The following is a 57,671-nucleotide window of genomic DNA, read 5'->3' as shown; positions in this document are numbered from 1 at the left end:
ACGTCTAGTCGGGCTTCAATGCTTTTAGGTTTGTTTGACTGTGCACGAGCTGAACCCGAGAAGCCGCCCACAGCGCCCAGGAAGAGCAAGTCCCGGCGGTTCATGTCTCTCTCCCTCGCGTTCCATTCACTGGGCACTTCGGCACGCGCGCAAACCTTGAATTGAGGTCTTTCTTCCGAGTGTCCGAACCCCTCCGTTCCCAGATGGCCCAAAGGCACGGCAACAGAACAGGTCTTACGTGCTCCGGCGGGGTTCGCTTTCCAAACGAGAAGGGCCGACGTCGAGCCCCTGCGCGTCCCGCAAATGTTTGATGAACGACTCCAGTCCCTCCGCTGCGATCATCCGACGGGCCTCATAGAGCTTGGCGTCCACGAGAAAGAGGTTCCACAGAGCCTGCAGGAAACAGAAAACGAGACCCTGCTGCCCGTCGAGAAACCCCAGTCGAAACACGTACCGATACAGGTAGTACGCCAAAGCTCGAAAGTAGGGCGGGAGAGCGGGGTATATATTGGCTTTGATCCTGTGGTAGACAACTTGTCGTCGGGACACATTGCCGCTCAATGCATGCTGCGACAGTCCCAGCTGCAATTCATAGTCGAGCAGGTCAATCATCCTGCGGCTCGAATACTTGTTGTGTTTGTCCGTCCACCAAGTCAGGTCCCGTAAGTTCTCGTCAATCAAGTCGCCTGGGCAGTAGTCAACCAGTCCATGCTTGACGACGCAGTACTCGTCGATCCAACGCTGTTCTACTCTGCCCAATCCTGTCCGCCAGATTTTCAGGACTCTCATCGGGTAGAAGCCCCCGTGGCGAATTGGGCGCCCGAGAAATACGACAAGGCGGTCAACGTAAAAGCCGGAGACGGAGGCGGGTGCGCGCGGAATGAGTGTCGTCATCGATGTGGCGAGCTCCGTCGAAATGTACTCATCTGCGTCAATACGCATGACCCAATCGGTATCGGTCGGCAGGTTGTCGAGCGCCCATTGAAATTGATCGGCTTGATTTTTGAATTTTCGTTGCACCACCTCGGCGCCCTCGCGCCGGGCGATCTCGACTGTCGCATCTGTCGAAAAGGAATCGACGACATAGATGCGCGACGCGACGGATTTGAGACTGCGAATGCAGCGTTCTATGTGCAGTTCTTCATCGTAAGTCAGGATGATCGCCGTGAGCGACAAGCCGGAGGACCAACTCGCATCCTTTGCAGGCACCGTCGTACCTTCGCGAGCGCCAGTGTCGGCCACGTGCTTCTCCTGGTTCGGAACACGGCGCTAAACGCTGCTGACAGCCGCAGGTTCCGCGGGGCATGGCACAATTTCGTTCGGACCTGATTTAAACCTATGTTTATCCGATGCAACGCGCCTCCACCCAGAGGGGAACGCCAGCGCGGATTGCGCGTTCCCCGCGCCCCGGTGGGAGAATCCCCTCACATGTGCGGTATTGCAGGCTTCCGCGGTCCCTGGAGTGACCGGCTGCTCGATGCGATGCTCGATCGACTTAGTCATCGTGGCCCAGACGGTCGCGCCGCCTGGCGGGATTCGGAGTCGAATTTCGCGGTTGGCCACGCGCGCCTGTCAATAATCGATTTGAGTGCTGCCGCCAACCAGCCAATGCATACAGCTGATGGACGTTACGTCATCTCATTCAACGGCGAGATCTACAATTTCAAGGAATTGCGCCGTGAACTCGAAAGCGCCGGTGTCGTATTTCGCACCAAGAGCGATACGGAGGTGCTTCTTCGTCTATTTGAATGTGAGGGCCAGTCCTGCCTCGGTCGCCTAAGTGGCATCTTCGCTTTTGCGATCTGGGATCGCGCGTCGCGGCACCTCTTCATTGCTCGTGACCATCTCGGCGTCAAACCCTTGTACTACGCCGCGCTACCTCACGGGTTTCTGTTTGCATCAGAACTCAAGGCGTTGACGGTGTGCCCGGATGTATCCCGCGATATCGACACGGGATGCGTGGCGAACCACCTCGCATTCGTCTGGTCATCGTCTGCTTCCACCATGCTAAAGTCTGTTCGGAAGCTACGGCCCGGACATTGCGCCTGGGTCGACGCCAACGGCGGGCTGACGATCGAGCGATACTACAAGATTCCTCACCCGCCCCCCCGCTGCGAGCGAGTTGAACGAACGGCGTTTCTGAATTTGTTCGATCGGGTCGTTGCGGATCAAATGGTTGCCGACGTGCCGGTCGGCGCTTGCTTATCCGGAGGCGTTGATTCCAGCGCCGTTGTGGCGTCGATGTGCAGAGCGACTGATCCCGCTCGGATCGTCACATTCTGTGCAAGCGTGCCGAAGGACCGTACTCACGCCGATAATTTCGGGGACGATATTGTCCATGCACGCGAGATGGCAAGAAGGCTGGAGGTCCCGCTGGTCGAAGTGCCGACTACGGCGGAGCTTATCGATCAGCTTCCCCGAATGCTCTGGGAATTGGACGAGCCGACTGGCGATTTTGCCGCCCTGCAGACCCGGATGATCGCTGCAGAAGCAAAGCGACATGGCATCAAGGTCTTGCTGACGGGCACCGGAGGGGATGATCTGTTCACGGGGTACGGTAGGCACGTCGCGGCGTTCATTTGGGCGGCGCTGGATCAGATCCCTTACGCACGTGGATTGACCTCGCGCCTAATCAGGGGGTTCCCCAGCCGTTCCGTTCTTGGGCGTCGGCTCGGCCGCCTTGGTCAGCTGTTGGCCTTGAGCGAGGACGAGATGCTGACGGAAGCCATGAGCTTCTCGAACTGGCCGGCGGGCGAGCGGACCTCGCTCGTGGCGATGGCCCCAGGCCAATCGCTCGAGAGTCATGGCGCCCCGTTTGGCCGGTTGCTGGGCGACACGCGCGAATTGCACCCGGTGGAACGACTGCTGCAACTGGACCTTCATGGATTCGTGCCGGACCTCAATCTCAATTACACGGACAAGATGGGCATGCAGGAGGGGGTCGAACTCCGCGTGCCTCTCCTTGACCTCCGGCTGGTGGCGTTTGCGATGCAGGTTCCGATCTCACAAAAGATCACACTCTGGCAAACGAAGCGGATTCTGCGGAAGGCTATGGCGGGCCGATTGAATCGGGCTGTTCTGCATCGCGCGAAGCAAGGCTTTGGCGTCCCTCTCAGGGCCTGGATGGCAGGTCCTGCACGCGGCCTGATTGTGGAAATGACATCGCCGCGCGTCGTTACAGCGCGAGGCCTCTTTGATCCCGCAGCAGTCGCTCGGTTGCGCAATGCGTTCGACCAGAATCGGAGCGACGTGGCGTTCATCCTCTTCACGCTCGTGTGCATTGAGATTTGGTGCCGTCAGCTGAGCTGCCAACCGTCGCTCGCGAGCACAGATGCAAGAATTGCTGCTTAGTCGCACGACTGGGCGCCCGGACGTCGGCGTAACGGCCCTTGCTGGAGAGCGCGAGGATGAAACAGATCGTCCAAAGTGCAAGCACTGGCGCCCTGTCGGTTCGGGACGTACCTGTACCGCGCGTCAAACCGGGGCATCTCCTGGTTCGCACTGCGGCCAGCCTGATTTCTGCTGGCACAGAGCGAATGGTCGTCGAATTTGCAAAAAAGAGCCTGATCGGGAAAGCAAAGAGTCGGCCTGATCTGGTCAAGCAAGTAGTAGCCAAGATCCATCGCGATGGCCTCTTGGCCACTCTGGATGCTGTGCGAGCGCGTCTCGACCAGCCATTGCCGCTCGGTTATTCCGCTTCGGGCGTTGTTCTGGAAGTGGGCCCTGGGCTCGAAGGCAGATTTCAGGTTGGCGATCGGGTCGCCATTGCGGGAGCCGGAATCGCCAATCACGCTGAGTATAATGTTGCTCCAGGCAACCTGACAGCCTCTGTCCCGGGGGACGTATCCCACGTCGAGGCGTGCTTCGGTACCCTCGCATCCATAGCGCTCAACGGCATCCGCCTGTTAGAACCGAAGCTGGGTGACGTAGTTGGGGTCATCGGTGTGGGTCTGGTCGGCCAATTGGCCACTCAGCTCCTTGCGATCCACGGGTGCCGCGTAATCTGCCTGGATTACAGCGCCCAAAGGCTTGCTCTGGCCCGGTCCATCGGTGCCGAATTCACCTGGAATCTTGCTGACGGTAGTCCCTCTGCGTTCATCGGATCTCAGACCAACGGCGTCGGTTGTGATGGCGTTGTGATCGCAGCTGCTACGGATTCAAGCGAGCCGTTTGACACGGCGGCGGACATTGCGCGCGACCGCGCGAAGATTAGCCTAGTCGGCATTACCGGGACGGCGTTTCCATATCGCGATTTTATGAAGAAAGAGCTTTCGGTCGTCGTCTCGCGTTCCTATGGGCCCGGAAGATACGACAACGACTTCGAAAAACGCAACGTTAAGTACCCTGTCGGCTGGATACGCTGGACCGAGGCAGACAATTTGGCTGAGTGCGTTCGTCTGATGAGTCCGAGCCGCACGCTCCGGCTCACTCCGACAGCGCTCACGACACATCGGTTCTCGATACAGGATGCGGAAAAAGCCTATGAACTGGTTTCGGAAGGGACGGAACCACATCTGGGGGTCGTAATAGAATATCCGCTCGACGAGGGAGCAAAAGTCGAGCCGATCTCGACTATCGAAATGCGGTCTGGTCCGAATCCGGATCCGGGCCGCCGCCGGTGTTCCTTGGGGGTGATCGGCGCGGGGTCTTTCGCGCGATCAAAATTGCTGCCCACACTGGCCCGCCACCCCCAGGTGGTGTTGCAAACAGTCGTGACGCAGCGCGGCGTTTCGGCTGAAGACACCCAGCGCAAATTTGGTTTTCGCCGTTGTGGGACCGACGAATCCGCAGTTTTCGACGATCCCGAGATCAATGCAGTTGTCATCACCACGCCGCACAGCACTCACGCGGCTCTCACCGCTCGTGCACTCTCCGCGGGCAAAGCCGTCCTCGTCGAAAAGCCGTTGGGCCTGACGCGGGACGAAATGAATTCAGTCATAGAAGCTCGCAATACGTCTTCCGCATTTTTTCAAGTCGGATTCAACAGACGATTCGCGCCGATGATCGCTTCCTTGCATCGGCACTTGGCGCCGTTGTCTGGACCAAAAAACATTCTCATGCGCATCAATGCGGGGCAACTCGCACCTGACAGCTGGCAGCGAGAACCTGACGAGGGAAGCGGTCGCATCCTCGGTGAGCTCTGTCATTTCGTCGACTTGGCCCGCTTCGTGATCGGCGCGCCGATTGTGGCCGTCCGAGCTGATGCGGCGCGCCTTGTTCGCGGGCTATGCGAGGACGTCACCGTCGCCATTCGGTTCAGCGATGGCAGTCTTTGTACCCTTGTGTATACGGCACTCGGCGATCCAGCCTACAGCAAGGAAAGGATTGAATGCTACGCTGGCGGCACAGTGGCCAGCATCGACAATTTTCGGATGCTAGAGATCGTCGCCAACGGCAGCGTCCGACGCCAGTGGAGCAGATTGAAGCAGGACAAAGGTCATCAGGGTGAGCTCGACGCTTTCGTCGCAGCGGTCGTGGAAAACACCGGCCCGCCTGTTCCGGAACCAGAGATTGTGGAAACGAGCCTGGCAACGATTGCTGTTGTCGAATCGCTTCGAACCGGATCGGTCGTGTTCCTATGAAGCCCGGTCGCATCATCAGAACGGTGCGACACCTGAGTGCAGAGCAATTGTATTATCGCGTATGGTCGCGCGGGCAGTGGGCAATGGCCGGGAAGTTTCCCACGCTATTCCATAGATGGGTTAAAAAAACAGCCCGAGAGCTTCCTGATCCAGAATTTCGCGATCCGCTGCTTCACGCGGCAAAGCATGTTCTTCACATGCAGAATTGCCTTTACGGCGCGCACCTCGCGGAGATCGCAGAAGGGAGATTCCGCTTTCTCGGCAGGACGATGGATTTTGGCGGGATCGATCGCATCGCGTGGCGCATCGAAATGGGCGAGGGCAACAATCGTCTTTGGCGGATGACGTTGTCGTATCTGGGTTGGACGGTGCCGCTCCTCGCCCGAGGCGCTGCGAGCGACGTAGCCATGATACGTCGGACAATCGATAGCCTCGTGGCCCAGAACCAGTGGGATGTGCCGGGTGTATTCCGAGACGTTTGGCATCCGTATTCTGCAAGTCACCGCCTGATAAACCTGCTTGCCGGACACGCACTCTTGCGTGCTGCGGGCGGGCGCCATTCCGATGACCTCGAGGCTTTGCTCGAACACGCAAAGTTCTGCGCTGCATTCGTCCTGTGCAATCTGGAGCGCGACCTCCAGTTCAATCATCTATTGAAGAACTACGTAGCGCTGTCGATGTATCGCGCGGCCCTCGGGCAGAACACGCCTCGCTTGGAATTCTTGGAGCGCGCGATACGACAGACCCTTGATCAGGTCGTGCTGAGCGATGGCGGCCACGCCGAAAGATCGCCGATGTATCACGCACTGTGCCTGGTCGACCTCCGAACGTTGAAGGCGGCCAGCACGCCGGTTGATCCCCCTTGGCTGGAAGCAGCCATTTCAGCGATGCAGTCGGCCCTTGGCGTCATGTGCCATCCGGACGGCGACATAGGCCTGTTCAACGATTCATGGATCGGCGAGGCTCCATCGGCGATCGAACTTGCACCGCCGCCGGCGGACGGGCGGCTCGCGTTACCGGAAACCGGATACATTCGACTGTCCGGTCAGAACGACGCCGTCATTTTCGATTGCGGCCCCTGTGGTCCTGATTCCAATCCGGGGCACGCTCATGCAGATTTTCTCAGCGTTGAACTTTCGATCGCCGGCAAGCGGTTCCTTGTGGACCTCGGTGTGCCAACATACTCACAGGGCTCTGCGCGGGACGATTGCCGATCCTGTTCCCGTCATAACGGACCGCACGTCATCGACACCGAGCCGATCGAGTTTTGGGGGTCATTCCGTGTCGGACGTCGAGGGTCGGCACATCCTCTAGAGGATCCGACGCTCGGGGGTGTGGCACCATTGTGGGCGGCCGGATATCAAAATGGCTTTCGTCCGGCAGGGGTTGATGTGGCGCGCTGGGTTGGACTGTGGCCCGGGTGCGCTTTGCTCATCGTCGACGTCTGGCGCGGTGTTGAATCCGCACGTGCAGGCGTTCGATTCCTGGTGCCGGGGACGTGGTCAGCGTTGCCGTCCAGCGCATTTGCAGCTGGCGGAGTGCAGGTAAGCCTCGGCGTCCTCTTAGGAAAAGCACCGCATATCGAGAGCGCCAAGTGGTGGCCGAAATTCGGTGAGGCGCAATCTGCGCACAGCGTATTCATACATCCATCACCGGACTGCGATGGGTCGGTCGCGGCGACTTTGTGGACCTGGGGCGAACGAGCACCGGCAAGGCTTATTGAAGCTTGCGCCATAGCAAGGACCTTGCTTGCACACTGCCGAGGGCATTCGCCATGAAAATCGTCGTCTGCGGGCTAGGATACGTAGGCGTGACAGTTGCAGCTTGCATGTTACGCAAGGGCGCCACAGTGGTCGGCGTTGACGTAAACTCCCAAAAAGTAGAGATCGCTAACGCGGGTCGTTCTCCCGTGAAGGAAGCCGGGATACACGAAATCTTTGCGAGGGCTAGAGCTGAAAGTCGACTAACCGCTGCAACGACGCTTGGCAGTGCGCTCGCGGACGCGGACGTCGTGGTCGCGTGCGTCGGAACTCCGAGCTGCGGGGACGGCTCGCTCGAACTGTCTTACGTCTCTTCGGTTTCGGAGGAGATTGGTATGGCCGTCCGGCATCGATCATCCCAATGCCGGCCGCTGCTGTGCCTTTTCCGATCAACAATGCTGCCTGGCACCATGGACGCGGTAGTCGTGCCCAAGTTGAGCGAAGCGGCAGGAGAGCCACCCGGTCATCTTTATGAGCCGGTCTACAATCCGGAGTTTATGCGCGAATCGACCGCTATTGCAGACTATTTCAACCCTCCGAAAATTGTCGTCGGCGAGCGATTTCCTGGCGCAGCACAGGAGCTGTATGGCATCTACGATGGGATCGATGCGCCCGTATTCAAAGTGCCGTTTGCCGTGGCGGAGATGGTCAAGTACGTGGACAACTATTTCCACGCACTCAAAGTCTCCTTTGCCAATGAAATTGCGAGATTGGCGCTCGCTGCCGCCGTTAACCCGCAAGACGTAACACGCATCTTCTTGTCGGACACCAAACTCAACGTCTCCTCTTACTACTTGCGACCGGGCAATGCGTTTGGCGGATCCTGTCTTCCCAAGGACGTTCGTGCTCTCGGCGCATTTGGGCGAAAGCACGGAGTGAACGTGCCGCTCCTGCAGAGTGTGATCGCCAGCAATACGGCTCACAAGTCGTTTGTAGCGCGCTTGGTTCTAGCGCGCGTGCCGAAGGGGTCACGCATCCTGCAGTTGGGGCTTACGTTCAAGCCCGATACGGACGACCTGCGCGAAAGTCCGCTGGTTGAACTGGCCGCGACTCTGCTCGAGGAAGGATACGATCTGTCTCTGTTCGAACCGGACCTCAAGCCGGAGCAACTCATCGGCGCCAACCTGGCGTTTGTACGCGCGAATTTGGCGCGACTGCCGGGACTTCTCGTCACCGATTTCGGGCGCGCGGCGGCAAAGGCGGACCTCATCGTACTCGGAAAGGCGATGCCTGGCATCAAACTTCCGACCGGCAAGCAGGTTCTTAATCTCTATCGCTTGTAGGCAATTCATTGGGCGGCTGGGGTCGGCGAGGTTTGTAAATGCTGCGGACGTTGGCTGCAATATAGCCTCCGCCGTGGAGTTCAAATGGTGGAGACCATGGCACCCAACACAACGTTGCCCTCATCCATGAATGTCCTGCCAGCGGCCCATCGGCTGAGAATTGCTCTTGTGTGCAGCCGGTTGCCGTTGCCGATGACCCGTGCAGATCAATTGACCGTCGCGCACCTGATTTCGTACTTGGCCGCGCGCGGTCACTCCTTAGACCTATTCACGCTGGACACGGGCGAGAAGCCGACGCCTGAGCAAAGGGCATGGCTGGATCAGCGCTGTCGGCAACTTCTTGTGTTCCGACAGCCCATGGCGCGCTGCATTCTCGGGCTAATCCGGGCTGTCGCAGTCGGCAAACCGATGCAGGTCGGATGGTTTACCAATCGCGCTCATATCCGTGCCGTCCAGCAAGCCATCTCCCTCAGGGAATACGATGTCGCCTACGCCTATTACATCCGCAGCGCCGAAGCGCTCCGCGCGGTCTGCCCCGTTGATGCGGAACCCGATCTAGGCCGCCCTCCCACGATACTTGGCATGCAGCTGTCGCAGTCACTGAATACGCGGCGGCTTGCGAAGGACTCCGGCAGGCTGCGAGACAAGATCATATATGCGGTGGAGCAGGGCCTGGTACGTCGCTACGAGGCCAATATATGGCGCGACTTCTTCAGGACGGTCCTCATTAGCGAGAGAGATGCGGAAGAAATCCGCTTGGCCTGTCGCGAAAGGTCGGTGCCAGAGATAAGCAATTACATTCTCTCTCCGCACGGTGTTGATACGAGCCGATTCCGGCCTCGTCCAGACATCGACGCCGATCCAGCCACGCTGGTCTTCTCCGGCGTAATGGGGACCAACACCAACATTCACGCTATCACCTGGTTTGCCGAAAACTGCTGGCCCCGCATAAGAGCGGAGATCCCGGGCACGCACCTCCTCATTGTCGGTCGGCGGCCGGCGCGCGAGATCGTCCGCCTTGCTGCTCACGACCGCGCAATTACAGTGACCGGCGAAGTTCCTGATCCTGCAGAAGACATTGCGCGCGCGACAGTCTGCATCAATCCTATGCAGATTGGGGCCGGCATGCAGAACAAGTTAATCGAGTACATGGCCTGCGGCAAGGCGGTCGTAACAACGCCGGTGGCCAATGAGGGGATTCATGCAATTTCCGGAACGCACCTCCTCGAAGCCGCCGGTGCCGAGGCATTTGCGGATGCTGTCGTCGCGCTTCTGCGCAATCCTGAGATGCGGGCGGCTCTAGGAAAGAGCGCACGCGAGTATATCCAGCGCTATTGGACATGGGAGAAGCTGTTTTCCGAACTTGAATCTGAGATGTTGGCGATGGCTTCCCGTGGTCTCGCAGCGACCGCGTGATCTTTCAAGGCATTTCGGCTCCGCACAACAGTCGGAGTGTTTCCAAAAGCGGGACCGCGTCGTCTCGCGCGACGTACCGCGTCCGCACCTTAACGCTCATCGGCAGTCGGTCGAAGCAACCGGCTGTACACCAGCATTCAGCATGCGCTAGCCCCCTGCGGCACTTTCGCTGCTCAGGAATGCAACGACGTTGTCGACATAGTCTGGAGTGTCGCCGCACGCAATCGACCAATTGATCTGAGCGACGCAACGCCCTATCCGCGCCGCGTGACGGGATGAAACGAGAAGTACCGAACGCGGATCCGCGGCCAGTGCCAACGTTGCCAAGATGGCCGGGTGGGCCTCGGAATCAAAGAAGTCGTATCCATAACGGCTGGACAGAGCACTTGCCGTTGCGGATCTGGTGGCAATCGCAGTTTGCAACAGCGGGAGACCATAACGCAGCACGCCATGAACCACACGCAATTCCAAGTTATTGGCAGGGAGGGCATCACCTGGCGCGTAGCGATGCTGCCAGACATCCCCGTAGCGAATCGAGTGTTCGGCAGGTTCCTGCGTCCCGGTACCTAACAGACGAACCGTTCCCGAGGATACAAATCGATCTAACTCTCCGAGCAGTTCAGGCGTCATATCGCCGGTCGTAGGCTCGTGTAACAGCAGGACGTCGACCCATTCGGTCTTCAGCCTTCGCAGGCTGTCCTCGAGGGAGGAGCGGACTTGGTTGGGATGGAACAGCCCGGTCGTTGCAAGAGCCTGTGCCTGGCGTAAGGCGAACTGCTTGACCGCCGGGAGCCGCAGCGCGACGGGGCGCAAGGTTTTGCGCACCAATGAAAACAGACCGGGGAGCTTGGGCCGGGCAATTCCGACCTTCGTGGCCAGGATGAAGTCGTCACGATGCGAGTGAACAAGATCGCCAACGACATTTTCGGCAAGCCCGTAAAGCGGCGCGACATCGACGTATCTAATTCCCGCTTCGTAAGCTGCTTCGAACACGGCGATGCTCTCCCGTAGGCTTGCGCCGCCGATCAATCCTCCGCCGCCCAATCCTATCCGGCAAACTTCAGCAGCCGAAGCGGGTATCTTGACCTTATGCATTTCGGTAACTCGTCAGCCGGTCACACAAGCGAAGTGCAAGCGCTAGGGCGGTATAGGTGCAATTTGCATATCCTGACGTGGGGAAGGTGGCCGCGCCCGCTACATGAAGGTTGGCGGTACCGTGAACCCGAAGATCGGGGTCTACTACCCCGCCATCGAAGGTCGGCGCCATCCGCAGCCCCCCGCATTGGTGATAACTATCGACGCATTCGTCCAGTATTGAAATGTCGCGCGCAGCGATCTTCGGATGAAGCTGCATGTCCGCGATCCCTATCCTCGTCAAGGCATCCCGAACAATCTCGCAGAACCGGGCTATCGTATGGATCTCCCGCCCATCAATCCTCCAATCGAGGCGCACCCCGGGCATCCCCAGGCAATCACGTCGCTCACTATCCAACCTGATCGCACTTTCGCGGAGGGGCACCTGCTCGCAATTTATCAGCAGTCGAATGCCCCTATCAGAATGATTGAAAATCCTGTGCTCTCGAAAATAGCGGCGGATCAGCGGACCCCAGATCTTGACCAACGCCAGGCTATGACGTGGGATCGTTCTCAGGTTTGGCGGGACGGCTCCGCGTAACACTGACGAGACGAATAGCTTTACGTTATCGATGTGGTGCTGCAACGAAGAGTCAAACTGCAAAACACCGCCGATGTTGAGCAGCTTTTCGGCCTTTTGCACACGCTCTGCCAAGCGCAGTTTGGGCTGGTACTTGTGGCCGGCAAGCAGGATGGAGTCAAAGAGGTTGTCGAAGCTCTCGGCTCTCTTGCGAACTAGCCGGGCTGCACTGATTTCCAGATGATCCTGGAAACAACATCCGAGCCAGCTGTTGTGGCCCCAGGGAGCTTCTCGATCATTCTGCGCGGAACTCAGCAAGAGCCGGGTGGCCTCGATAGTCCCGCAAGCGATCACGAATTGCTTGGCCGACACTCGAGCTTGCCGCCCAGTGATCGATTTGATCACGACCGTCTTTACGCAATTTGTCGCCTTGTCAAATACGAGATCGGTGACGATCGCATGAAGCAACAGCTTCAGATTCGAACGGCTCGTAAGCTCGTTCCGAAATAGTCGCGCCAGATTTCTCTCGCGCAGGGATCGCGTGAGCACAACTTCGATCGCGTCATCAAACACCGGCGCGGCAGCGCGGGCCTGTTTCCAGACATCTCCGTCGCAGTCGATACCAGGCTTGACCCCGAGGAAGTCGGCCGCACGGTCATAATAGGGCGCTATGTCTTGGAGCTTCAGCGGCCATCCGCTGTTCTCGACCCATTCTCGGTGCGCGAAATCGATCGAAGTGTAAGGCAGTAGCGTTCCGCCCCAGACGATACTGTTTCCGCCGAGTACGCGAATGCGGGCGTGCGAGAGTCCATTGTGAGGATGCCCGTCATTGATTCCGACGTTCAGTTTTTGTGCGACCGCATCGACCGTTCTTCCGCCGGCTTCGAGCACAACCACCTCGTGCCCGGATCGCGCAAGCTGAACGGCTACAACAATTCCGATCGGGCCGCCTCCGACAACAACGATGTCACAGGCGGGCAGCTCCGTGGCCGATATCTGGTCAAGCTCGAAAATCACGCCAATGGTAACCTCCGCAAGCGTGAACGCTCGGCGCGGTGCCTCCGAACGGCGCGAACGCTCAAAGGATTCGACCAGCATTCTTTGGGTAGGCCGATTATGCCAGCGTATGAACGAAGCATCCGGCGCTCACCGATGATCGGGGAGTGCCCAATGGTGGTGAATTCTAGACGGCAGTAGATGCAAGTGATTATCCACACGACTACGCTCCAGGCGACACTGCATGGTCAGGAGCATTTTTTGACTATAATGAACCTTTAGCCGCCAATATAGTTCCATTCATGCGAATGGTCGGTCGCCCATTCAAGGCATGACTGGTTGCAACGGCGGACAGGAATCTGCTCACCACGACTAGCGGTCGGCGAGCAGTATCATGCCGCGGATGTGCATGGACGTTGCGGTTATTTTTCGATTGTGCGCATCGTCGGCAAACGCGAGCCGGAATGTAAAGATGAACATTTATACGTATCTCACATTAAAGGCATCCAACACCGTTTTCCAACTCGCGTTTGGAATTCTCACCACGTACGTCTTCCTGCGGACCTTCTCACCAGATGTGTTTGCCGCGTACATTTTGATTTCTGCTATAGGCGCTTATTCGACTCTAGCCGATCTAGGCTGTTCAAATCTTATCTACGTTAGTATGCGGAAGGCGTATTTGGATGGCGAACATCTGGGGACAGCTTTGGAAGAGGCGTTGGCGGCGCTATTTACATTTGGCGCGGTAGTTCTGCTCGTGCTTTTCGTCGTCGGTGCATTGATTATAGCGAACGTCATTGATAACCATGGTAGGCCGCTGAATCTCATCCTGTACTTGCTGTTTTGGCTGCTGCTGTTGCCGTGGAACATAGTGAGGACCACGGCGAATGCCGTCGACCTTTATGTCCCTTTCGAAGTCCTCGAGTTGACGCGCCACTTGGTGGTGACCGCATTCTTGATAGCGCTTTTGGCGCGGCTTGAGGTCCGAGAATATCTGATCGCGGTAAACGTTGTTTGGGGGGCTTGCTTTATGATCGCGGCATTTTACGGTCGCCGCTTATTGGACGAATTCGGCGCCGGCAAAGGCTCGATCGCCGCAGCCGTCGTTCGTCTATATCGTGATCGGCTGGCCAGCGTGAAGGCCGTCGCTGCTTTCAACGTGAGTGCATTCACCATCTATGTCTTCCCATATTTCATAATTCCTGCCATGTCGTTTCCCAGGGATGCTCTGGTAGTATTTGATACGTTTTACAAGGTCGGACGCTTTGGCGCGACTGCATACCGAGTGGCCGCAGATGCTTTCCTGCCAATGCAGACACGGGCAGTGCACGAGGGCAGAACGCGAGATTTGATGTCGTCGGTTGGGATGGTCTTGGCCTTTCAGTTCGTCATCTTCCTGGTTGGAGCAATTTGCTTATTAGCCGGATCGGATTGGATCTTTCCAGTGCTCCTCAACGGGAAAGTGGAGATTAGCCAGGCGATCGTGTTGATGATGGTGGCAATGCTCTTCTTGGAGCTCTTCCAGCTTACGCTCGAGATAATACTCATCAATTCGGGTTTATTCGAACCGATGGCAAAGTTGTACGTGACCGTGGTGACCGCACTGGGCACGGTTGCTCTTGTAAGTTATCTATGGGAATTGTCTTTCCCGCTGTTTCTTGGAATGTATGTTTTGGTCTACGGGGTTGGCGCAATACTGCACGTTCCGCTTTTCTTGCACTATTTCGGTCGGCAAAATCGCGTCAGCCAGACTGGCTGACTTCCGAAATCTGCGGAGATTATCCAGCTAGCATCGTGGTCGGCCAAAGCCCGCTACGCGTCGAAAAATCGGTCTGCGGCCGTCCCGGGAGCGGCGGCATTCGAGGACCCGCTGCGGAAATTCGGTGAGTTTGGATAGTGAGGCCGCGAACGGCACAACGCCAGGCTTTGGCCCCAGGCCTGAACGGTCTGGGCCGGCCGAATGACAGCGACCGCGCGGTAGCAAGTTCGCGCGCTTGCGTTTTGTGCGCGCTGCCTGGAACTCGTTGGCGTCTAGCGTGTTCCCACTGCGCCGCGTTCCTTGGAGGAACATGCATTGGCCTCTCTCCTGACGAAACGAGCACCAGTTGCGGCGGTTTTTTCGGTCCTGATGACCCGGAGCGAATTGGCTGGGGAATATCAGCTCGGTGACCGCCGAGCGGCCGGTCGCGCGCGAGTTCGTCGGTCAATTTCACGCATGAAGGTGTCTCGCATGCCCCGCGGTCTTCCTGTCGGCGCGCTGTTCGCACGGCAACAGCGGGGGGATTCATGCTGAAGAAGATGGGCAAGTTGCTGGAAGCGCTATCAAACCCGAGTTACTGGAGCGGACTGCGACACGGGGTAGCTCCGACAATAGAGCACAAGTTGGCGCTGCAGGGATTGAACGTAAGGACGGTGCTCGACATCGGCGCCAACAGAGGCCAATTTTCGCTTCTTGCCCGATGTCTCTACCCCGCGGCGACCATTTATGCATTCGAGCCGCTTCAGCGTCCTGCTGAACAGTTCCGCGCGCTATTTGCAAATGACGCTAATGTGCATCTTTTCCAGGTAGGCATCGACGAGGCTCTGGGCGACACCAAAATGTTCCTTGCCAACGATCATCATGCCTCGTCGTCGATCCTGAAAGCGCACAAGCAGTCACAGATATTCGGCTCGCGAGAAACAGGAGAGGAAACGGTTCGTGTCGGCCGACTCAACGACTTTCTACCTCTCGATCGCATACGTCCGCCCTGCTTGCTCAAAATTGACGTCCAGGGCTATGAGCTGCAGGTCATAAATGGCTGTCGTGAGGTGCTGCCCCTCGCTGATTATCTGTACGTCGAATGCTGCTACGTCGAGTTGTATGCGCATCAGGCCCTCGCTCACGAAATACTGCGTCGGCTGGGAGAATTTGGCTTTGCTCTCCGGGGCACCTTCAACCAATACTGCGATCCGGATGAGGGGCCTGTGTTAGCCGATTTCCTTTTCCAATCATTGAAATCGATGGCCGCGGTCCGGGCGGCTTGGTTGAAGTAACGACGCTTCCTCAAGAGCCCCAGGAGCGGACCCGAAATGCTCAAGAGCGACGTTCGCAGCTTCTGGGACCAAGGCTCCGCTGGCGAATTCTGGGCTGTCGGATCGGAGGCGAAGTTGCGCTTCCTTACTGAGGAAAAGTCGCGTTATCAGTTTGAACCTTTCATACCCGCTTTCGCCGACTTCGCCGCCGCAGCGGATCGGGTCGTGCTCGAGATCGGCATCGGCATGGGATGCGACCATCAGCAATGGGCGCGAGCGCGCCCGAGACGTCTGCTCGGCACCGACCTGAGCCGGCGTTCCATTGCCTACACGCGCGAGCGGTTCGATTTGTTCAATTTAAAGTCCGATCTAATATTGGCCGACTGTGAATGTCTGCCGCTATCTTCCGGCTGCGTCGACATTGTCTATTCATGGGGGGTAATGCATCACACCACAGATACCCGGCAGGCGGTTCGAGAGGCCCACCGCGTGCTGCGGCCCGGTGGAACCGCAAAAATCATGATCTATCACAAATGGTCGCTGACCGGCTATATGCTCTGGATGCGATACGGCCTTATGCGATGGCGACCGTGGTTGGGACTCGAATACATCTACGCGAATTTCCTGGAAAGTCCGGGCACCAAAGCCTACACCGTCGATGAAGCACGCCAACTGTTTGAGCAATTTTCCGACGTTCGCATCGCCATACAAGTGAACTACGGCGACCTGCTCCAGAGTGAGGTCGGCCGACGACACCGCGGTCCGCTGCTCAGCATCGCAAAGAAGTTATGGCCTCGCTGGCTGATCCGCAGATTGTTGAAGCGGCATGGCTTATACCTGTTGATCACCGCAGTAAAATAGAGCCGCGCTTCGTCTCCTCGTCCTGCAACGGTTACAGGGATGGTGATCGACAAGGCGGCGAGCTACTCGCCCAAACTGCTTCAGGGGCCTGCCATGAGCTGTTCACGGGCTGAGGCTCGGAGACGCTCAGTTGCCTCGACGGTGGAGGTCGGACCAGCGACCGGCTCGGGTAGGGGCCGGGACAGCCGGTGATACAGATGCGCCACCGCGATCTCTCGCTCGGAATTGCAATGGTATTCCGTTGCAAGCGACACCGAGCCTCGTCGCCATCGGATCCTGTAGCTCACTCTGGCACTCGATGAGAATGTGGAGAACCTCCTTTTCGCGCCTTCTAACAGCGATGTCCACACGACGTCCGCTTCGATCCATTCGCGCTTTGGGACAGGATCAACAAGCGACTTGCGCCCTGCGAGAACGCTTAGGACGCCGCTTGGCGAAACGTAGGCTTGGAACACACACCTTCGTCGGTTCTAGCTGTTCGCAATGGCGCGCCGGCAAGAGGACGCTTGTACTCAATTTCCTATCGTTGATTTCCATCAGCCGGGGGCCGCCCTTCGCAGATGTTACGCCCTCTCCAACTGCAAATGTTGGGTCTGGCGAGTTCGCGACAAATGTGAGTGTCGGCAGCATGCTTGGCAACGACGAGGATGTCGTGAAACGCGAGCAGGCAAGGGTGGTCCCAATAGGGAGAGCTGGCTCCGGCTTGCAGAAGAAAAAAGCTTGCACGTGGACCGGCGGATCCATGCCGTTGTTCTGAGTTCCCGACAAGGGAAGCGCTTGTTAAGAGCAAGGCTGGCATCAGGTAGGTCGATCTTAAGGGCTGCTTGATTGCGAGCCAAGCCGTGATCGAGAACGCGCGCGATCGGCTCTTAGGGTGAGGGCATGACCGAAGTGCTCACACAATCATCGGCCGCCAACTCGGTGCGTCAAGGTGGCGTTGTGTCCGCGGATGAGCGGGTTGATAGTAGAGTCCTGTCCGCGTAGCCGCAGATAGTCGGGGGCAAATCCGGCGAGACGAACCAGCTCATTCCAGTTGGTTATCGTAATCGTCTTTGATTGCCACCGAAGAATATTGGCGCGGCGCAACTCCCGGATGACCCGGTTGGCATGAACTGCGGAAATGCCGCAGGCGGCGGCGAGGCCCGATTGCATGAAGGGTGAAGGAATCCGAAAATCCCTGACTAGGCCAACTGCGCGCAAGCGCGCTGTGACCTCACATAGCAGATGCGCGACGCGCGCCAGCGCATCCCGGCTTCCCAGGTTGACGATGCAGTCGCGCGAGGCGGCGGCGTCGGTGAGCAGCAAGAACAATAACGCGCGCGACATCGACGGCGACAGCGCGGAAATCTCCCGAAAGAACCTGTGCGGCACGGATGCGATCACAGCTGGCCTGAGTGTGACCAGATCGAAGTCGACACGAGGATCGTAGACCGTGTAGAGGTCTGGCACGTCGCCCGGCACGTGAATTGAAGTGATCTGTCCGTGGTGGTTGTCGACATCCTGCCAGCAAAGATAACCCTGCAGCAGTAAACAGCAATGGTTCGGGTGATCGCCCTTTTTAAGGACATGGTGACAACAGCCATAGTTGCAAATGCTGCTCGGCATATTCGCAAGCAGTTCAAGATCACCGGGCGATAATTCGACGATGCTTGCCAAGCGATCGGCGAACCTTGAGAACGCAAATCCAGTTTGCATACTTCTTACCAAACTGCTTACTAAATTGCGTCAGCACGCCGCCCTTGCCTCTACGGATGCAGAGCGGATTATGTCCTTAACCTGTGACACCCCCAATTTCGGGATTGACCGTCGAGGTGGTCGGTACCATCAATGGCCTGTTGGACTCACGGGGGGACAAAAGGTTCCTTTATACATAACAATTTATATCTCTTTCAGTCGATTGGGCGTAACAGCCGCTCTTCCACCGAATGTGGTCAGCAGGGGAACCCGATGATGGGCGGGGCAGCCTGGTCGTGCGAGTAGATGTAACCCGTGTTGGGTGATCGCAGGGCCATCTGTCGCAGCTGCTTTCGTTGGGGATAGTCAACGCTACAGCTTTTCGCTTTCGAGAGCGCCTTCTCCAAGCTGCTCCTCCACACGGGGGCACCGTCGAAGTCCTGTGGAGCGGGAGTTTCCGATGCAGCGGCGGGCCCTTTGCCAAGTGAAGCGCGGTACTGAGAATTATTTATGGACGATAATAAGTACAGTTCCCAGATCGGGCGGCTCGAAGTTGTGAAGACAGGCGGCGGTGCTTGTCCGAGGATGGGAGCTTAAGATCGTCCTCAGGCCGCCGCGCCACCTCCCCGCCGCGGCGGTAGGCTTTTCGCACCCGTTACTGTTCCGATGGCGACGGCTACCCCAAGCCGAAGGATGCCCGGGTAACAAAATGGGCTTCGTACCAGCAAGGATGGTCCCCCAGATTCAGGTGGTGACGCCTGGTCCAGTCGGGCGGGCCAGCAGCGGGGCGATCGAGATCGAGTTTGCGGCTAGGCCCGAATGCGGATCACCGGCGCCGGTCGACGTGGTGACGCCGTCTTGCGAATGTTCGTCACGGGCGCGCCGCTGGCGCCATGCGGTGGCGGCATGCCGAGCGCATCAAGATCATCTCGCGGTCGCCGCCGGCATTGGTATCCTGGAACACTCAGGCGTAGGTAGTGGGTTTCCGACGTAGCGGTTGACGGACAAGAAAGGCTGTTCTTAATTGCCAGCCATGAGCTTTGACTTCATCCAAGTTGACGAGACAGAGCTTGGAGTGCATCGGCGTTTTTTAAGAATTCGTTTCCCGCCGGAAGCATGATGCGAACTTTGCACTAAGAGCGCCGTCTGGCACGCTTGCGTAGGTCGAATAAGCCCCAGTTACCCAACAAGAAGGAGGGTACAGTGGTTGGCATTTCAGAGTTCAAATATAGCGGCGGCTCCCTGAACGATTCCCATCGCTACTTGTTGCCCGCCATTCTGAATATCTTGCACAACACATCTTCAAGCGTTCGGGAGAAATCGCTGTTTGACTTGGGCTGCGGTAATGGATCAGTGGCTAACGAAATTCATAAACTCGGATTCCGAGTTGCCGGCGTCGATCCTTCAACCGAAGGCATCGCGATGGCCAAGCGGCACTATCCGCATCTCAATCTAACAATCGGGTCTTCATACGATGACCTCAAGGGACAGTTTGGAGCATTCTCGTACGTCATGAGCCTTGAAGTCATCCCACTTCTCCATGATCCCAGGTCATTTTCCAGAACCATTTGCGAGCTTCTTACAGATGATGGCTACGCTATGATCAGCACGCCATATCACGGCTATTTCAAGAATCTGGCCATCGCTGCTGTTGGGGGCTTTGACAATCACGTCAACCCATTAATGGACTATGGGTATGCTAAGTTCTGGTCGGTGCATACGCTGAGAACTCTCCTGGAGGAGACCGGACTCCAATCAATCGAATTCGTTCGGGTTGGGCGTATCCCTGCGCTCGCGAAATCGATGATTGCGATAGCCAGAAAGAAATGAGGACGCTCGCAAGATAGGGAAGTGTTACTTCCCTTAAGAGCGTCACGGACGCCAATGGCTCCAAGTCATGGTTCTAGCGGCCTGGGGATCGATGTCGTTGAGCCTGGCAATAGCGATGGCGATGAGGCTATAGATCGCGCTGATTGTTGAGCGTCGATTTTCTTAGACCCGCAACGTGGGAAGCATCGGTCCAGATCACGTCAAAACCCGCGTGCTGCAGAATCTTCTGAATTTCAACCGGAGCAGTTCGCATTCCGCGCTGCGTAAGAGCGAGAAAATGAACTTCTACAAAGACACCGCGTAATCCGGGGGTCCGCAACGTTTCCGTCATGCCCTTCAGCACTTCGAGCTCAGCTCCTTCGACATCAATTTTGATAATCGCCGGTGCATTGAGGGAACACATTGAATCGCCACGTTTTACCGATGTTCGAATGGATGCGCTGTTCCCAGAATGAAAAACTAAGCTGTCTGCGACGGTTGAGCCTCTCTCAGCTACAAAGAATTCGGCCTCTCCATCGAAATCAGATAAGGCAACTTCCTGCAAAATCACACTCGGTTCAGTTGCGAACGAGGACTGCAATTGAGCAAAGGCTCGAGGCGACGGTTCGAATGCAATGACCTTCCCATTGCCACCCACGCGATCAGCAAAAAGCCTGGTGTACAGGCCCACGTTCGCGCCTACGTCCCAGACAAGATCGCCCTCCCTTATGTTGGTCAGAAGCAGATCGCGAAACTTTTGTTCATAGGCCTCGCTGAAAAGTCTTCTGTAGATTCTCGCTATTGGACGAAGAATGTGCAGTTGCTGCGCGAGTGATCGAATTTGGATCAACAGTGGATTTGCGTAATTCACGACAATCTCCATGGTCCCTGGTTCGACTCGCTTTAACGTGGCGGCGCGAGGGGATTTTGGATCGCCCGATGTCAAGCGGGCATCGGCGTCGATCCAAGCACAATGCCCGGGCCGCAGCTTCCGAAGACTTGGGCATTGTGGAAGCGTATGATGACCAGACGAATCCGCTCCCTACGGACAATGTCGATGTCGCGTAGTATATCCAGGAACACCGTCAACGCCTAAAGATGCAAACAGAAGCGCGTGAGGTAGCGTGGCCAACGGTTTGACGCCGACCTCATCGCGACCAATAGTCTGGCCGGGCGCACGGTCATTGCGGACAATACGGCTGGATCCGTGGATTGGCCACGTCGCCATTCAATGCCCGCCGCCGCGGAGTTCTGGCGCCAGAGTTCCATTGGAAGCATCCCCAGCCGGCTCGGCGGACGCTGGTGGAACCCGACGTTAAACCGACCCTAAAACGCGAGCGCCTGTTTTCGATCCTTGGATTCACGCGCAAGCCGCCCTGGACGCTGGTCGGACTCAAGGAACCGATACCGACCGCCTCCGTTATCGCAACGGATCGCGGCTGAGATCCTTCCGGTTTGCGGCGCGTGGCCCGTGCACCAGTTCGGCCGTCCCGCGATCCGGTGCAACTTAGTGTATGCCGGAAAGGCACATGCACGCTCGAGCGCCACCACGCGCGACAACCATCGGTCGTCTCGGCGGAACGCATCTCCGCGTAGTGTTATGCGTTGTCGCGCTACTCTCGCTCCTGCTGTCCATCCATCTTTCGGTCTCAGGAAGTCTTCTGTTCCCCTATGTGGCGGCGTTCGCAACATCTCTCGCTCTGATCTGTCTCGAGTCGCGGCGGCTCTCGACCGGGTTGGTCATCGCCGCCTTCCTTCTATTGACGGCAACCGTGGCGTTCTTCGCTTTGTCGATCCCGTACGCGGTCGACCCGTCACGTCGCCTGCTCTCGCTAGCCCAACTATACGTGGCCCTCATCACCAACTACGGACTTTTTCTCGGATTATCTTCGTTACACTCCCGAACGATTTCCCGCCTGTTCCTGTCTGTGGCCGTCTTCATGCTGATAGTCGCGACATTGGAGGTATATTTCGGGCTGAGACCGTTTGTCGACGCAGTCCGCTCCGTGATTCATCGGGAGTATTACGACGACACGACACGAGACTTGGCGCTTTACGGTGCCGTGCGACCAAGTGTCTTTGCTTCGGAACCTTCGCTCGTAGGCATTTTCTGGGGCCTTTCGCTGTGCGGATGGCTTCTCGCCGATGTGGACAGGTTTGGGATCAGACGACTTGTTGTCGCTTCACTGCTGACCGCATCTGCGGTTTTTGTAATTCGCTCGCCCACCATATTCTATGCCGTCACCATCTGCGTGATCGGGTTGATCGTTGACCGATTGAGAAGAAGCCCTAATCCCGGCGTGCGATTGATCAAATCGGCATCACTGTTTGCCTGCTTCATCGTGGTCATCGCCTCGACCTCGCTGCTCATGCATGCCGCCGACGAGTTCGGAGGATTGATCGAGAACATAGTCAAGGGAGACAGCTTCTACTCTCGTCAGATTGGACCGTACCGTCTTGCGTCCAGCATGGCCGACACCAGTCCTTTCTTTGGTTTCGGATTGGGAGGTGACGCGGAAATGACACCTTACGCAATAGACGCGTTCTCGCCCGTCATCGAAAACATGATCGCGGGTATCGACGCAGCGGACGTCGACAGCGTTCGGGGCATGGGCCTCAATTTCAGAGAGGGCAAGGCAAGTCATCTACTCACAAACTCGTTTTGGCAGTTTTGGATTTCATTTGGCATTCTCGGCGGCGCGATCGTGGTCGCCATCATGGCATTTGCGCTGGCGGAATTGGGCGTGAGCGAAATTGGCTTTGTGCTGCTCGGAGCGACACTTATGGGGCAAACCATGGGAGCCGTCGTGATTGCTCCGGCGTGGACGCCCCTGTTTGTCATCGCCGCCCTTACGGTTGGCTGGGCGCACGCTTCTCCCGCAACAAAGGCGAGCTAATGTTCGGATATTTCTCCGAGCTTGCTTCACTTGCAAACCGCGACGTCTGCGTTGTGGGCGGTGGACCGGCAGGTATCGCGGTTGCGCTTGCTTGCGAGGAGCGTGGGCTCTCGGTTCTCCTTCTGGAATCAGGAAAGGATAAGGTCGACGCTTTTTTTGCTGGCCTCAGCACCGGACATGACATTGACTTGGAGACGCATGCGGCCCCGCATCTGGCTATCTGCCGTGCTCTTGGTGGAGCCTCGAAATGGTGGGGAGGCAGGTGCACGCCCCTCGACGAAATTGATTTTGCGAAACGAGCTTTCGTAGAAGCGAGCTGGCCTATTTCTTACGCAGAATTGGCAATCTGCTATGATAATGCCGCTGAGTTCTTTGGTGTCGCGCCCGCGGACTTTATTGCGCCGATTCCGCCATGGGGGCGATTGGAAGGCGTGCGATTTGAAGATCTAGAACGATGGACGCCTGAAAAGGATGTAAGCAAGCGCCATCGCGAGCAGCTTGCCACCTCGAAAGACATTGTATTAGTTGCCGAAACGACCGTAACCGAAATTCACGTCTCGGAGGATGCTCGACACGTCAGCCGCTTGACCGTTCGCAGTCGGGAGAAATCGATCGCCATCTCGCCTAGATACATCGTTCTCGCTTGCGGCGGTCTGGAAACAACACGTCTTCTGCTGTGGACGCAATGCAAGTTCCCGAAGCTCTTTGGAGGACCTGACGGACCGTTGGGGCGGTATTATTCAGGCCATATTTCCGGCAAGATAGCCAACTTGGTCCTGGGCGACCCCGCCCATTTTGCCGCCCACGACTATTTCCTCGATTCAGGCGTCTTCGTGCGCAGGCGCTTTACATTTCCTCCGGAGGTCCAACGACGCGAGGAGCTTCTCAATATCGCGCTTTATGCAGACAACCCACCATTCCATTCTGCCGACCATCGTGACGGCGTACTATCACTTGCGTGGCTCGCGTTGGCAACTCCGATCTTAGGACGCTTACTTGCATCGGAAGGCGTACGGATCAGTCACCTAGGCCCAGCACCTTATCGGTGGTTTCAACACCTTAGAAATGTGTTGTTGCAGCCTGTAGCAACGTGGGCGAGTATTGTACGCATTCTGAATCAGAGATACTTTAGCACTCCGAGGAAACCAGGCTTTCTATTGTTCAACGAGCGCGGGCGATACGCTCTTCACTACCATGCCGAGCAATCGCCAAATCCGAACTCGCGAGTCATGTTGAGCTCCAGGTCTGACGCATTTGGCTTGCCATACTTGCGCGTCCGACTTCGTTTTAGCGAAGCGGATGCACAAAGCGTCGTCAGAGCTCATTCAATTCTTGACGCAGCCTTGAGGCAGTCAGGGTTGGGCTATCTCGAATTCGGTGAACACGGAGCGGAGTCTCGCGTTAAGCATGTGCTTCGCCAGGCAAAGGATGGCTTTCATCAAATCGGAGGCACGCGCATGGGCTTTGATCCTCAGCAAAGTGTTGTGAACACTGATTGCCGCACGCACGACCTTGAAAATTTGTACATTGCGTCCAGTTCGGTGTTTTCTTCAACCGGCCAAGCTAATCCAACATTTCCCATGGTGGCTCTGGGTTTCAGATTGTCGGCTCATCTCGCAGGTCAAATAGCCAGGGAAAGGGTTGCGGGCAGCAGCAAACATCGTCTTGCTCCATGAGACAGGTCTATTCAAAAGCGCTGGGACGCAACGTGTCGGCAATAGGCTTCGGGTGCGCGTCCCTTGGCTCTCGGATTTCGCCAAGCGGCGGTCGCCGAGCCGTAGAAATGGCTCTCGATTACGGCGTGAGGTGGTTTGACGTTGCCCCTTCATACGGGGATGGACAGGCTGAGGAGCTACTTGGCAGTTGCCTGCAAGGTCAGCGCGATAGAGTTATTATTTGCACCAAAGTTGGCATTGCGCGTCCTAGCCTTTCTTTGTCACAGCGCCTCTTACGGCCTTTAGCGCGAACTGTCGTGTCGGGCATTCCGGCTGCACGTTCGGTTGTAAGGCACGCTCGTAAGTTTCCCCGCCGTACAGCCATTCATCCAGACCTGATCGAAGCGTCCCTTCTGCAGAGCCTACGATCATTGCGGACCGATCATGTCGACGTCTTGGCACTTCACGAGCCAACGCCGGAGGAGGCAGCAGATAAGCGCATTTTTGATGTGCTCGAGCGGTTACTGGACCGCGGACTTATCCGAGCAATTTCTATTGCCGGGCGGCCCGACAGCATTATCGCGTCAGTATCCCGACGCCTCCGCGTCGACTATGCGCAGTTTCAGGATGCACCGCATAATAGAGTCGCCGCTAGATTGCGTTCTGAGCTGCCAAGCGATAGGCGACCTCAGTTTGTCACGCATGGCGTATTCGGGACAGAGAACTCGAACGAAATATCTATGCTGTCGTCCCGAGCATCAGAAACTCTCAAGTTCTGGCTTCAGGAGTACGATCCCAGTGCAACGGAGATTGTAGCGGATCTCTTGTTGCATTTTGCGTTCTCTAACAATCCGGATGGTGTGGTAATAACATCGATGTTTAGCGCGCGGCATATCGAACACAATTGTTCACTTGCGGCGAAAAGCCCGACACCAGAACTCGCAGCCAAGGTCCATTCACTTCTAAGAAACAGATAGAGGGGCTATCGTAGCCGATCTCGCCCTGGTCGCAGACCTTCTGGGCTCTCGATTCTATTTCGTCCACTGCGAGGTATTTTTGTAATAGACGGCTTTTCTACCGATAGGACGGATTGAGCTGGCACGCGAGCGCGGCGCTTAAGGTCCAAAACGGAAATGCAAATACCGCATCAAATCATCTATCAAATTCGATATATCTCTTGTTGGCGTAAGTCCGATCAAGAGGCCGATCAAGCTTTTCGATTTAGACTGAATTCTCTGTTGAGTGGAGGAAGCGCCATAATACCGTTAGGGCGAGCCCGCTCCGGAATCTTTATATTGGTCAAGCAGGTCGTTACAGAAACGCGGCGCAACGTAATTATGTCGCCGTACACTATACCTGACGTCATTAACATGGTGAAGTTTGGAGGGGGCGAGCCAGTTTTCGTCGACTTTCGTCCCAATTCGACCAACGTTGATTTTGGCCACCTCAGGTCGCTCATCGATGAGCGGACCGCGTGTGTTCTGGTCACTCACTATCACGTCCCCCAAGCGGAAACGAATGCGATAGCTGACCTCTGTCGCTCCAGAGGCGTGAAGTTCTTCGATGACTGCGCCATATCTTTGGGCGCCAGTATCGAAGGCAAGCCAATCGGTACCATCAGCGAAGCAAGCGTGTTCAGTTTCTCGGGATTTAAGATACTAAATTTTTTTTGGGGCGGAGCGATAGTGATGCCTCCTGGAGAGATTGCAACGGCTATCGAAGCTGAAGTTGAAACTTGGCCGCGACTGAGGTTCTGGCAGTATCGATTCCAAGCAGAAAAAGTTCTAACGTACCGCTTTGTCACGAGTCGCTTGGTGTTTCCGTTGTTTTTTACATTGCGGCGCTCAATTATTGAGTCGGGCGAGATTGTCGACGTCCTTCCTTTGTCACGCATTGAGACGGCTAGTCTGGACGACACGATTACTAGCCGCCCGGCCCTCGCTGCCTTAGGTGAGTGGAGCCGAAAATTTAGCGATATCGCAGACATACTTAACCACCGTCGCTCGATCGCTGCGGTTTATGATCGTTATTTTCGCCAGATTAGTGTATCGGCTGAGACACCTGAAGAATGTCGCGCGGAGGCTGGATTCGTCAATTATCCGATCATCGTCGGTCGCAATTCGCGAGATGAGATCTACAGGGCGTTGCTAGCCAATAATTACGACGTAGCTTTGTCACTTTACCCGAATGTCCATGAAATGGAGATGTTCACCGATATACCGGGCCGTACCACTAATGTTTCGGAGTTGGTGCGGTCTATCATTACCCTGCCAACGCACACGCGTGTGACGCCCGCATATGCTGAAAGACTGAGCCAGTTTCTGTTGACATTGATCCCGAGCCACTCAGTTCGATTCCTTTGATCGATAGTGTGGATCCAATAGAAAGGCGCATCGGACCTGTGCGCTTGATCTTCATCGACGTGACCTGGACTAGGATCGACATGGCCCCGTTGCAGAGCTGCGCGCCACGCGGCCGCAGGCTCTTGGCCAAGGTCCCTCACGGCCGCTCGCACCATGACCTTCCTGGCGGCATTGCATCGCAACCGGACCATCGGACGCTGCCTCAACCGCTTCACCCGCGCGAATGCACATACTTCGAACCCAGTGGATACGAGCCAACCTCCAATTGCGGAAGCACTGCGTTTGTTGCTATAGCTCGCCAGGAGCTGGGGACAGCAATAGGTCGGTGCAGTTGGCACTTCAGACAGTTCGAAGCGCGCTACTTAAGGTTTGGCTACTGGAGCAATGCATTCGCCCGCAGGCGACCCGCGCTGCCGCAGGGGATGCACGTTTTGGTTGTGCCAAAACCTGGCTGGTCGTCGTGCTGCTCGCACCTTCTATCATCCAAACTGCATCGCGAATTGCGAATCATCCTAGGTCCGGAGCCCTCAGTGGTCGGCTTAATGATCGTCAGCTTCGTCTTGGGTGTGTACTTGGCGCGCTTTAATATTTTGGCTGCAACCGTGGCGAGCATAGTCTGTGCCGCGGTTTCGTTACTTTACGATTTGAGTAGCGAGTCAACTCTCATGCACTCTCTTCTGGCTAGCGTCGGTACGGCATGTGCGCTGCAGGTCGGCTATCTCGTTGGTCAGCTACTCCGGCTCCCGAGAAGATAGTGTTGCCGCCATTCGCAGCGCTCTTGGCGTTGCTAGTAGGCATTCTCATAGCTTTTCTTTGAAAATATAGTCATCACGACAATTTTTAGATCGAAGCCAAAAGACCAATTATCAATGTAGTACAGATCGTGCTCCACACGGGCGCGCATTTTTTCGAAAGTGTCGGTCTCACCACGGAGCCCATTTACCTGAGCCCAGCCCGTAATGCCTGGCTTGACGTTATGACGTCGAGATAGGCGGGCGATCTGACCTTCAAACATTTGATTGTGCCAGACGGCGTGAGGACGTGGTCCGACAATCGACATGTCCCCCCGGATGACATTGAAGAGCTGAGGGAGTTCGTCGATATTCGTTCGCCGCAATATCCGTCCTACGCGCGTGACTCTAGGATCATCCCGGGTTGCCTGACGAGCAATCGCTTGGCCCGCTACCATCGTGCGAAACTTTAGAACCGTTATGGGCTTATTGTTATAACCATGGCGAGTTTGTTTAAACAGAACGGGACCTCGCGAACTCAATTTTATCAACGCGGCCACCATCAGTATCAGCGGCATGAGTAAGAGGCCGGCGGCTGCAGCAACAAACAGATCAAAACTCCGCTTGAGGAAGCGATCCATCACCCAATCGGGTCCTGACGCGCTCTCGAACACGGAGGCATGGCCGAAGCATCCAATTCGGCTACAGCGCATGAAATTCAGCATGCCAACAGGTAGAAGTTGAATCCGAACCGGCATTTCGGACAGCATATCCACTGCGCGAGTAACCGCGTCCATATTGTCTGAATGGAAGAGCAGCAACACCGCTTCACATTGGTGGGTCCGAGTGTCGCGCAGGATCGTTTGAAGCTGAAGCCAAATATTGGTCGAGTCTAGACGATAAACTTGGCGTATCTCGTCCTGCGTGGATGATAATTGCTCGAGGAGTAGGGTCGGTTTCTCGACGTCCGGGAAAACTAGGACCACGACGCCCGGTGAGGTCCAGCGGCCGCTTTTTCGGCCGGCTTCGATAGCGTGCAACAATAGTGCTCGAATCATGATCTGCGTTGGTAAGGCGATGGCCAACTGCGCGAGGAACGTTCCCCTAGAGTAGCTCAAGACCGTCCCACTAATGAACATGAGAGCGAGAAGGAAAACAAAGGCTAAGGCCAATGCGAGCACTCCTCGGTGAAGCGCTTGCCGATTCCATTCCGCACCATGAAGATCGTATTGTCTGTCGGCCAGACAGATTATGCCGTACATCAGCGCCAATTGCGTGCAGATCCATCCGTACGAAATCGTGTCGGGCAGTCCGCCCCAAACAGTTAGATGATATGCAAGAAAGGCTAGGTAGGTAGATACTGCGACGGCCGCCATTTCGGTTAGGGCCAGCATTGCAGCGAGCGCGAGGCGATCGTCGTGGCTCTGACCAATTTCCTTCGAACTCGCCACCGGTCCAGAAAAAGTTGATTGTAGCATGCTGGCCTCCGGCGAAAATCAAGTTCGTTCTGGCACTATTGTTCCAATTCTACCGGATCTCGCCTCTTGCTTCGGACTATCACAGCGCAATGCTCCCAAGAAAATAGAGAGTCGCCTACGTGATAGCGTGAAGCCGAACGCCGAGGCTCCAACCTGAGCCGGTAGAGCCATTCCAAATGAGCCGAGCGAATCCACAACGGAGCGCAGAAGTTCGTCTGCCCATACAATCAAGCAATCCTCCGAGAGTGTTGCCCAGCGTGCAGCCGGTCTCGTCGATATTTCGCGTAAGGCGAAGCTCGTGGGCCGGATTTCCTAAGGCAACAAGCAGCAGGTACGGCCTTGCGGATCGAATGCGTTGGAGTAGAGCGGGCGAATTGAGATCGGCGGATCCGTGTTGAACGCCCACGAGTTGGTGCTGCGAAAGATGCTCTACCAGCGCGGAGACCACCATCCACTCGTCGCACGCAAGTCATTGCCTTCGTAGCGAACGCATCGGCCGTATTCGCGAGCTTGTGAATGTTCGCCCCGTTCTCGATGCAGAATGAACCACTGAGGCGAATATGGCTGAAGGGCTCGTGGTCGGTTTGGCTCACAGCGGCGATCGAAGCGTAAACTCTCACCGACATCGGTGTGATTTCACTAAACCGGTTCGGTTCCAAGGAAGAACCAAAACAGGTATGGAAGAGCCCGCCGTGCGTCGATACAGGCAATCTGCGGCGATGAGATGCTTTCGTTACGGCAAGAAAATTGGCGAATAAATCGGTTGCTTGGACGTGGAAAATGTCAGCGCCACTGGCAGGATATCGGGGTCGTTGCCAACACAAAATCCTTATCAGCTTGACCTGAATGGCCTCATAGGCAGGCAAACGCGCACTGGTCGTGGCGGTGTAAAAGATGCGGTCAAGCATCACTGCTCGTGCCGCAAAATCCGACTTCATTTGCCGCGTGGGAAGCTCTCGAACGACGTATTCAAACGCACCGACCGAGGCTGCAAACCGTCCAGCTACGTGCACTATCGACATGGCCGCTCCGGACTTAAGCGGCGCCCCTATTCCCCTGAGCAGTCATGATCTGCGCCGGGTATTCCCGCACCGTTCAACTTTAACTTGCTAGCCTTAGGCTTTTATCAGAAACCCCGCAGTTGGTCGGATCCCTCCGTCGGCGATTTTCAAAACGATTGACGTGGATTTATATCGGTTCCCCTGGAAAAACGGTCAACGAAAACTGCTGCAAACCAGCAACATCGGCCGCAAGAACGCCGACGAGACGTCGCACCAGGCATTCGCGAGATGAGGATTCTCCTTGCTGCGACGCGACGCATGGCAACGCGACCGTGCTGCAGATAGGCAGGCGCAACAACAGCCATCGGTGGTAGGGATGGCAAGTCGCAGAATGGCAGTCGGGAACCGCCGCCTCCAATTGACAATCATGCGACTTGCGACGAATTTCAGGTGCAGGCGTTGTTGGGCGCGCTCGTAGAGCGCGCCGGCGTTTGCTGATTGCAACGAAGAACTGAAAATACTGGAACAGAAAGTCGTCGCGGCGGAGACGGGCGCGAGCACGAGCGAAACCAAAATGGCGGCGACCAAGCAGAGGAGCGTCTAACGGGAAGGCAAAAGAGCGGTGCGCCAGAAACCACCGGAACAACGGCGCGTGCTGTGGAGCCTGCTTCACCTCGTCTGGAAAAAGTCACCGGCAAACGTAGCCTCGAGGCGGGGATCATGCCGCCCAAATGATCGTCGAAGCCGGCAAGCTATCCAAGGCCGGCGACGAGCAGGGTGCATGAAGAAGGCAGCGGAACTGAAAGACATGCTGGGGAAGCGTCAATCGCGCCAAATGTGACCCAGGAGGCGCCATCCACGTCAAGGTTCCCGGATTCGTGCATCACAAGCCAGCCGCTCTCGATCGCGAGCTTGATGTCCCCGCCACGGATTCATGATCGGTGGTGCGATTCCTTCATGCGATATCGCGCGCTAATTGGCGAGGAGCTCCAGCGCCAGCTTTACGCCAGCGCTTTATTGCTTTTTCCAATTTATCTCGAACGTGAATTTTGCCTGCAGTACAGGGCCGTCTTCATCGCGGACTTCGACTTCCATACCACGGCCGAAGGCGTTGAAGCGCCTGCCTCGTACCGCATCCTTTGCCATATCAACCAACGAGCGAACCGCCTCTTCCTGCACAGCTTCAATATCGGGCAGTTCAAGCCCTTCCTCATCCACGGAAACGGCGTCGCCGTCGCGTAAGTCAAGGTAATAGCGCTTCATCGGCCAATCCCGGGCGCGTCACCTGTCGAGTTAAAACCTAGGGAACAGATCTTGCGTTCCAACGAGGTCGCATTTTCGCGGCCTTGGAATGGGACCCTAGGAGAGCGGGACCGATGCCAGCCCAACAGGCCTGGAATGTTTTCTTTAGGAACGACGATGCTCTCGGGGATTCGATTTCAAGCTTGCGGTTTGTGTCGCTTAATGGCTCCAGCCAGAAGAGCCTCGTCAGAGGATGCCGTCGTCCAGGTCTCAACTTTGGTCTGCGTTGTCAGGATCACCGGCATTGCCTTCGGATGGATGGCGCCCCCTCTGAGTTCGGCTCCGTCGTGAGGAACGCGAATAGGTCGCTGGTAGTCCCACCTTCCGTACCCACGTCCAGTTGGTCCAGATGCCGGCGAAGCAGGCGAGGCGACGCGTCTCGTCGAGTGCGAACCAGATGTCGCCGCCTCCGGCCCGGTGCCGTCGGAACCACGCTCCCTCGTCTTGAATCCGGCATCACCTCCCGGAGTTCTGCGTACATGGCACCGCGCGCCAACTGGAAAGGCTTCCTGCGTCTATCCCTCGTCACCTGTCCGGTCGCGCTGTACCCCGCCACCTCCGAGAGCGAGAAGATCTCGTTCAATCAGCTGAACCGGAAGACCGGTCACCGCATCAAGTACCTGAAGGTGGATGCCGACACCGGCGAGGAAGTCCCTAACGAGGACATCGTCAAGGGCTACGCGCTCGACAAAGATACCTTCATCGAGGTCTCGAAGAAGGAACTCGAAAACGTTGCACTGGAATCCACCCGCACGATTGAGATCGACGAGTTTGTCGACCGCAGTGAGATCGACCCTCGCTATCTGATCCGCCCCTACTACCCGCGGCCCGACGGCAAGGTCGGCCATGACGCGTTCGCGGTGATCCGCGAGACCATCCGCGAGATGGACAAGGTCGCGATCGGACGTGTCGTCCTCACCAACCGCGAGCACATCATCGCGCTCGAACCGCTCGACAAGGGGCTAGTCGGTACGCTCCTGCGCTACCCGTACGAAGTGCGGTCCGAGCAGGAATATTTCGAGGAAATCCAGGACGTCAAAATTACCAAGGACATGCTCGATCTCGCCAAGCACATCGTGAACCAGAAGTCGGGGCGGTTCGAGCCGGACAAGTTCGAGGACCACTACAAAAACGCGCTCGTCGAGCTCATCAACCAGAAGCGCGCCGGCAAGCCGATCACGCCGAAGGAGCGTCCCGCCGCCGGCAACGTCGTCGACCTAATGGAGGCGCTGCGCCGGAGCGTCGGCAAGGAGCAGCCCCCGAAAGCCACGAAGAAGCCGAAGAAAGCGGCCGCCGGACAGAAAGATGTTGCTGGCGATCTCTGGTAAGAAGCCGGCGAAGGAGAACGCTGCAAGGAAGACGACGTCGAAGCCGCAGCGGAAGTCGGCATAGAACGGGCTCCGCCGCAGTCGCGATGAGGTCCGCGGCGTTAGCCGAGAGGTCGGGTTTGTCTGAAATGGAAACCGTTCGGAGTGAACCTGCGGGCCACGGCGCGCGCCTTGTCCTCGCATGTCTCCAGCGCGATCTTCTGGGCGAGCATGACATCTCCGATCGGCAGCGCGCCAATCGGCATGAAACACAACCCCTCCTGCAGGCGACCTCTTTCGTCGATCTCGCACACGTTCACCGAGGCCCCGGCGTGGATCCTGTACCGCGTTCCGCTGTCGCTTCCGACGACTTCGAAGTAGCCCCTCCTGGCGAACTGCTCCCGCTGTGCGGGCGATAGCCATTTTCGCAATAGCCGCAGCGACCCGGGAACGGCGCCACGCTTTGTCCAATGATGGATTTGGAACGAGAGTTCAATTTTTTCAATGTGTTAGAAGGCGGCGTGTGCACGACGTGTGCACCGGGAGATCAAGAAAAATCTATCGACGGCAAGCCGGGCAGTCGCTCTTTCTAGGCATGACGTGATTTCGGGTTGAAGTTCTGACCGACGCAAACAGCTAGGTCGAAGGGCAGGGCGCCCGCGTGTGATCTAAGAGCTGACCGTGATCGTCGCGAGCACAGCTCTGTCGTTGACGACGGACAAGGGCTCGGCTGGTTGCGGCAAGGACAAAAATCCGGTCGAGGGTCGCGTCGCTCCCCAACTACCACAGGCCGGGCAGCGGTACGGTGTTCGTCGAGCAACGACCTGTTCCGGCGCTTACTCCTACCGGGCTTCTTCGCGTTTTCGATCGGAAGAAAGGATGATCGGTATCTGCCGAATATCGGCATTCATGACATTGCCGTTGATCGTCACGACCGCGAACATCGTATAGTGGCCGGCCGGCAGCCGATTCTTGAAATCGAATTGGAACAAGGAGCTTTCGCCAAGAGGGGTAGCGCCGGCGAGTACCACATGCTTCTGATCGTCGACGACCACGATCCGGCATTCCAAGGGTGTCCGTTTCAGTACGTCGGGCGGTATGGATGAGAGCGGTACACGCTTAAGGCGATGCCTGCGCTGAAACTTGTCGATCATTTCGATGTCGCCGGACAATCGCACCTTGTCACCCGTCCAATCCACCTCTGTGACGAATCCGCGACGCGGAATCGGATAGATATCGTAGGAACCGACGCCCAATGGGTAGCTCAAGTCTCTGAACGCAGAGAGCACCACGCTGTCGTGCGACCAGCTCTTGAGCCGATAAGGTCCGTTCGCCACCAGGAAGTGGCCGTTGGCCTTGTAGAACGCGGAGAGTCCCGCCCACCGCCGGCGTGCCTCGTCAACGCTGACGAGCGGGGCCAATGCTTCGGGCCTGTAGCCTTCACGCTCAAAGCGCTCGGTCAGGGCCGCGAGCCGCGCGTTCAGTGGTTGTGAGCGCACGAGGTCCAGCCATTCGACGCCGCGGCGAACAGCTTCTGTCCGCGAGAACGTCGCCCAGTTCCGGCCGACCGCTTCCTCCATCAGGACGAGGAGATGCCAGGGCAGCGTACTCCAGGGCGGTGCCGGGATCGCCTCCCGTTCCGGGCTTGTCGGTGCCGTGGTCGTATAGACTTCGATCGTGAGCACTTCGCGGAGAAAATCGACGTCACCAATCCGGACGGATTTGGATGCGGTTTCGCTGCCCACGACCCGCAATCCGGCAAGCTCACGACGGATCGGCGCAGTTGCCACATCCAGCGATTGATCGTACTGCGTCTCGCTGCCGTCGCCACGAATACCCCAGCGATATGCAAAGATGTACGGGTAGAGCAGATCGGCAGTCGTCATCTTCGTCCCGTCGTGGAACGCCGAGCCGAGCAGACGATAGACCAGTTTCGTCTTGGCGAATTTGCCGTGTCCGACGGCCTGGAGTCGGCCGCTGTCCAGGTCAGGCAGTACCGCATCGGCGGGAATCGTTAGCATACGTTGCGTGACGGCCGATGGTTGCGCAGATGGCCTCTCGCGCTCGATGATCGGCTCGGCCAGGATTGACAGACTCACGAAGGTGTAGACCACCATGAGCGCGGTCAGCGGGATCTGCGAGGTCAAGGCGAGCTTGTGCGTGGCAAATGTCTGCATCGCCTGCGCATGCGCGAGATAGACTGCTGCGATGTGCCCGAGAAGAACGGCCGCGAGCGCCGCGTACCACGCGAAGCGGGCGCCCACGATTGCAATGTTCGGCCGGTAACTCGCGGTTCCGAACAGATTCCAGCCGTAGCCGAACGGATCAGAAAGCAACGGAATGATGTATTGCCCCTGAACTAGGAAGTATACGAGGTAATGCGCCAGGTGATAGCCGAGCGCGATCGGGATCAGCATGAGCGCGAAGCTCTGGGCGATCTGCCGTGGTGAAGGTTGCCACTCTGTTATCGCGCTCATGATGGCGCTCACTATCAAATAGGCCGACATGAACAGGAGCCAGAACCCAACCAGGCCGATGCTACGCAGTGCTACCGGGCCGACCTCGGCGACATCGTACAAACGCGCCCTGAGAGCAGCTTCCGCGACCGACCATTCGGGAGTCGCAATCAGGCCGTCGTAAAGAACGCTCGACAGAAGCAGCAGCACCAATGCCATCATCGATGGCGAAGCCTGTTCGCGACCGATCAACCCCGCTCCAAAGGGTCGCAGCAACAATTGGGGTTTCGGCTGGGCGGTGCGTATCTCCGTTGGCGCGAAGCGGGCGAAGGTGCCGAACATGACGGTGAAAAGCTCGCCGTGCCGCGGCCAGGTCTCGCTGCCGAAAACGAACATGCCGGTCCAGGTCAGTACGGAATAACCAAGTGCGAAGGAAGCTATGTGTGAGGGCACAGCGGGCGTCGGATAGACGAGCTCAGTCCATGAGAAGGCCAGCAACAAGAGCACGGCGGGCCAGACACCGAGTGCGGGGGGATACGGTTTGTCGAGCGCGAGCTTGCGACCACAAACGCGCCTGTACGCCATCTCCACGCCGTCGAAGACGGTCCGCCATGGATTGATGAGCGGCCAGATATTTCCGACGAAAGCCGCAATATAGGCGAGGCCGATCCAGGCTATGATCCAGACGAGCGTAGGCGCGAGGTTTCGGTAAGGATTCTGATCGCCGAAAAAGCCCGCCGCCAGCATCGCGACAAACAGGACGAGAGCGATTAGCTTGAGTGGAACGCCCAACGCCGCGATGGCTTTTCCGAACCGGTAGTCGAAAAAATCTACGCGCGAATAGGCGTGTGCCGGCGTCGTGCGGCGGACAAACAGGCCGACAACCACGAAGGAGAGCACGACCGCAGTCGCACCGCCGAAGAGATAAAGCGATAGCGGAAGGGGGAGATCATAACGCTGGCCAAAGCCGTGCGCGCCGGCCGGTGCGACACTCATAAGAAAAGTCGCGGTCGCGACCAGGCAGCATCGCGTCGCGATCAGGCGCTGCCGATGCATCTGGTTACGGATAGACCTCGATACGCACAAGTGGAGCTTCCCCATGTGAGTGGCCGCCGGGCCCAGCAGACCCATGGACTTCCACCGGAAACCGCCCGGTTGCGTTCGCGGCGAATTCCATCAGACTAACGGTGCCGGGCTCGATCTTTCGTTCAATGTCATAGCCGTGCAGATGCACGACGATTGGCCGATCCGTGCTCCATCGCAGTCTGACGACATCGCCTTGCTTGACCCGGACTACCGGTGCGCTCTCCGTTATTCGCCCACGTTCGATGCGGAAGTCGAATGTGAGTTCCGCGGCGCCGGCTCCGATGCTCGCCGCCCCTGTTACCCAAGCGAGGACCGTGCCGACGAAACAGGTGCGAAAAAGTGCGTAAGGCATCGCTGCAGATCCTCATCGGGGCGGCGTAGCCTGGATCTCCGAGATACGATTAGCCATCCAGGTCTCGTCGTAGGGCGAGGGCAACAGAGCGGGGTCTCCGACGGAAGACCACATTAGTCGTCCGAATTGGTCGGAAAAGCCCGTGATCGGGTTCCAGGCGGATGTCGGCTGTGCATCGATTCCGAGACGCAGCCAACCATTCCAGGGAAAGTCCTTCAGCTTCACCGTGCGGAGGAAGATCGCTGAATTGAGGCCAGTAAGGGAATCGAAAGCGACGTTCTCGACCCCGGCCGAGAACTCGGTATTGAAATATTCCCGCTTGATCGTGTAGCCGACGACAAGTTGGCGGCAGTCGCCGACGAGGGTGGTCACGATCGCCCGCTCCAGATTGATGCGATCAACCGGATCGTTGAAAGCGCCGGATTGAATCCGCTGCAGGTCAGCTTTCACGCGCTCTTTTGGGCCGACATCGGTTGCGTCGTGCAGAACGAGATAGGCCTGGTACCATCCACTCCTCGCCGTTGGCGGGACCAGCCATCCGTTGATCACGGTCATTGCCGAGGCCATGAGTTCGGGCAAGCTCGTTTGCTTGACCTCAATGTCCCAATCCAATCCCGGCTCCGCTTGCTCGGGGCCGAGCAGGCGTTTCGCGGAAGCGTTGGCCGCCTTCATCTTCAGATCCCGGATTGTTGGCTCAACCGGGGCGTCGGAGAGCAAGCGGCTCTTCGCCGCTTCGGCAAGATCGACGTGGTACAAATAATCGCCGTGCAGCGGTGTGATCGGATAGGGGTGCAGGATCACATCCGGATTGTTCGAGCTGATTTTCCGGGCAACAGCACGTGTGACCGCGCAAGCGGTCGCATCCGTTTTCGCATATGACGATTGCGGGTTGATGCGGACTGTCACCGAGGAGTCCAATGATTCCACAGCAGCGATCTGATCCGGCGGAGAGCCCGAAAGGCGAAGCTCGCCTCCGAGAAAGGCGTGGATCTTGGACTGCTGGAGCAGGCTCTCCGCGGCGTCAGGAGCGACGGTCCTGATCTCGATCTCATGCGGATAGTAGGATGGATAGACCGGCAACTCGTGACCGCCTCGCACTGCTCCGGTTACGGTCAGGGCCGACAACAGCAATCCGAACGTCAGGCAGCGTCTCATGATGCAATCCCAGCAAAGCCGTACCCCACATCGTGCACGCGTGCGACGACGCGCTTCAACCGCGCAGGGCCTTCATCACCCTCTCATCGGTGCGCGCTTCGGTTGGCAAACCGTGGAAGATGATCTCGCCGCGGTCGATCACATAGAGCCGGTCGCCGATACGCGACGCGGCGGCGAGATGCGATTCCGCGATCAGGATGGACACACCCATCGCTTTGATCTTCATGACGGCTTCCGTGAACCGATTGACCACGACCGGCGCGAGCCCCTCGAATGCCTCGTCGAGCAGGAGAAGGGACGGCGACAACATCATCGCGCGTGCAATCGCGACCATCTTGCGTTGGCCGCCGCTCAGATGCATACCTTGGCGTTGCAGCAGATTCCGAACTTCGGGAAAGACCGCGAAAGCCTGAGTCTGCGGGTCTGGACGCACAGTGCCGTCCCGCCGGCGCGACACCTCATCTCCGAGCCAGCGGCTGATCATCAAATTGTCGTCGACGGACAGTTCCGGGAACACACCGCAATCCTCCGGCGAATAGCCGATTCCGCGTTTGGCGCGTTCGTGTGGGGCAAGCCTGGTCAAGTCCTCATTGGCAAATACGATCTGCCCTGCCTGCAGCGGCAGGAAGCCCATAATGCTCTCGATCGTTGTGGTCTTGCCGGCGCCGTTACGGCCGACCAGGCACACGACCTCCTGCCTGTCCACGCGCAGCGAAACGCCGTTGAGGATGTGAGCGGGGCCGCGGTAGGTGTGGATTGTCTTGACCTCTAGCACGATCATTCCTTTCGCGAAAACGCATCCGGCCCGGAAGAGCCGAGAAGGATCATCGCAACATCGTCATTGTTTCTGATGGCGTCCGGCGTGCCCTGGGCGAGGATCGCTCCCTGGTGCATCACCACAATTCGGTTGGAATACTTGAAGACGACATCCATATCGTGCTCGATGATCGCGGCAGTGATGCCTTCGCCGCGCACGACCGAGGCGATGATGTCCATGATCTTGTCCTTCTCGCGAGTGCTCACCCCGCTGGTCGGCTCATCGAGAAACAAGAGCTTCGGCCGCAGAGCGTAAGCGAGCGCCACATCCAGCAGTTTGCGTTCGCCTTGCGCGAGACCCCGAGCAGGCTCGTTGCGCTTGCTCGCGAGTCCGAATTGATCGAGGATAGTATCGGCCTCGATGGCTACCTCGTGGTCGCGGTCGGCGAGCGCCGCCATGTTTCGAATCTTGCCATCGCGCGAAAAGATCGCGAGTGCGACGTTGTCGAAGGCTGTCAGATCATCGAACAGGTTGACCAGCTGGAAGCTGCGTGCGATGCCGGCTTTCACCCGCTCAATCACGGATGAATGGGTCACGTCACGACCCTTGAAGATGATTTTTCCGGAATCGGGAGCGAGAAGGGCGCTGATGAGGTTGCAAAGCGAGGTCTTTCCGGCTCCATTGGGGCCGACCACCGAAATGAACTCGCCCTCGGCAATGGTCAAGTTAACATCATCGACAGCGTGCGTATCGCCGAAATATTTCTTCAGGTTGACCGTCTGCAGGAGAGTCATTTCGTCCATCTCCCGAGCTTTGCAGCGAGCCGCGCGGCAGTTCCAACGATGCCAGCGGGGAGCGCCATCACCAGAATGACAAGCACCACGCCGAGCAGTAGCTGCCAATATTCGGTGCTGGCGATCGCGTAGGTCTTCAGGTAGTTGAACGCCATCGCGCCGACGATCGGGCCGGTGAAGGAGCGGAATCCACCCAACACGGTCATGAACACGATCTCGCCGGAGAATGGCCAATAGAGAATGTCGGGCGTGGTGAGACCGTTGAGCGGAACCCACAGAATCCCGGCAAGTCCCGTAAAGGTCCCGGAAACCATGAAAGCGATCCAGCGATAGCGCCGTACAGAGATGCCAACGAACCGCGCTCGTGTTTCGTTGTCGCGGATCGCTTGCAGCGCCTTGCCGAACGGTGAATGGGCGATCACCCACATAAGGATCGTAGAGGCGGCAAACAGCACCAGCACATAGTAGTAGTAGGCATAGATGAACCGCTGGAACGAACCTGGTCCCTTGAAATCGACCAAGCCGCCAAGCAGGGTGAGACTGGCATAGGGTACCCGAATCCCGTCGGTACCTCCCGTTACCCAGAAGAACTTGAAGGCAAGGCTCCAGAGAACCTGCGACAATGCAAGCGTCAGGATGCCGAAAAAAATGCGTGTGTGCCGGACGCAGACGAATCCGAAGATCGCCGCAATGATCAGTGTACCAAGCATCCCGCCGACGATGCATAGCTCCATGGAGTGAGCGCCTAGATCTCGCATGATGAAGGCCACTGCATAGGCGCCGGCGCCGAAATAAGCGGAATGGCCGAATGACAAGAGGCCAGTGTATCCCAGCAACAGATTGAAGCCGAGTGCGGCAATGGCCATGATCAGACCGTAGGTCAGTAGCACCGTCTGATAAGGATCAACGATCTGCGGGAGGGCCGCAAGGACAGCAAGAACGAAAGCAGAGACGGTCGTGGTCAGCCAAATCGAGATGCCGGTGGCCGCTGTTGTCACCATCGTCATGCCCTTCCGAACAAGCCGGTGGGACGGACGAGCAGGACTGCGGCTGCAATTAGGTAAAGAACCGCAAGTTCGATTTCAGGGAAAAATTGAATGCCTGCGGTGCGCACGAAGCTGACGATCAACGCGCCGACGAGCGCTCCTTGCAAGCTCCCGAGCCCTCCAATCACAACGACCACGAAGGCCAGGATAAGCACCTCGATACCCAGGCCAAGGACCGCCGCCTGCGCCGGCACCACCACCGCACCGCCGAGGCCGGCCATGAAGCAACCGATGGCAAAGGCCTGGACATAGACGCGACTGACATTGATACCGAGTGCTGCAGCCATGCGTCGGTCCTGCGAGGTAGCGCGCAGGATGACGCCAAACTTCGTGCGGTAGATAAACGCCCACAGTCCGATCGCGGCGGCAACACCGACTGCGACGACGAACAGGTTGTAGGTGGGATATATCAGGCGACCAACGGGGATGCTGCCCATCTGATCCATGATTGCTCCGGCCGATAGGGGCGTGCGGCCGAACAGGAGTTTCATGACGTCTTCGAGGATCAAGAGGAGGCCGAACGTGACCAGCAGGTGATATTCCTCCGATCGCTGGTAGAGCGGGCGCAGCAGGGTGGGCTCGATCAGCGCGCCGAGAGCTGCGATGGCGACGGCGCCGAGCGGAAGGAGGAGCAACATTCCGGCCAAGCCGAGATTTCCTTCCAGCGCGTGGCCGACCGCGCTGCCGACAATCCAGGCGGAGATATAGGCGCCAAGCGCATAGAGCGCCCCATGCGCCAGGTTCACAATGCGCATGACGCCGTAAATGAGACTTAGGCCGGCGGCGATAAGGAACAGGACCGCCGCGTAGAAAAACGAGTTGAGGATCTGGATGACGAAGATCGTCACGGTCTTCTCTCCGCGTCCTTTGCATCCCCGGCTGGTCCTGCCTTGCCAATTGTCCCGCCGTTCGCCAGTTCAATGCGTCCGATTGCTGGATTGATCGTGTTCCCGTCGAGAAAGATCGCCGCGAACAACGTATGGACGCCGGGCCGAAGGGTGGTCGGCAGAGATGCAGCAAAGCGATTGTCCGGTTGCCGGACCAAGCTTCCGACGGCAATGACCCGACTGTCTTGGTCAACGATAACGTAGTGCGATTCCGGCCGAACAGGCTGCAGTCTGCCGCGCAGCGTGTCGGGCCGCAGCGCCGCCCGGACGAGGCGATGGTCGCGCTGCTGCTTGACGGTGACTTCGGCGTCGGCACTGACCAGCACGAGATCGCCCTCGCGCTCCATTGTGCTGATGAGCGCGCGTGCCGGATAGGCAAAGCCGTCGAACGTACCGAGACCAACGGGATAGGTGAATTCCCGCACAACCTCGAAAACAAACGTGTCAGGCGACAAGGCCTTTAGCCGGTAGGGTCCGTTGGTTACCAGCAAATGACCGTTGGCTTCAACGAACTGGTCGAGAAGCTGCCAGCGGGCCCTTGCCGTGTCCGGGCCGACCAGCAATTCCAGCGCCGCCGGCCGGTAGCCGGTTTGGGCAAATTCCTTGATCAGCGCGCGCAACGTTTTCAGTTGCGCTGGATCGCGGACCAGGTCGAGCCACGGAAGCTGATGCCGATCAGCTTCGCCGCGCGAGAAGGCTGCGATGCCGCGCTCGACCGCTGCCTCCATCAGCGCAAGCACGTGCCAGGGCGCCGAACTCCAGGGTGGCGCAATGAGGGCACTCTGCTGTTCGTCGAAAGTGAGATTATCGAGGTAGATCTCGACAATCGGGCTGCGATGGGTGAAGGTCTGGTCAGCGATTGTCCGCGAGGTTTCCTCGACCCGGACGAGCTTCACGCCCCGCAGCCGCTCGCGTATCAGCCGAGTCGCACTGGCGATCTCCGGATCGTGGGTCGCTGCATCCTGCCCGCCAGCGCCCCAGCGGAATGCCAACGCATACGGGTAGAGCAGATCGGCCGCCTCCATCACCGAACCGTCGCTGAAATTCGAGGCTGAAAGGCGATACAGCACCTTGGCCATCGCGCCGCGGTTCGGCCCGACCGGGCCAAGTTTGCCGGTCACGGTTTGCGGCATCAGCGCATCATCGGGAACGCGAACCGACCGCCGCATGCCGGATTCGTCCGTGGGGCGGATTTCGGCGCGGTTCTGAACCCATCGGCTATTATGCGGAGTTGGCAGGAAGGCGTTGTCGCCGACGATCGACCACACCAGACGGCCGGCTGCATCGGTGAAGCCGGCAATCGGATTCCAGGCTGCGGCCGGGCGAGGATCGACACCGATGCGCAGCGAGCCATTCCAGAGGAAATCCTTAAGCTTGACGGTCCTCAGGAAGACGGCGGAATTCAAACCGGACTGCGAATCCACGGCAACATTCTCAATGCCGCTGGAGAAGTCGTCCGTATAGAATTCCTGCCGCAGCCGATACCCGATCACAGCACGCTCGCAACTGCCGAGCAATGCGGTCAGTAACTGACGCTCGAGGTTGAGCTGCTCGGCGCGATCCCTGAATTCGTTATGGGTGAGCCGCTCATAGAGCTGGTCGACATGCTCTCGGTCGCTCGCCTCGCCGATGGCCGGGCGAAGCAGCTGGTACGCTTGAAACCATCCCGCCTTGGCCCAAGGCGGCGCCGGCCACTGATTGAAGCCGACCCCGGCTTCAATCAGTAATGCACTCACTGAAATCTCATCGAGGCTGACATCCCAGTCAGTTGTCTGGACGCGGGCCGGCGGCGAGAGCAGGGACAAGTCGGCGCCGTCACGAAACGTCAGTGTGTCCGCATCGGCAGGTTTGCTCACGGCCTTGGTCGGCGGCACCCGGTCCGCGTGGCTGAGAGAGTCGGCGTGATAGGGCGTAATCGGATACGGATGAATGACGACGTCGGGTGGCGTCGCTAGCGCGCCAACGGCCTGTTCCACGGCGCGGCAGCGCGCCTCGCGGCCCTGGAGCCGCGATGACTGCGGATTGACGCTGACAGTGATCAGCGACTTGAGTGACTCGACCGACTTGAGGTGCTCGGGAATCTGGCCAGAAAAGCGTGGTGCGGCGCCCACATAAAGATGAAGCGGATCGGTCCTGTTGACGAACTCGCGAGCCGCTCGTTCCGGATCGAGCGGCTCGATGCGGATTTCATGCGGGTAGAACGAAGGAAAATAAGACACCTCGTGGTCGGCCTGTGCGGATGTCGGCGCAACAGCAAGCGCGCACGTCAGCCCCAGAACCAGGCCGCCTATTCGCGCCCAAGGCGAAGCTGCGCACAGAGACATGTTCCGCTCCACCGCCAGCAAGATGTCGCTGCGGCCGAACAACGCGGAGGAGTTGCGGCCGCCCGATCAAGACCACATCGCGAAAGACGGCTATACCATCAAAGGCATGGCCGTCTCGATTGTCGCGTTCAAGTGACCTGCGGCCAGGTCTCCTTGATCCAATTGTAAGTCGCCGTCGGATCGTTATGACCACTACCCGGCTTCGGCCAGTGCGGCGGGGCCGTGATATTCCGGATCGGAATTGTGATCATCCGATTCGGATCCAGGATTTGGAACTGGTATTCGGGCACGTTCTTGCTGAAGCCGGTCACCGCGTCCTTGTAGCCCTGGTGATTGTCCGGACGGATATAGAGATAACCCGCCGCCGTCTCGAAATACATGCCTTCAAGCTGGCTGATGATCGCCTCTTCCTCCGGCCACCCACCCGCAAGCTTGTTCGCCTTCTCGACAGCCGTCTTGTACATATACAGCGTGTGATACGCACCATCCGATTGGAAGTTCGGATACTCGTTCCAGCGCTTGTAGTACTTCTCGACGAATGTCTTGTTGGCCGGCCAACGATTTCCCGGCGGGAAGGTGAAGTAGTAGTTCGAGTGTACGCCCGCGATAACGCCTTCCGGGTGATCCTTGCCGATGGCATGCGGCGCAACGCCGAAAGCAATCGTGCTCGCAAACTTCGCATTGTTGAACATGCCGTAGCGCAGGGCCTGCTTGTACATGGCGACGTAGTCGCCGCCCCAGACCGACGAAACGATCAGGTCCGGAGTCGATGACATCGCCTTGGTGATGTGAGCGGTGAAGTCGGTAGTGCCGAGCTTCGGCCAGCCTTCCGAAACGACCTGGGTACCGGGCACCAGCTTGCCGAACGCGATGTTGAAATGGTCGAAGGCATTGCGGCCATAGCTGTAGTCAGGGTGAATGTGTGCAATCTTCTTTGCCTCAGGCCAGGTCTGCGCCGCCGCCACCGCGCAAGTGACGCCATCCGCCGACTGGATGTTGGTAATGCGGAACGCGAATTTCGGGTTCGGCACCGCCTTGTCCCACAGAAAGTCGGTGCAGCCGTCGACAAAGATCGTCAGCAGGCCAAGCTCCTCGGCGACCGGGCCGAGCGCCGGCGTGTTGCCGCTCGATATGACGCCGGTAAACATGTCGATCTTTTCGGAGAGCTTCATCCGGCGAAGCTCCTTCACGTTGGCGTCAGTGCCGGCTGCCTCGTCGGCGGTGATCGTCTCGATCTTGCGTTTGCCGAGAATGCCGCCCGTGGCATTGATTTCCTCGGCAGCCAGGAGGTGGCCTTTGAGTGAGGGCTCGCCGAGCACCGCTGCGGGGCCAGTCAAGAAGGTCATGTGACCGAACTTGAGCGGCGTATCGGGGATCTTTCCTTTCGGCGCCGCGGGGCTCTGCGCCGATGCAGGTTTTACGACCGGTATTGCGGTTGCCGCCGCGGCTGCGCCGACCGTCACGCCGAGGTTATTGAGAAAGCTTCTACGATCTACGTTTCTCTGCTCCATGGTTTATCCTCCTTTGTCGAGGACACAGATGATCTCGCCACGTTCAAGCTCCTAGTGGGGGGCTCATTGCCGCATTTTAGGCCATTGTATCGCGCCAAACCACAGCTCTTTGATGTATCCTTGTCCAACGCGTTCGGCGTCAGTAATGCACCTCCCCAGCCCCGGCCGATCCATCGCCGCCTCATGCGAGGAGCTGCTGGGGCATCGAACCGTCAGCGGCGCTGTGCCGGCCGCGCGACGCCGTGGGTCAGGCGCCGTCCGCCGAACTGAAGTGGCGCGCAGGCATGGTGATGTTTTGACCATTCCAGCCCGCCGCACTGCAGCATTTCTCGCAAACCGACTATCCCAGCCTCGCGCCCTTTGACGATCAGGGCTATCCTTTCCCTCCGATCGTGCTTTGGCGAACCGCATGAGGCTTGGCCCCCGGTGGCGGCTCCCGGTGCAAGAGATGAGCCGCACAGCTTCCATCGGGATCATCAAATGACGCATGGCGGTCAAAAGGGTTTCGGCATGACCAAGCACGGCCGATCGGGGCACGCGACCCGATCGCCGCGTTTTCGCTTCCTGCAGAAACTCGAGGCACAAAAGAACGATCACAAGGACCGCTCTCGGATCGCGGACCCGAAGCAGTCCGTCGAAGAGCTATTCCATCCCCGGAAGCCAACACGGGCCTGACGAAACCATCAGAACCAACCCGGCACCTTCAAGCAGGCAAGTCGAGGTGGATACAGTGAACGAGACAGTGGCCCGGATCGACGCGCAAAGTCAAACGCGACATCACCCAATGGCAAAATGCAATCTTGCCCGCGCCGCGGAGGCCATCGAAGCCGGCGTTGCGGAACGCTTATCTGCGCTATTTCAATCGCTATATGGATCACCGGTTCCCATCGGCGGCGGTGGAAACCGGGCAGGGGGTCGACAGCCGGATCACAATCCCGGGGCGACCGCAGATGAGTGTCGACGGCATGCCCTGCGAACAGTACGCGGCTTCTCTTGAAGAGATCTCCGCCGCTGTGGCGTCGCAGCCGAGCTGATCATCTTGGATGTTGCGCTGGCAACTGGACCATACTGCTCGCCTCGGGTCCAAGAATCCGGTTCGCCGGCGCAGCTCCAGTCGCCACGGTTCGGCCGGATGCGCCGCTTGTCGTCACCGCACCGGCGGCGTCGAGCCGGCCGATGGCACAAAGCAGGCCGCAATGAACCCGAGCTAAGATCTCAAAGGAAACTCGGCGATGTCGACATACAACATTCTCATCCTAGGCGCTTCATACGGTTCGTTGCTTGCGTCGAAGATTCTGCTCGGCGCGCATTCGGTGAAACTTGTCTGTCTTCCGGCCGAGGCAGATCATCAATTCCGAAGGGTTTCGTGTTCGGATTCCGATCCGCGGCCGGAGCGAACCCATCGAGCTGGATTCTCGCAAGCTGCCCGGCCGAGTGTCAGCCGCGGGAGCGACTGACCTCGACCCGCAGGAATACGACCTTATCGGCCTTGCGATGCAGGAGCCGCAGTACGGATCGCCCGGAGTGCGGGAGGATGCCGTGCATGTCGATCATGAACATGCCACCGCTTCTCTATATGAGGCGTATTCCGGGGATAGAGTCCGAGCTGCTTAAGCCTGCCTATACGGAGCCGGCCGTCTGGGAGGATTTCGACCCGAGCACGATGACGCTCTGCAGTCCCGATCCGCAGGCGATACGACCACCTGACGAAAAGGCCAATATATATTGCAGGTGACGCTGCCCACGAACTTCAAGGTCGCCCACTTTGACGTCGAGAGGGGCAACGAGATCGTCCGGCAGTTGGAGAAGGAGATCGATGCCGCGCGCTTCGATGCACCCGAAGGCAGGATCGAATTGCCGGTGAAGTTGCGGTTTTACGATTCCATTTACGTACCCTTGGCCAAGTGGGCCATGCTGATGGCCGGGAACTACCGGTGTATCACCGAGGACGGCATGCGCACCGCCCGAGAGGCCGTTCATTCGGATCTGGCAGCGTCGCGGTCGATTTATGATTTCGTCCTCGATGTGTGCGTCAAGATCGGCGCCTCGCGCGGCGAATTGGTGCCGTTCGAAAAGTACGCCGCGGCGGCGGAAAGCCTGTTGCGCCCGGCCTCCGCCGCCCGGGCCCTGAACAACGGTGCCTCGAAGATTGAGCGCGCGGACAAACTCGTTCAGCTTGCTGCGAAGCAGAAGGGCATGCGCCACCGCGCTCTTGATGAGTCGTGGCGCTGGTCGATCGGAGGCTAGAAGCCAATCGGAAGATGAAGCCCGCGGCAGCATAGCCGGGTAGCCGATCTACGGCTGGGTTCGCCGAAAGGTCTCGCCACGCCGGGCCAGCGGCGCGAGCCTTCGCCCCGCGCGCCGCCTGCACGAGCGGATGGATGCCGATGAACAACGTCTTCGCAGGCCGATCAAGCTTTGCTTGTCGAAGCCAACCACGTCTTCCACCTCGTCCGCGCGAACCTGGTCCCTCCAGCACCCGACGGTGGCTCTAGCTTGCCAATTGGCGGCTCAGGGCCAAAGCCGGTATGGGTAAACATCATTGACATAAGGAAATACGTCGGCCCACCGTGGTAGTTTCTGACGGCGCTGATCCGTTCGGTCAACTATATTGAGGAGGAAGGCCGCTCATCCCTCGAATGGATGCGATGCGCCGGGCAAGCTCTCTGCAAAAACGAGCACCCCGAAACCAGGAGGAATTCATGAGACCTCTCTCAGCCATGAAATGTCTTGCTGCGGCCGGCGCGCTCGGCTTGGCGCTGTGCCATCCCGCCTTTGCGCAGCAGAGCATCAAGATCGGTTCGATCCTCTCGATCACCGGCCCGGCCTCGTTCCTCGGCGATCCCGAGGAAAAGACGCTGCGGATGTACGTCGACAAGATCAACAGCACCGGCGGCGTCGGCGGCAAGAAGATCGAGCTCGTGATTTATGACGACGGGGGCGACGCCAACAAGGCGCGCACCTTCGCTACCCGGCTTATCGAAGACGACAAGGTGGTGGCCATGGTGGGCGGGTCGACCACCGGTACGACCATGGCGATGATTCCGGCGTTCGAGGAAGCGCAGGTGCCGCTCATTTCGCTCGGCGGCGCGATCGAAATCATCGAGCCGGTCCGCAAGTATGTCTTCAAGACGCCGCACACCGACAAGATGGCGTGCGAAAAGATCTTTGAAAACTTGAAGCAGCGCAACCTGAGCAAGATCGCGATAATTTCCAGCACCGACGGTTTCGGCACATCGATGCGGACACAGTGCCTGAAGGTGGCGCCGAATTACGGCGTGCAGGTCATCACCGAGGAAACCTACGGCCCGCGCGACAGCGACATGACCGCGCAGCTGACCAAGATCAAGAACACCGCTGGCATCCAGGCAGTGGTCAATGCCGGTTTCGGTCAAGCGCCGGCGATTGTGACGCGCAACTATGCCCAGCTCGGCATGACCGCGACGCCACTCTATCAGAGCCATGGCGTTGCCTCGAAGAGCTTCATCGAGCTTGCAGGATCTGCTGCGGAAAGCGTGCGCCTGCCGGCGGCGGCGCTGCTCGTCGGCGACAAGCTGTCGGACTCCGATCCACAGAAGAAGGTCGTGGTCGACTACAAGAAGACATATGAAGACACCGCGAAGCAGCCGGTCTCCACCTTCGGGGGCCATGCCTATGACGGTCTCTTCATTCTGGTCGAAGCGATAAAGCGGGCGAATTCGACCGATCCGAAGAAGCTGCGCGACGAAATTGAGAAAACCAAGGGCTTTGTCGGCACTGGCGGTGTGGTTAACATGTCGCCGACCGATCACCTCGGCCTCGATCTGTCGGCGTTCCGCTTGCTCGAAATCAAGGGTGGCGACTGGAGCCTGCTGGCGCCCGGGACGTGAGGCGGTATTGTGCCGACGTCTGATAACTGAAGGCCTCACGGTTCGAGACGCACGGCTGCGCCGCGCTCCTCACCATGAGGGGAGATGAGTTCGCCGCAATTGACAGGGCGCGAGCGTGTTTCGGGACGATGGATGCGCGCGTCAGCAAGACGGATACGCGGGTCAAGCGCGCGTATGACGCAGAAAATGTGACACTAGCCCCTCCTCAGCGGGGCGCGAAGCGCCGTCTCGAAGGATGAGGCCACATTACCGGACATGCGCGTGCGATCAGGCGTCGAAGAGCTGCGTTCAACCAGGACAATCAAAGCGGGCATATGGCCGAATTCTTCCAATTCCTGATGTCCGGGCTGACGGTGGGCGCGGTCTATGCGCTGGTCGCGCTCGGCTTCACGTTGATCTATAACGCCTCCGACGTGGTGAACTTCGCGCAGGGTGAGTTCGTCATGCTGGGGGGCATGGTGACGGTGTTTGTCGCAGCCGCCGGCGTTCCGCTGCCGCTGGCGGCACTCATTGCTGTCACCGTCGCCGTGGCCGTCGGCCTCCTGCTGTATTGGCTTGCGATCGAACCGGCCCGCGGCGCGCCCGCCGTCACCTTGATCATCATCACCATCGGCGCCTCAATCCTGCTGCGCGGCGCAGCACAGATGCTGTTCGACAAGCAGTTCCACAAGCTGCCGTCGTTCTCTGGCGACGCGCCGATCAACCTGTTCGGCGCCGCGGTGCAGCCGCAGAGCTTCTGGGTGCTCGGCGGCGCTGCGGTGATCGTGCTGTTACTGTACGTGTTTCTCGAACGTACCGTGCTGGGCAAGGCCGTGCTTGCCACTGCCGCCAATCGCCTGGCGGCGCGGTTGGTGGGGATCAACACCACAACCGTGATGGCGCTGGCATTCGGCGGATCGGCGGCGATCGGCGCCGTCGCCGGCATCCTGATCACGCCGATCACGCTGACGAGCTATGACGTCGGGACGCTGCTGGCTTTGAAGGGCTTTGCCGCGGCAATGCTCGGCGGCATGGGCAATCCGCTTGGTGCGGTGGCCGGCGGGCTTTTGCTCGGCCTGCTCGAGGCGTTCGGCGCCGGCTATCTCAGCTCGACCTACAAGGACGCCTTCGCTTTCATAGTCATTCTCGTCGTGCTGTTCGCCATGCCGCAAGGCCTGTTCGGACGCCGCGTGGTGGAGAGGGTTTGATGCCAGCGTGGCTTGGCCATCGCAGCCTGACGCTGATCGTGCTCGCCGCGATCGTCGTGCTGCTGCCGCTGGGGTTTCCGTCCAGCTACTACTTCCGCGTCGCTTCGCTGGTGTGGGTATCGGCCTTTGCGGCGGTTGGCCTCAACATCCTGATGGGGCAGGCGGGGCAGGTGAGCCTCGGCCACGCCGGCTTCTTCGGAATCGGCGCCTATGCCGTGGCGATCGGGCCTGCTCATGTCGGCCTGCCGTCCTGGGGCGCGCTGCTGATCGGCGCGGTGATCTCGGCGGCGTTGGCCTGGCTCGTCGGTCGTCCCATCCTGCGCTTGAAGGGACACTACCTTGCGATTGCCACGCTTGGCCTCGGTGTGCTTGTGGCCCTGGTGATCACTACCGAAAGCCGGTGGACCGGCGGGCCCGATGGCATGTCGGTGGCGAAGCTGTCGCTGCTCGGCTGGCGCGCCACCGGATCGAGCACCTGGTACTGGATCACAGGCGGCGTGCTCGTCGCCGGCACCTGGATCGCGCTCAATCTCGGCGAGACCCCGACCGGCCGCGCCTTTCGCGCGCTGCATGACAGCGAGGTCGCTGCCCGCGTGGCCGGCGTCGACGTGGCGCGCTTCAAGCTGCAGGCGTTTGTGATCGCAGCGGTCTATGCCTCGCTGGCAGGCTCCATGCTTGCGATGATGAACGGCTTCGTCAATCCGGATCAGGCCGGCTTCCTGCACTCGGTCGAGCTCGTCACCATGGTGGTGCTGGGTGGACTGGGCTCGGTGGTCGGCAGCATCGTCGGCGCCGCCATGCTGATCACGCTGCCGCAGGTGCTGACCGTATTCCAGGAGTATGAGCATCTGCTGCTTGGCCTGATCATTATTGTGTCCATGATCTTCATGCGCGACGGCATCGTACCCACGGTGTCGAGATGGCTGGCAGGGCGGGTGCGCACATGACGATCCTTACCGCGAGCAACATCGGCATTTCGTTCGGCGGCATCAAGGCCGTCGACGACGTCAGCTTCTCTGTCGACGCGGGGCGGATTCTGTCCATCATCGGGCCGAACGGCGCCGGCAAAACCACGCTGTTCAACGTGGTGTCGGGCCTCTATGTGGCCGACCGGGGCCACGTCGAGCTGATGGGGGAAGACGTAACCGGGTGTGCGCCGGAGGCGCTAGCCGCCCTCGGCCTGTCGCGCACTTTCCAGAACCTGCAAATCTTCCAGCGCATGACCGCCGCAGAGAACGTGATGGTCGGACGGCATTTGCGCGAAAGGTGTCATCTGCTTTCCGACCTGTTCCGGCTGCCGTCGGTCACGCGACAGAATCGCGCGACGCGGGAGGCGGCGCTGGCGCTGCTCGACGAGGTGGGCCTGCGTCGCCGCGCCGACCAGCTCGCCGGCTCACTGCCCTACGGCGCGTGCAAGCGAATCGAGATCGCCCGCGCGCTGGCCGCCGAGCCGCGGGTGCTGCTGCTCGATGAACCGGCGGCCGGCTGCAACTCCGTCGAGACCGAAGAAATCGATCACTTGGTGCGGCGCGTTGCAAACAAGGGCATCGCAGTGGTGCTGGTCGAGCACGACATGAAGCTGGTGATGAAAGTTTCCGACCGGGTCCTGGTGCTCGAGCGCGGCCGGCCGTTGACCGAAGGCACGCCGCGCGAAGTTCGCGACAATCCGGCTGTGCTGGAGGCCTATCTCGGCAAACATGGCGCGCGGGGGGCTGCACGTGCTTGAGGTGTCGAACCTGCACAGCGCCTACGGCCGCATAGGGGTGCTAAAAGGCGTCAGCCTGGAGGTGCGCACGGGCGAGGTGGTGGCACTGATCGGCTCCAACGGTGCAGGCAAGACCACGCTATTGCGCGCGCTGTCGGGCGTACAGCCGATTAGCAGTGGCGAAATCCGCTTCCTCGGCGCGCGCATCGACAGATTGCCGCCGCACCGCCGCGTCGAGCGCGGCATGACGCAGGCGCCGGAGGGGCGGCAGGTGTTCGGCCCCTTGAGCGTCGAGGATAATCTGCGGCTCGGCGCCTACATGCGCCGCGACGGCGAGATCGAGCAGGACCGCGAGCGGGTGTTTGCGATGTTCCCGGTGCTGCGCGAGAAACGCCATCTCGTCGCCGGCGGCTTGTCCGGCGGCCAGCAGCAGATGCTGGCGCTCGGCCGTGCGCTGATGGGTAAGCCGAAACTGCTGCTACTCGACGAGCCGTCGCTGGGCTTGTCGCCCATTCTCGTCGATCAGATCCTCGCTGCGATCGTGGCGCTGAAGGCGAGCGGCATCACCGTCCTGCTAGTCGAGCAGAACGCCACCGCGGCGCTCGGAATCGCCGACCGCGGCTACGTGCTGGAGACCGGCCGTATCGCCTTGACCGGCGCAGCCGCGGCGCTGTTGTCCGATCCCAAGGTTAAGGCGGCATATCTCGGCGCGGATTGAAGCGGACCTTGCGTTCGGGGAATGTGCGGGAGAGCTAGTGATCGGCTAGCCTAGTCGAAGATCCGCCGTCAGCAGGCAGTCCAAGAGCGGACATCGCGGCGATCAAAGCGCTGTACGAATATGGGCCATGTGTGGACGGCTCCGGGTTGGCAAGGAGAATCTTCACGCTGCAGCATTGGTCGGAGCAGCCATGTGTTCGGCCTGTTTGCGCGGTACCCATGACCGCTGGCCATAATGCCCTCCGCGGATCAGGTCCCGATCAAAAGCACGCATTCAGAGATGCTATGGCCCAAGTGGGTTGTCCTGATCGCCGGATCGACCGGCACTGCATTACGTGCTGTTCGTCCTCCCAACCATTACGTCACGCCGTGGTGTCCGGCGCGATCTCGTTTACGCCGTGAGCGCGACCGGTTCCCGGTAGCGTTCGCCCCTCGCCATCATCGCCCAAGCCATCCTGGCGAGCTTGTTGGCGAGCGCGATGGCGGCGACCTTGGTCGGTCGCCGCGCCAGCAGTCCCGTGAGCCAGGGCCGATGGCCGGTGCCATGGATCTTGGCGTAGCGGATCACGGCGAGCGCACCAGCCGTGAACAGGCTGCGCAAATAGCGATCACCTTGTTTGCTGATATTGCCAAGCTTGTCCTTGCCTCCGCTCGAGTTCTGCTTCGGCACCAGCCCAACCCAGGCCGAGAAGTCTCGTCCCGATCGGAAGGCCTTGGGATCCGCAATGCTGGCGACCAAAGCGGTTGCCAGCGCCGGCCCGACGCCGGGGATCGCGTCCAGCCGTTTGCTCGTCACGCTTGATCGATGCCAGGCGATGATGCGTCGGTCGAACTCCAGGATTTGGGCCTTCAGGGCGCGCAATTGACTGCCGAGAGCGGCAAGACAGGCACGGGCGACCTCGGGGAGCCGGTCGTCGGCTGTATCGGCGACGACCTCCAGCAGTTGCTCGACACCCCGGCGCCCGACAGGGGCGACAATCCCGAACTCGGCCAGATAGGCGCGGATTGAATTGATCACGGCAGTCTGGTGGCGGATGAAGAGATGGCGCGCCCGGTGAAGCATTAGACAGCTCTGTTGTTCGACCGTCTTGGTCGGCACGAACCGCATATTGGGCCTCGTGACCGCCTCGCAAATTGCCTCCGCGTCGGTGCTGTCGTTCTTCTGCCGCTTGACGTAGGGCTTGGGTTCGATTCGTTTCGGCGGCAAGGCCGTGGAGCATCTGGCGCCGAAAGATCGCGACATCGCGATGGTGTTCCAGTCATATGCGCTTTATCCGCACATGACTGTGCGCGGCAATCTCGCCTTCGGCCTCAAAATGAAGGGCGTTCCACGGGCGGAACGCGAACGACTGGTGCAGCGGGCGGCGACAATCCTGGGGATTGAATCCTTGCTCGATCGCAAACCGCGACAACTTTCGGACGGACAGCGCCAACGGGTGGCGATGGGTCGTGCCCTCGTGCGCGAGCTGCGTGCCTTCCTGTTCGACGAACCCCTGAGCAATCTCGATGCCGCATTGCGGGCTCAGATGCGGATCGAGATCAAGCGCATTCATCAGCGCCTCAAGACCACCGTCGTCTATGTCACGCACGATCAGATCGAAGCGATGACGCTGGCTGACAAGATTGTCGTTATGCGCAGCGGGCGCATCGAGCAAGTCGGCGATCCCATGTCGGTTTATCGGGCGCCGGTGAACAAGTTTGTGGCCGGCTTCATCGGCTCGCCGAAAATGAACTTCATCGCGGCGCGACTTGTTCTCGAAAAGGGCGAATTGAGAGCTGAACTGCGCAACGGCGCTGCGATTTCTTTGCCGCGCGACCGGTTCGCCTCTTATCGCGCCTATGCGGAAGCTGAAGTGGAGATTGGCTTGCGCCCCGAGCACCTCACCGACCGTGCGGAGCCGCCAGATGGCGATTGCCAATTTCTGGATGGCGTTGTCGACGTGATCGAGCCCATGGGGGCCACAAGCCTGATCACCTTCACGCTCGCTGGCGCCGCCTATAATGCAATCGGCGACGCTGGCCGCGTGCGCGGCGCCGGCGAGCCTTTACGGTTATGCGCGCAGCTTCGGCATATGCACCTGATCGATCCCCAGACCGAACGCGTGGTGCCGCCGCTCGAAAGCGACACCGAGGCACCGAAACATGCGCACCGACTGGCCGTCTGACTATCGCGAGGACGTCCTATGGTCATTGATCATCGCACCTACACCATGCATCCCCTGAAACTTGGCAAATGGCTCAAGCTCTATGAGGAATTCGGCTTGCCGGTCCAGCTTCGACACCTCGGCAACTTGATCGGCTTCTTTCAGACCGAGATCGGTCCGCTGAACCAGGTCGTGCACCTCTGGGGATTCGATACGCTTGAAGAGCGGCAGCGCCGCCGGGCGGCTATGGCCATAGACCCCGACTGGCAGGAGTTTCTTCGGCGCAACGAAGAACTAGGGGCGTTGCTCTACCAGGAGGACAAGATCGTGGTGCCAGTCAGCTTCTCACCCATCAAGTGATCACAGACATGATTTCCAGCCACCGCACCGTGGCCCGTTGCAGAGGCCCGGTTGATCGGGACCGTTGAATTTGTATGCAGCGGCACGACTATTTGGCGCGGCCACCTACGCGGCCAAGCTGCACCAGTTTCCGTGGATTGCCCGATGGAGCTCTCCTCCGAGAAGGTCAGCGCCAACGGGCAATCCTGAGTGATCGCCTTGAGTAGCCGAAGGGTGCTGCAGGGTTGTTTCGGTCGTCTCCCCTGAGGAGCAGCAGTTTCGCGATCAAGTCGCCGACAAATCGGGGTACGGATGACCTATCTCTCTCGGCAGCGTACCGTTACGGATCGATCAGGACGCCCGGGTTGAGCATGCCTTGCGGATCCAATTCGTGCTTCAGCAGCGCTTCGGCAACAACAATCTGAAAGCCGGCGCAGGAAACGGATGGATTTCCGCGGCTGCGACGGACAGCAGGTCCTGCGATCGCGCGAGCGACCGAGTTGGCGCGCGCGGTCGATCGTGGCGGCAACCGCGCAGCCGCGTGTGATCGTGCGGGCGGTGATCGAGCCAATCGGCCAAGTACGGTCAATCGTGCCAAGGGTGGTGGCCGTGATCGCGCAAGCGCCGGCGACCGCGGTCGCGATGCGGCGGGGGCCCGGTGGTCGCGACACCGCATTCAGGAACATGTCGTCCGGCAGGGCTGCCAACCTGCAGTCCGCCCGCGGTCGGGCGAGCTTTGGTGGACGGACTGGAGGCGCTGTCGCCTTCGCCGGCTGCGGTGGCGGCGGTTTCGCTGGCGGCGGAGGGTTACGTAGAGGCAGGCGGTTTTGTCGGCGGAGGTTTCCGCGGCGGTGGCGGTCGGCGCTCCAACAACAGGCCTCCGCAGACTCTCGGGATCGCAGCTCATCATGTCGGCCGGCTGCTGCGAAGCGGACTCTGCTGCCGCCTGCCGCAACGGGTGCTTGTGACCCGAATGTATGGTCCGGCCGCGCGTTGCAAGAGGTTTCGTCAACCTGGCAGATGCGGTCTTGCATCAATGTATCCGGCCTCTGCTTGGAGCGTGTGGTGCTCCGGGCCATCATGGATATCAGCGCGCATGCGAGCTGATTAGCGGACAGGCCTCGACCGGGCCATTTGGGTCACCAGTGTTCGCATGCGCCGGGAAGACCGATCCTCCATCGTCGTCTCATCCTCTCGCAGACCTCGGCGGGTAAGGGATGTTGGTTACCTCATCGATAGCTCCTCACTTCGCGCTGTTCCTTTGTTCGTGCCTGGCGGTCGTTCCTTCGTCCCGGCCTGCGCGCGCAGACGCGCCACGCGCAAGGGCTGTCAAGGCCGGCCGTCGTGCTGTCCTGGCGTCTTGCGCTGGCGCTGCCAGGCCGCGCCTTGACGGCCCCGAGCACGGCGCGAGGATCAGGCAGGTCGGGACGCCGTCTCCTCCGTCTTGACGCATTCGAAGGCGCGTCCCTTGTTGAGAACCGCCCACGCGATCCGGGCGAGCTTGTTGGCGAGCGCAATCGCCAGCACGTTGTGGTGCAATCGTTTCTTGGCGGCTTCGATCCAAGATTTGAGGCCATAGCGCTCCCAACACTTGACCTTGACCAACACAACCCACGCGGCTTGCACGAACAGCGCGCGCAGGTAGCGATTGCCGCGCCTTGATATCTTGCCGAGGATCGTGCGATCGCCGGTCGATATCTGCTTCGGCACCAGTCCAAGCCAGACGCCGAAGTCGCGGCCTTTCGAGAACACGTCTCCAGTGCCGATCGCGGCCACCATTGCGCTCGAGATAAGCGGGCCAATGCCGGGCACCGTCATCAGTGGCTCGCAGGCCTCATCTTGACGGGCCAGCGTTTCGATTTCGCTAGATAGCCCCTCGATACGCGCATCCAGTCGGCACCAGTCTCCCGCCAGATCCTCGATGATGCGCAACATGCGAGACAAGAGCACATCGGTGCGTGTTGCCAGGATACCCGGCAACTCGGACCGCAGCGAATGCAGGCCTTGCCGCACGGCGATACCCCGCTCCAGCAGGAACGCACGGATCTGATTGATGACGCCGGTACGCTGACCGACCAATCGATCGCGGACGCGGTGCAGCGCCTGAAGGTCGAGCTGATCGGCGGTCTTGGTCGCGACGAACTTCATGGTCGGGCGTTGGACAGCCTCGGCGATGGCTTCCGCATCCCGGAAGTCATTCTTCTGTCCCTTCGAATACGGGCGCACGTATTTCGCCGGCATCAGGCGGGCATCGTGGCCAAGCATTTGGAGTTTGCGACTGAGATGATGCGCGCCGACGCAGGCCTCCATACCGATCAAGCACGCCGGCAGGTTGGCGAGCCGCGTTTCCACCTGGCCGCGTGACCACTTCTGCCGCAGCACGATGGCACCGCGGTGATCATGACCCACGATGTGGAACGAGTTTTTGCCGATATCGATGCCGATCACGGCGATCGTCGCGTTGAGTTTCTGAGACATGGCGTGCTCCTTGTCTTGAGCGCCCCTTGCCAGCTTCTCGTGCTGGCAGGGCCGGAGCACGGCCGGACCATCCCATTAGCAGA

Annotated in this window: 42 protein-coding genes and 4 pseudogenes (1 of these 46 running past the window's edge); 23 read left to right on the top strand and 23 right to left on the bottom strand. The window is 58.9% G+C overall.

Going from position 1 to position 57,671, the window contains the following annotated elements; all coding sequences use genetic code 11:
- Together YUO_RS0133420 and YUO_RS42515 are read right to left on the bottom strand one after the other, a co-directional pair.
- Positions 1 to 104 carry the 5' portion of a glycosyl hydrolase family 28-related protein gene (locus YUO_RS0133420; protein ID WP_028351136.1) on the bottom strand. The gene continues 1,444 nt to the left of window position 1, outside the view, so 104 of the gene's 1,548 nt are visible here — the first part of the coding sequence; the start codon lies at positions 102 to 104; its stop codon lies off the left edge, out of view.
- 130 nt (positions 105 to 234) lie between these two features.
- The gene (locus YUO_RS42515) at positions 235 to 1,242 is read right to left on the bottom strand and encodes a glycosyltransferase family 2 protein (RefSeq protein ID WP_051379771.1); all 1,008 of its coding nucleotides are present in this window, start codon (positions 1,240 to 1,242) and stop codon (positions 235 to 237) included.
- A 186-nt stretch (positions 1,243 to 1,428) separates the two neighbouring features.
- On the opposite strand from YUO_RS42515, the gene asnB reads away from it, so the two are divergent.
- The 5 genes from asnB (at position 1,429) to YUO_RS42510 (ending at position 10,041) form a co-directional block, all read left to right on the top strand.
- On the top strand, positions 1,429 to 3,351 hold the full coding sequence (gene asnB, locus YUO_RS0133410) for an asparagine synthase (glutamine-hydrolyzing) (RefSeq protein ID WP_028351135.1): 1,923 nt from the start codon (positions 1,429 to 1,431) through the stop codon (positions 3,349 to 3,351).
- Positions 3,352 to 3,407: 56 nt separating this feature from the next.
- Positions 3,408 to 5,582 carry a Gfo/Idh/MocA family oxidoreductase gene (locus YUO_RS0133405; protein WP_028351134.1) on the top strand — a complete coding sequence of 725 codons (2,175 nt, stop codon included), beginning with the start codon at positions 3,408 to 3,410 and terminating at the stop codon, positions 5,580 to 5,582.
- A gap of 83 nt (positions 5,583 to 5,665) precedes the next feature.
- On the top strand, positions 5,666 to 7,360 hold the full coding sequence (locus YUO_RS0133400; protein ID WP_198028138.1) for a heparinase II/III family protein: 1,695 nt from the start codon (positions 5,666 to 5,668) through the stop codon (positions 7,358 to 7,360).
- Positions 7,357 to 8,625: a nucleotide sugar dehydrogenase gene (locus YUO_RS0133395; RefSeq protein ID WP_028351132.1), complete on the top strand. Its 1,269-nt coding sequence runs from the start codon at positions 7,357 to 7,359 to the stop codon at positions 8,623 to 8,625. Before YUO_RS0133400 ends, YUO_RS0133395 begins: the two co-directional genes overlap by 4 nt.
- 84 nt (positions 8,626 to 8,709) lie before the next feature.
- Positions 8,710 to 10,041, top strand: a complete 1,332-nt coding sequence (locus tag YUO_RS42510) for a glycosyltransferase family 4 protein (protein ID WP_083754816.1) — start codon at positions 8,710 to 8,712, stop codon at positions 10,039 to 10,041.
- A gap of 147 nt (positions 10,042 to 10,188) precedes the next feature.
- Here the strand turns inward: YUO_RS42510 and YUO_RS0133385 are convergent, their stop codons facing one another.
- Positions 10,189 to 11,136 carry an aldo/keto reductase gene (locus tag YUO_RS0133385; protein WP_083754815.1) on the bottom strand — a complete coding sequence of 316 codons (948 nt, stop codon included), beginning with the start codon at positions 11,134 to 11,136 and terminating at the stop codon, positions 10,189 to 10,191.
- Positions 11,129 to 12,793, bottom strand: a complete 1,665-nt coding sequence (locus YUO_RS0133380) for a GMC oxidoreductase (protein ID WP_028351130.1) — start codon at positions 12,791 to 12,793, stop codon at positions 11,129 to 11,131. Before YUO_RS0133380 ends, YUO_RS0133385 begins: the two co-directional genes overlap by 8 nt.
- Before the next feature lie 370 nt (positions 12,794 to 13,163).
- Here YUO_RS0133380 and YUO_RS0133370 point away from each other — a divergent pair, with 370 nt between their 5' ends.
- The 3 genes from YUO_RS0133370 (at position 13,164) to YUO_RS0133360 (ending at position 16,564) form a co-directional block, all read left to right on the top strand.
- On the top strand, positions 13,164 to 14,450 hold the full coding sequence (locus YUO_RS0133370; protein WP_028351129.1) for a hypothetical protein: 1,287 nt from the start codon (positions 13,164 to 13,166) through the stop codon (positions 14,448 to 14,450).
- A 527-nt stretch (positions 14,451 to 14,977) separates the two neighbouring features.
- Positions 14,978 to 15,724 (top strand): FkbM family methyltransferase, encoded by a 747-nt coding sequence (locus tag YUO_RS42505; RefSeq protein WP_051379767.1) that lies wholly within the window; start codon positions 14,978 to 14,980, stop codon positions 15,722 to 15,724.
- A 36-nt stretch (positions 15,725 to 15,760) separates the two neighbouring features.
- Positions 15,761 to 16,564, top strand: coding sequence for a class I SAM-dependent methyltransferase (locus tag YUO_RS0133360; RefSeq protein ID WP_028351128.1), 804 nt, complete (start codon positions 15,761 to 15,763; stop codon positions 16,562 to 16,564).
- Between the two features lie 903 nt (positions 16,565 to 17,467).
- On the opposite strand, the gene YUO_RS42500 is transcribed toward YUO_RS0133360, so the two are convergent.
- Positions 17,468 to 18,259 carry a Crp/Fnr family transcriptional regulator gene (locus tag YUO_RS42500; protein WP_051379766.1) on the bottom strand — a complete coding sequence of 264 codons (792 nt, stop codon included), beginning with the start codon at positions 18,257 to 18,259 and terminating at the stop codon, positions 17,468 to 17,470.
- 1,182 nt (positions 18,260 to 19,441) lie between these two features.
- On the opposite strand from YUO_RS42500, the gene YUO_RS0133345 reads away from it, so the two are divergent.
- Positions 19,442 to 20,068: a class I SAM-dependent methyltransferase gene (locus YUO_RS0133345; protein WP_028351127.1), complete on the top strand. Its 627-nt coding sequence runs from the start codon at positions 19,442 to 19,444 to the stop codon at positions 20,066 to 20,068.
- A gap of 127 nt (positions 20,069 to 20,195) precedes the next feature.
- Here the strand turns inward: YUO_RS0133345 and YUO_RS44085 are convergent, their stop codons facing one another.
- Complete coding sequence (locus YUO_RS44085; RefSeq protein WP_198028137.1) at positions 20,196 to 20,918, bottom strand: FkbM family methyltransferase; 723 nt, start codon at positions 20,916 to 20,918, stop codon at positions 20,196 to 20,198.
- Between the two features lie 658 nt (positions 20,919 to 21,576).
- On the opposite strand from YUO_RS44085, the gene YUO_RS0133330 reads away from it, so the two are divergent.
- The 4 genes from YUO_RS0133330 to YUO_RS0133320 all read left to right on the top strand — a co-directional run bounded on the left by YUO_RS0133330 (position 21,577) and on the right by YUO_RS0133320 (position 26,962).
- Complete coding sequence (locus YUO_RS0133330; protein WP_156908876.1) at positions 21,577 to 22,944, top strand: hypothetical protein; 1,368 nt, start codon at positions 21,577 to 21,579, stop codon at positions 22,942 to 22,944.
- Positions 22,944 to 24,620: a GMC oxidoreductase gene (locus tag YUO_RS45400; RefSeq protein WP_083754814.1), complete on the top strand. Its 1,677-nt coding sequence runs from the start codon at positions 22,944 to 22,946 to the stop codon at positions 24,618 to 24,620. The genes YUO_RS0133330 and YUO_RS45400 overlap by 1 nt, the downstream gene beginning before the upstream one ends.
- Positions 24,617 to 25,576 (top strand): aldo/keto reductase, encoded by a 960-nt coding sequence (locus YUO_RS49110; RefSeq protein WP_083754813.1) that lies wholly within the window; start codon positions 24,617 to 24,619, stop codon positions 25,574 to 25,576. Before YUO_RS45400 ends, YUO_RS49110 begins: the two co-directional genes overlap by 4 nt.
- 156 nt (positions 25,577 to 25,732) lie before the next feature.
- Positions 25,733 to 26,962 (top strand): DegT/DnrJ/EryC1/StrS family aminotransferase, encoded by a 1,230-nt coding sequence (locus tag YUO_RS0133320; RefSeq protein WP_083754812.1) that lies wholly within the window; start codon positions 25,733 to 25,735, stop codon positions 26,960 to 26,962.
- Positions 26,963 to 27,749: 787 nt separating this feature from the next.
- Here the strand turns inward: YUO_RS0133320 and YUO_RS42490 are convergent.
- The 5 genes and pseudogenes from YUO_RS42490 to YUO_RS48150 form a co-directional block, all read right to left on the bottom strand.
- The gene (locus YUO_RS42490) at positions 27,750 to 29,171 is read right to left on the bottom strand and encodes an exopolysaccharide biosynthesis polyprenyl glycosylphosphotransferase (protein WP_051379765.1); all 1,422 of its coding nucleotides are present in this window, start codon (positions 29,169 to 29,171) and stop codon (positions 27,750 to 27,752) included.
- A gap of 35 nt (positions 29,172 to 29,206) precedes the next feature.
- On the bottom strand, positions 29,207 to 29,368 hold the full coding sequence (locus YUO_RS49105) for a WecB/TagA/CpsF family glycosyltransferase (protein ID WP_430649581.1): 162 nt from the start codon (positions 29,366 to 29,368) through the stop codon (positions 29,207 to 29,209).
- Between the two features lie 32 nt (positions 29,369 to 29,400).
- A pseudogene (locus YUO_RS49100) lies at positions 29,401 to 29,622 on the bottom strand (WecB/TagA/CpsF family glycosyltransferase); the annotation flags it as partial.
- A 1,564-nt stretch (positions 29,623 to 31,186) separates the two neighbouring features.
- Positions 31,187 to 31,435 carry a DUF6894 family protein gene (locus YUO_RS45385; RefSeq protein WP_083754810.1) on the bottom strand — a complete coding sequence of 83 codons (249 nt, stop codon included), beginning with the start codon at positions 31,433 to 31,435 and terminating at the stop codon, positions 31,187 to 31,189.
- A 176-nt stretch (positions 31,436 to 31,611) separates the two neighbouring features.
- A pseudogene (locus YUO_RS48150) lies at positions 31,612 to 31,894 on the bottom strand (SOS response-associated peptidase family protein); the annotation flags it as partial.
- 59 nt (positions 31,895 to 31,953) lie between these two features.
- On the opposite strand from YUO_RS48150, the pseudogene ku reads away from it, so the two are divergent.
- Positions 31,954 to 32,866, top strand: a pseudogene (gene ku, locus YUO_RS42485) (non-homologous end joining protein Ku).
- 37 nt (positions 32,867 to 32,903) lie between these two features.
- Here the strand turns inward: ku and YUO_RS49095 are convergent.
- From YUO_RS49095 to YUO_RS0133255, 9 genes are all read right to left on the bottom strand, one after another.
- Positions 32,904 to 33,047, bottom strand: coding sequence for a hypothetical protein (locus YUO_RS49095; RefSeq protein WP_430649580.1), 144 nt, complete (start codon positions 33,045 to 33,047; stop codon positions 32,904 to 32,906).
- 576 nt (positions 33,048 to 33,623) lie between these two features.
- Positions 33,624 to 36,233, bottom strand: a complete 2,610-nt coding sequence (locus YUO_RS0133290) for a hypothetical protein (RefSeq protein WP_156908874.1) — start codon at positions 36,231 to 36,233, stop codon at positions 33,624 to 33,626.
- Between the two features lie 64 nt (positions 36,234 to 36,297).
- Positions 36,298 to 36,675 carry a hypothetical protein gene (locus tag YUO_RS42480; protein WP_035728182.1) on the bottom strand — a complete coding sequence of 126 codons (378 nt, stop codon included), beginning with the start codon at positions 36,673 to 36,675 and terminating at the stop codon, positions 36,298 to 36,300.
- Positions 36,676 to 36,687: 12 nt separating this feature from the next.
- On the bottom strand, positions 36,688 to 37,830 hold the full coding sequence (locus tag YUO_RS0133280) for a hypothetical protein (protein WP_028351118.1): 1,143 nt from the start codon (positions 37,828 to 37,830) through the stop codon (positions 36,688 to 36,690).
- A 55-nt stretch (positions 37,831 to 37,885) separates the two neighbouring features.
- Entirely contained in the window at positions 37,886 to 38,611 is a 726-nt protein-coding gene (locus YUO_RS0133275; protein WP_051379764.1) for an ABC transporter ATP-binding protein, read from the bottom strand.
- Positions 38,608 to 39,381: an ABC transporter ATP-binding protein gene (locus tag YUO_RS0133270; protein ID WP_028351116.1), complete on the bottom strand. Its 774-nt coding sequence runs from the start codon at positions 39,379 to 39,381 to the stop codon at positions 38,608 to 38,610. Before YUO_RS0133270 ends, YUO_RS0133275 begins: the two co-directional genes overlap by 4 nt.
- Entirely contained in the window at positions 39,378 to 40,388 is a 1,011-nt protein-coding gene (locus YUO_RS42475; protein WP_083754809.1) for a branched-chain amino acid ABC transporter permease, read from the bottom strand. Before YUO_RS42475 ends, YUO_RS0133270 begins: the two co-directional genes overlap by 4 nt.
- Positions 40,385 to 41,275: a branched-chain amino acid ABC transporter permease gene (locus tag YUO_RS0133260; protein ID WP_028351115.1), complete on the bottom strand. Its 891-nt coding sequence runs from the start codon at positions 41,273 to 41,275 to the stop codon at positions 40,385 to 40,387. The genes YUO_RS42475 and YUO_RS0133260 overlap by 4 nt, the downstream gene beginning before the upstream one ends.
- A complete protein-coding gene (locus YUO_RS0133255) occupies positions 41,272 to 43,638 on the bottom strand; it encodes a hypothetical protein (protein ID WP_028351114.1) in 2,367 nt (788 codons plus the stop codon). The genes YUO_RS0133260 and YUO_RS0133255 overlap by 4 nt, the downstream gene beginning before the upstream one ends.
- Between YUO_RS0133255 and YUO_RS46715 the strand changes: the two genes are divergently transcribed.
- Positions 43,637 to 43,774, top strand: coding sequence for a hypothetical protein (locus tag YUO_RS46715; protein ID WP_156908873.1), 138 nt, complete (start codon positions 43,637 to 43,639; stop codon positions 43,772 to 43,774). The genes YUO_RS0133255 and YUO_RS46715 overlap by 2 nt on opposite strands.
- On the opposite strand, the gene YUO_RS0133245 is transcribed toward YUO_RS46715, so the two are convergent.
- Entirely contained in the window at positions 43,767 to 45,149 is a 1,383-nt protein-coding gene (locus YUO_RS0133245) for an ABC transporter substrate-binding protein (protein WP_083754808.1), read from the bottom strand. The genes YUO_RS46715 and YUO_RS0133245 overlap by 8 nt on opposite strands.
- 1,232 nt (positions 45,150 to 46,381) lie before the next feature.
- Here YUO_RS0133245 and YUO_RS45375 point away from each other — a divergent pair.
- The 6 genes and pseudogenes from YUO_RS45375 to YUO_RS0133205 all read left to right on the top strand — a co-directional run bounded on the left by YUO_RS45375 (position 46,382) and on the right by YUO_RS0133205 (position 52,628).
- A pseudogene (locus YUO_RS45375) lies at positions 46,382 to 47,431 on the top strand (Rossmann-fold NAD(P)-binding domain-containing protein).
- Between the two features lie 438 nt (positions 47,432 to 47,869).
- Positions 47,870 to 49,018: an ABC transporter substrate-binding protein gene (locus tag YUO_RS0133225; protein ID WP_430649582.1), complete on the top strand. Its 1,149-nt coding sequence runs from the start codon at positions 47,870 to 47,872 to the stop codon at positions 49,016 to 49,018.
- 314 nt (positions 49,019 to 49,332) lie between these two features.
- Positions 49,333 to 50,205 (top strand): branched-chain amino acid ABC transporter permease, encoded by an 873-nt coding sequence (locus YUO_RS0133220; RefSeq protein WP_028351110.1) that lies wholly within the window; start codon positions 49,333 to 49,335, stop codon positions 50,203 to 50,205.
- Positions 50,205 to 51,152 carry a branched-chain amino acid ABC transporter permease gene (locus tag YUO_RS0133215; RefSeq protein ID WP_028351109.1) on the top strand — a complete coding sequence of 316 codons (948 nt, stop codon included), beginning with the start codon at positions 50,205 to 50,207 and terminating at the stop codon, positions 51,150 to 51,152. The genes YUO_RS0133220 and YUO_RS0133215 overlap by 1 nt, the downstream gene beginning before the upstream one ends.
- Positions 51,149 to 51,931 (top strand): ABC transporter ATP-binding protein, encoded by a 783-nt coding sequence (locus tag YUO_RS0133210; protein ID WP_028351108.1) that lies wholly within the window; start codon positions 51,149 to 51,151, stop codon positions 51,929 to 51,931. The genes YUO_RS0133215 and YUO_RS0133210 overlap by 4 nt, the downstream gene beginning before the upstream one ends.
- Positions 51,924 to 52,628: an ABC transporter ATP-binding protein gene (locus YUO_RS0133205; protein ID WP_028351107.1), complete on the top strand. Its 705-nt coding sequence runs from the start codon at positions 51,924 to 51,926 to the stop codon at positions 52,626 to 52,628. Before YUO_RS0133210 ends, YUO_RS0133205 begins: the two co-directional genes overlap by 8 nt.
- Before the next feature lie 390 nt (positions 52,629 to 53,018).
- Here the strand turns inward: YUO_RS0133205 and YUO_RS42460 are convergent, their stop codons facing one another.
- Entirely contained in the window at positions 53,019 to 53,834 is an 816-nt protein-coding gene (locus YUO_RS42460; RefSeq protein ID WP_035728178.1) for an IS110 family RNA-guided transposase, read from the bottom strand.
- On the opposite strand from YUO_RS42460, the gene YUO_RS48550 reads away from it, so the two are divergent.
- Positions 53,809 to 54,792: an ABC transporter ATP-binding protein gene (locus YUO_RS48550; RefSeq protein WP_083754807.1), complete on the top strand. Its 984-nt coding sequence runs from the start codon at positions 53,809 to 53,811 to the stop codon at positions 54,790 to 54,792. The genes YUO_RS42460 and YUO_RS48550 overlap by 26 nt on opposite strands.
- Before the next feature lie 18 nt (positions 54,793 to 54,810).
- Positions 54,811 to 55,131 (top strand): NIPSNAP family protein, encoded by a 321-nt coding sequence (locus tag YUO_RS0133185; protein ID WP_028351104.1) that lies wholly within the window; start codon positions 54,811 to 54,813, stop codon positions 55,129 to 55,131.
- Positions 55,132 to 56,523: 1,392 nt separating this feature from the next.
- On the opposite strand, the gene YUO_RS0133175 is transcribed toward YUO_RS0133185, so the two are convergent.
- Positions 56,524 to 57,588, bottom strand: a complete 1,065-nt coding sequence (locus YUO_RS0133175) for an IS110 family RNA-guided transposase (protein ID WP_028347586.1) — start codon at positions 57,586 to 57,588, stop codon at positions 56,524 to 56,526.
- Positions 57,589 to 57,671: the final 83 nt, after the last annotated feature.

The organism is Bradyrhizobium murdochi (genome assembly GCF_000472965.1).
GTDB lineage: Bacteria > Pseudomonadota > Alphaproteobacteria > Rhizobiales > Xanthobacteraceae > Bradyrhizobium > Bradyrhizobium murdochi.
The sequence above is the reverse complement of the archived record's forward strand: the minus strand, read 5'-3'. Positions and strand labels throughout refer to the sequence as shown.

Coding starts and splice junctions, on each gene's coding strand:
- asnB (WP_028351135.1), top strand. CDS start 1,429: ATGTGCGGTATTGCAGGCTTCCGCGGTCCCTGGAGTGACCGGCTGCTC.
- YUO_RS0133290 (WP_156908874.1), bottom strand. CDS start 36,233: ATGAGTGTCGCACCGGCCGGCGCGCACGGCTTTGGCCAGCGTTATGAT.
- YUO_RS49110 (WP_083754813.1), top strand. CDS start 24,617: ATGAGACAGGTCTATTCAAAAGCGCTGGGACGCAACGTGTCGGCAATA.
- YUO_RS0133185 (WP_028351104.1), top strand. CDS start 54,811: ATGGTCATTGATCATCGCACCTACACCATGCATCCCCTGAAACTTGGC.
- YUO_RS0133220 (WP_028351110.1), top strand. CDS start 49,333: ATGGCCGAATTCTTCCAATTCCTGATGTCCGGGCTGACGGTGGGCGCG.
- YUO_RS0133275 (WP_051379764.1), bottom strand. CDS start 38,611: ATGATCGTGCTAGAGGTCAAGACAATCCACACCTACCGCGGCCCCGCT.
- YUO_RS0133225 (WP_430649582.1), top strand. CDS start 47,870: ATGAAATGTCTTGCTGCGGCCGGCGCGCTCGGCTTGGCGCTGTGCCAT.
- YUO_RS0133400 (WP_198028138.1), top strand. CDS start 5,666: ATGGCCGGGAAGTTTCCCACGCTATTCCATAGATGGGTTAAAAAAACA.
- YUO_RS0133245 (WP_083754808.1), bottom strand. CDS start 45,149: ATGGAGCAGAGAAACGTAGATCGTAGAAGCTTTCTCAATAACCTCGGC.
- YUO_RS45400 (WP_083754814.1), top strand. CDS start 22,944: ATGTTCGGATATTTCTCCGAGCTTGCTTCACTTGCAAACCGCGACGTC.
- YUO_RS0133215 (WP_028351109.1), top strand. CDS start 50,205: ATGCCAGCGTGGCTTGGCCATCGCAGCCTGACGCTGATCGTGCTCGCC.
- YUO_RS0133380 (WP_028351130.1), bottom strand. CDS start 12,793: ATGCTGGTCGAATCCTTTGAGCGTTCGCGCCGTTCGGAGGCACCGCGC.
- YUO_RS49095 (WP_430649580.1), bottom strand. CDS start 33,047: ATGCCGATTGGCGCGCTGCCGATCGGAGATGTCATGCTCGCCCAGAAG.
- YUO_RS0133270 (WP_028351116.1), bottom strand. CDS start 39,381: ATGACTCTCCTGCAGACGGTCAACCTGAAGAAATATTTCGGCGATACG.
- YUO_RS42510 (WP_083754816.1), top strand. CDS start 8,710: ATGGTGGAGACCATGGCACCCAACACAACGTTGCCCTCATCCATGAAT.
- YUO_RS0133175 (WP_028347586.1), bottom strand. CDS start 57,588: ATGTCTCAGAAACTCAACGCGACGATCGCCGTGATCGGCATCGATATC.
- YUO_RS0133330 (WP_156908876.1), top strand. CDS start 21,577: ATGCACGCTCGAGCGCCACCACGCGCGACAACCATCGGTCGTCTCGGC.
- YUO_RS42505 (WP_051379767.1), top strand. CDS start 14,978: ATGCTGAAGAAGATGGGCAAGTTGCTGGAAGCGCTATCAAACCCGAGT.
- YUO_RS0133320 (WP_083754812.1), top strand. CDS start 25,733: ATGCAAATACCGCATCAAATCATCTATCAAATTCGATATATCTCTTGT.
- YUO_RS0133395 (WP_028351132.1), top strand. CDS start 7,357: ATGAAAATCGTCGTCTGCGGGCTAGGATACGTAGGCGTGACAGTTGCA.
- YUO_RS42475 (WP_083754809.1), bottom strand. CDS start 40,388: ATGACGATGGTGACAACAGCGGCCACCGGCATCTCGATTTGGCTGACC.
- YUO_RS0133360 (WP_028351128.1), top strand. CDS start 15,761: ATGCTCAAGAGCGACGTTCGCAGCTTCTGGGACCAAGGCTCCGCTGGC.
- YUO_RS0133385 (WP_083754815.1), bottom strand. CDS start 11,136: ATGCATAAGGTCAAGATACCCGCTTCGGCTGCTGAAGTTTGCCGGATA.
- YUO_RS42500 (WP_051379766.1), bottom strand. CDS start 18,259: ATGCAAACTGGATTTGCGTTCTCAAGGTTCGCCGATCGCTTGGCAAGC.
- YUO_RS42490 (WP_051379765.1), bottom strand. CDS start 29,171: ATGCTACAATCAACTTTTTCTGGACCGGTGGCGAGTTCGAAGGAAATT.
- YUO_RS42480 (WP_035728182.1), bottom strand. CDS start 36,675: ATGCCTTACGCACTTTTTCGCACCTGTTTCGTCGGCACGGTCCTCGCT.
- YUO_RS0133280 (WP_028351118.1), bottom strand. CDS start 37,830: ATGAGACGCTGCCTGACGTTCGGATTGCTGTTGTCGGCCCTGACCGTA.
- YUO_RS0133405 (WP_028351134.1), top strand. CDS start 3,408: ATGAAACAGATCGTCCAAAGTGCAAGCACTGGCGCCCTGTCGGTTCGG.
- YUO_RS46715 (WP_156908873.1), top strand. CDS start 43,637: ATGTTCCGCTCCACCGCCAGCAAGATGTCGCTGCGGCCGAACAACGCG.
- YUO_RS0133370 (WP_028351129.1), top strand. CDS start 13,164: ATGAACATTTATACGTATCTCACATTAAAGGCATCCAACACCGTTTTC.
- YUO_RS0133210 (WP_028351108.1), top strand. CDS start 51,149: ATGACGATCCTTACCGCGAGCAACATCGGCATTTCGTTCGGCGGCATC.
- YUO_RS0133255 (WP_028351114.1), bottom strand. CDS start 43,638: ATGTCTCTGTGCGCAGCTTCGCCTTGGGCGCGAATAGGCGGCCTGGTT.
- YUO_RS45385 (WP_083754810.1), bottom strand. CDS start 31,435: ATGAAGCGCTATTACCTTGACTTACGCGACGGCGACGCCGTTTCCGTG.